48 protein-coding genes (1 of these 48 running past the window's edge) are annotated in these 57,671 nt (G+C 72.6%); 32 read left to right on the forward strand and 16 right to left on the reverse strand.

Annotation, left to right across the window (positions count from 1 at the left end):
• The 6 genes from ACWCP2_RS25590 to ACWCP2_RS25615 form a co-directional block, all read left to right on the forward strand.
• Positions 1-2,940: non-ribosomal peptide synthetase (locus ACWCP2_RS25590; RefSeq protein ID WP_450910917.1), on the forward strand; the 2,940-nt coding region annotated here is incomplete at its 5' end.
• A gap of 56 nt (positions 2,941-2,996) precedes the next feature.
• Positions 2,997-4,073, forward strand: coding sequence for a glutamate 5-kinase (proB, locus tag ACWCP2_RS25595; protein WP_450910918.1), 1,077 nt, complete (start codon positions 2,997-2,999; stop codon positions 4,071-4,073).
• A gap of 1 nt (position 4,074) precedes the next feature.
• Entirely contained in the window at positions 4,075-5,376 is a 1,302-nt protein-coding gene (locus ACWCP2_RS25600; protein ID WP_450910919.1) for a glutamate-5-semialdehyde dehydrogenase, read from the forward strand.
• Positions 5,377-5,440: 64 nt separating this feature from the next.
• On the forward strand, positions 5,441-6,598 hold the full coding sequence (locus tag ACWCP2_RS25605) for a pyridoxal phosphate-dependent aminotransferase (protein WP_450910920.1): 1,158 nt from the start codon (positions 5,441-5,443) through the stop codon (positions 6,596-6,598).
• On the forward strand, positions 6,595-7,404 hold the full coding sequence (locus ACWCP2_RS25610) for a pyrroline-5-carboxylate reductase family protein (protein ID WP_450910921.1): 810 nt from the start codon (positions 6,595-6,597) through the stop codon (positions 7,402-7,404). Before ACWCP2_RS25605 ends, ACWCP2_RS25610 begins: the two co-directional genes overlap by 4 nt.
• Before the next feature lie 52 nt (positions 7,405-7,456).
• Entirely contained in the window at positions 7,457-8,755 is a 1,299-nt protein-coding gene (locus tag ACWCP2_RS25615) for an MFS transporter (protein WP_450910922.1), read from the forward strand.
• 93 nt (positions 8,756-8,848) lie between these two features.
• Here the strand turns inward: ACWCP2_RS25615 and ACWCP2_RS25620 are convergent, their stop codons facing one another.
• The 5 genes from ACWCP2_RS25620 to ACWCP2_RS25640 all read right to left on the reverse strand — a co-directional run bounded on the left by ACWCP2_RS25620 (position 8,849) and on the right by ACWCP2_RS25640 (position 14,393).
• Positions 8,849-9,814, reverse strand: coding sequence for an ATP-grasp domain-containing protein (locus tag ACWCP2_RS25620; protein ID WP_450910923.1), 966 nt, complete (start codon positions 9,812-9,814; stop codon positions 8,849-8,851).
• Complete coding sequence (gene panD, locus ACWCP2_RS25625) at positions 9,811-10,227, reverse strand: aspartate 1-decarboxylase (protein ID WP_450910924.1); 417 nt, start codon at positions 10,225-10,227, stop codon at positions 9,811-9,813. Before panD ends, ACWCP2_RS25620 begins: the two co-directional genes overlap by 4 nt.
• A gap of 84 nt (positions 10,228-10,311) precedes the next feature.
• Positions 10,312-11,664 (reverse strand): hypothetical protein, encoded by a 1,353-nt coding sequence (locus ACWCP2_RS25630; protein ID WP_450910925.1) that lies wholly within the window; start codon positions 11,662-11,664, stop codon positions 10,312-10,314.
• Positions 11,661-12,812 (reverse strand): hypothetical protein, encoded by a 1,152-nt coding sequence (locus ACWCP2_RS25635; protein WP_450910926.1) that lies wholly within the window; start codon positions 12,810-12,812, stop codon positions 11,661-11,663. Before ACWCP2_RS25635 ends, ACWCP2_RS25630 begins: the two co-directional genes overlap by 4 nt.
• A gap of 207 nt (positions 12,813-13,019) precedes the next feature.
• Complete coding sequence (locus ACWCP2_RS25640; RefSeq protein ID WP_450910927.1) at positions 13,020-14,393, reverse strand: DUF6002 family protein; 1,374 nt, start codon at positions 14,391-14,393, stop codon at positions 13,020-13,022.
• 184 nt (positions 14,394-14,577) lie between these two features.
• On the opposite strand from ACWCP2_RS25640, the gene ACWCP2_RS25645 reads away from it, so the two are divergent.
• Complete coding sequence (locus ACWCP2_RS25645; protein WP_450910928.1) at positions 14,578-17,019, forward strand: HelD family protein; 2,442 nt, start codon at positions 14,578-14,580, stop codon at positions 17,017-17,019.
• A gap of 69 nt (positions 17,020-17,088) precedes the next feature.
• Positions 17,089-18,369: an MFS transporter gene (locus ACWCP2_RS25650; RefSeq protein ID WP_450910929.1), complete on the forward strand. Its 1,281-nt coding sequence runs from the start codon at positions 17,089-17,091 to the stop codon at positions 18,367-18,369.
• A gap of 73 nt (positions 18,370-18,442) precedes the next feature.
• Here the strand turns inward: ACWCP2_RS25650 and ACWCP2_RS25655 are convergent, their stop codons facing one another.
• From ACWCP2_RS25655 to ACWCP2_RS25670, 4 genes are all read right to left on the reverse strand, one after another.
• A complete protein-coding gene (locus tag ACWCP2_RS25655) occupies positions 18,443-19,084 on the reverse strand; it encodes a phosphatase PAP2 family protein (RefSeq protein ID WP_450910930.1) in 642 nt (213 codons plus the stop codon).
• 185 nt (positions 19,085-19,269) lie between these two features.
• The gene (locus ACWCP2_RS25660) at positions 19,270-19,938 is read right to left on the reverse strand and encodes a response regulator (RefSeq protein WP_450910931.1); all 669 of its coding nucleotides are present in this window, start codon (positions 19,936-19,938) and stop codon (positions 19,270-19,272) included.
• Between the two features lie 7 nt (positions 19,939-19,945).
• Positions 19,946-21,385 carry a sensor histidine kinase gene (locus tag ACWCP2_RS25665; protein ID WP_450910932.1) on the reverse strand — a complete coding sequence of 480 codons (1,440 nt, stop codon included), beginning with the start codon at positions 21,383-21,385 and terminating at the stop codon, positions 19,946-19,948.
• Positions 21,386-21,475: 90 nt separating this feature from the next.
• Positions 21,476-22,210, reverse strand: a complete 735-nt coding sequence (locus ACWCP2_RS25670; RefSeq protein WP_450910933.1) for an SDR family oxidoreductase — start codon at positions 22,208-22,210, stop codon at positions 21,476-21,478.
• Positions 22,211-22,281: 71 nt separating this feature from the next.
• On the opposite strand from ACWCP2_RS25670, the gene ACWCP2_RS25675 reads away from it, so the two are divergent.
• From ACWCP2_RS25675 to ACWCP2_RS25710, 8 genes are all read left to right on the forward strand, one after another.
• Entirely contained in the window at positions 22,282-23,226 is a 945-nt protein-coding gene (locus ACWCP2_RS25675; protein WP_450910934.1) for a LysR family transcriptional regulator, read from the forward strand.
• Between the two features lie 473 nt (positions 23,227-23,699).
• Positions 23,700-24,146 (forward strand): hypothetical protein, encoded by a 447-nt coding sequence (locus ACWCP2_RS25680; protein ID WP_450910935.1) that lies wholly within the window; start codon positions 23,700-23,702, stop codon positions 24,144-24,146.
• A 234-nt stretch (positions 24,147-24,380) separates the two neighbouring features.
• A complete protein-coding gene (locus tag ACWCP2_RS25685) occupies positions 24,381-24,827 on the forward strand; it encodes a hypothetical protein (protein ID WP_450910936.1) in 447 nt (148 codons plus the stop codon).
• Between the two features lie 77 nt (positions 24,828-24,904).
• Complete coding sequence (locus ACWCP2_RS25690; RefSeq protein ID WP_450910937.1) at positions 24,905-25,819, forward strand: hypothetical protein; 915 nt, start codon at positions 24,905-24,907, stop codon at positions 25,817-25,819.
• Positions 25,820-27,403, forward strand: a complete 1,584-nt coding sequence (locus ACWCP2_RS25695; protein WP_450910938.1) for a peptidoglycan-binding protein — start codon at positions 25,820-25,822, stop codon at positions 27,401-27,403.
• The gene (locus tag ACWCP2_RS25700) at positions 27,400-28,149 is read left to right on the forward strand and encodes an ABC transporter ATP-binding protein (protein WP_450910939.1); all 750 of its coding nucleotides are present in this window, start codon (positions 27,400-27,402) and stop codon (positions 28,147-28,149) included. Before ACWCP2_RS25695 ends, ACWCP2_RS25700 begins: the two co-directional genes overlap by 4 nt.
• Positions 28,143-29,432 carry an ABC transporter permease gene (locus ACWCP2_RS25705; protein WP_450910940.1) on the forward strand — a complete coding sequence of 430 codons (1,290 nt, stop codon included), beginning with the start codon at positions 28,143-28,145 and terminating at the stop codon, positions 29,430-29,432. The genes ACWCP2_RS25700 and ACWCP2_RS25705 overlap by 7 nt, the downstream gene beginning before the upstream one ends.
• A 171-nt stretch (positions 29,433-29,603) precedes the next feature.
• Positions 29,604-29,945: a HopJ type III effector protein gene (locus ACWCP2_RS25710; protein ID WP_450910941.1), complete on the forward strand. Its 342-nt coding sequence runs from the start codon at positions 29,604-29,606 to the stop codon at positions 29,943-29,945.
• A gap of 350 nt (positions 29,946-30,295) precedes the next feature.
• Here ACWCP2_RS25710 and ACWCP2_RS25715 read toward each other — a convergent pair whose 3' ends face one another.
• Entirely contained in the window at positions 30,296-30,934 is a 639-nt protein-coding gene (locus ACWCP2_RS25715; protein ID WP_450910942.1) for a hypothetical protein, read from the reverse strand.
• A 549-nt stretch (positions 30,935-31,483) separates the two neighbouring features.
• On the opposite strand from ACWCP2_RS25715, the gene ACWCP2_RS25720 reads away from it, so the two are divergent.
• From ACWCP2_RS25720 to ACWCP2_RS25750, 7 genes are all read left to right on the forward strand, one after another.
• Entirely contained in the window at positions 31,484-32,689 is a 1,206-nt protein-coding gene (locus ACWCP2_RS25720) for an ATP-binding protein (protein WP_450910943.1), read from the forward strand.
• On the forward strand, positions 32,686-33,552 hold the full coding sequence (locus ACWCP2_RS25725) for a roadblock/LC7 domain-containing protein (protein ID WP_450910944.1): 867 nt from the start codon (positions 32,686-32,688) through the stop codon (positions 33,550-33,552). Before ACWCP2_RS25720 ends, ACWCP2_RS25725 begins: the two co-directional genes overlap by 4 nt.
• The gene (locus ACWCP2_RS25730) at positions 33,545-33,937 is read left to right on the forward strand and encodes a DUF742 domain-containing protein (RefSeq protein WP_450910945.1); all 393 of its coding nucleotides are present in this window, start codon (positions 33,545-33,547) and stop codon (positions 33,935-33,937) included. The genes ACWCP2_RS25725 and ACWCP2_RS25730 overlap by 8 nt, the downstream gene beginning before the upstream one ends.
• Positions 33,938-33,940: 3 nt before the next feature.
• A complete protein-coding gene (locus tag ACWCP2_RS25735; RefSeq protein WP_450910946.1) occupies positions 33,941-34,501 on the forward strand; it encodes a GTP-binding protein in 561 nt (186 codons plus the stop codon).
• 10 nt (positions 34,502-34,511) lie between these two features.
• On the forward strand, positions 34,512-35,921 hold the full coding sequence (locus ACWCP2_RS25740; protein WP_450910947.1) for a cytochrome P450: 1,410 nt from the start codon (positions 34,512-34,514) through the stop codon (positions 35,919-35,921).
• A 103-nt stretch (positions 35,922-36,024) separates the two neighbouring features.
• The gene (locus ACWCP2_RS25745) at positions 36,025-37,272 is read left to right on the forward strand and encodes a cytochrome P450 (RefSeq protein WP_450910948.1); all 1,248 of its coding nucleotides are present in this window, start codon (positions 36,025-36,027) and stop codon (positions 37,270-37,272) included.
• A gap of 50 nt (positions 37,273-37,322) precedes the next feature.
• Positions 37,323-38,096, forward strand: coding sequence for an enoyl-CoA hydratase/isomerase family protein (locus tag ACWCP2_RS25750; protein ID WP_450910984.1), 774 nt, complete (start codon positions 37,323-37,325; stop codon positions 38,094-38,096).
• A 66-nt stretch (positions 38,097-38,162) separates the two neighbouring features.
• Here ACWCP2_RS25750 and ACWCP2_RS25755 read toward each other — a convergent pair whose 3' ends face one another.
• The 3 genes from ACWCP2_RS25755 to ACWCP2_RS25765 form a co-directional block, all read right to left on the reverse strand.
• On the reverse strand, positions 38,163-39,095 hold the full coding sequence (locus tag ACWCP2_RS25755; RefSeq protein WP_450910949.1) for a hypothetical protein: 933 nt from the start codon (positions 39,093-39,095) through the stop codon (positions 38,163-38,165).
• A complete protein-coding gene (locus tag ACWCP2_RS25760) occupies positions 39,077-40,318 on the reverse strand; it encodes a DUF2306 domain-containing protein (protein ID WP_450910950.1) in 1,242 nt (413 codons plus the stop codon). Before ACWCP2_RS25760 ends, ACWCP2_RS25755 begins: the two co-directional genes overlap by 19 nt.
• Positions 40,319-40,502: 184 nt before the next feature.
• A complete protein-coding gene (locus ACWCP2_RS25765) occupies positions 40,503-41,495 on the reverse strand; it encodes a helix-turn-helix domain-containing protein (RefSeq protein ID WP_450910951.1) in 993 nt (330 codons plus the stop codon).
• Positions 41,496-41,586: 91 nt separating this feature from the next.
• Between ACWCP2_RS25765 and ACWCP2_RS25770 the strand changes: the two genes are divergently transcribed.
• Entirely contained in the window at positions 41,587-46,002 is a 4,416-nt protein-coding gene (locus tag ACWCP2_RS25770; RefSeq protein ID WP_450910952.1) for a S8 family serine peptidase, read from the forward strand.
• 120 nt (positions 46,003-46,122) lie between these two features.
• Here ACWCP2_RS25770 and ACWCP2_RS25775 read toward each other — a convergent pair whose 3' ends face one another.
• Together ACWCP2_RS25775 and ACWCP2_RS25780 are read right to left on the reverse strand one after the other, a co-directional pair.
• Entirely contained in the window at positions 46,123-47,316 is a 1,194-nt protein-coding gene (locus ACWCP2_RS25775) for a sensor histidine kinase (protein ID WP_450910953.1), read from the reverse strand.
• Positions 47,313-47,969 (reverse strand): response regulator transcription factor, encoded by a 657-nt coding sequence (locus ACWCP2_RS25780; protein ID WP_450910954.1) that lies wholly within the window; start codon positions 47,967-47,969, stop codon positions 47,313-47,315. The genes ACWCP2_RS25775 and ACWCP2_RS25780 overlap by 4 nt, the downstream gene beginning before the upstream one ends.
• Positions 47,970-48,142: 173 nt before the next feature.
• Here ACWCP2_RS25780 and ACWCP2_RS25785 point away from each other — a divergent pair, with 173 nt between their 5' ends.
• From ACWCP2_RS25785 to ACWCP2_RS25820, 8 genes are all read left to right on the forward strand, one after another.
• A complete protein-coding gene (locus ACWCP2_RS25785) occupies positions 48,143-48,700 on the forward strand; it encodes a hypothetical protein (protein ID WP_450910955.1) in 558 nt (185 codons plus the stop codon).
• 104 nt (positions 48,701-48,804) lie between these two features.
• Positions 48,805-49,983, forward strand: a complete 1,179-nt coding sequence (locus tag ACWCP2_RS25790) for a peptidoglycan-binding protein (protein WP_450910956.1) — start codon at positions 48,805-48,807, stop codon at positions 49,981-49,983.
• On the forward strand, positions 49,980-50,714 hold the full coding sequence (locus tag ACWCP2_RS25795; RefSeq protein ID WP_450910957.1) for an ABC transporter ATP-binding protein: 735 nt from the start codon (positions 49,980-49,982) through the stop codon (positions 50,712-50,714). Before ACWCP2_RS25790 ends, ACWCP2_RS25795 begins: the two co-directional genes overlap by 4 nt.
• Positions 50,711-51,904, forward strand: coding sequence for an ABC transporter permease (locus tag ACWCP2_RS25800; RefSeq protein WP_450910958.1), 1,194 nt, complete (start codon positions 50,711-50,713; stop codon positions 51,902-51,904). The genes ACWCP2_RS25795 and ACWCP2_RS25800 overlap by 4 nt, the downstream gene beginning before the upstream one ends.
• A 103-nt stretch (positions 51,905-52,007) precedes the next feature.
• A complete protein-coding gene (locus ACWCP2_RS25805; protein WP_450910959.1) occupies positions 52,008-54,560 on the forward strand; it encodes a protein kinase domain-containing protein in 2,553 nt (850 codons plus the stop codon).
• Positions 54,561-54,654: 94 nt separating this feature from the next.
• Positions 54,655-55,920, forward strand: coding sequence for a VWA domain-containing protein (locus ACWCP2_RS25810; protein ID WP_450910960.1), 1,266 nt, complete (start codon positions 54,655-54,657; stop codon positions 55,918-55,920).
• Positions 55,920-56,744, forward strand: a complete 825-nt coding sequence (locus ACWCP2_RS25815) for a hypothetical protein (RefSeq protein WP_450910961.1) — start codon at positions 55,920-55,922, stop codon at positions 56,742-56,744. The genes ACWCP2_RS25810 and ACWCP2_RS25815 overlap by 1 nt, the downstream gene beginning before the upstream one ends.
• 132 nt (positions 56,745-56,876) lie before the next feature.
• Complete coding sequence (locus ACWCP2_RS25820) at positions 56,877-57,641, forward strand: class I SAM-dependent methyltransferase (protein WP_450910962.1); 765 nt, start codon at positions 56,877-56,879, stop codon at positions 57,639-57,641.
• Position 57,642: 1 nt separating this feature from the next.
• On the opposite strand, the gene ACWCP2_RS25825 is transcribed toward ACWCP2_RS25820, so the two are convergent.
• Positions 57,643-57,671 carry the final stretch of an SAV_2336 N-terminal domain-related protein gene (locus ACWCP2_RS25825; protein ID WP_450910963.1) on the reverse strand. The gene runs 3,673 nt beyond the window's last position, so only the last 29 of its 3,702 coding nucleotides appear in the window; its start codon lies off the right edge, out of view — the gene reads right to left on this strand; the stop codon is at positions 57,643-57,645.

The raw sequence follows: 57,671 nt of genomic DNA on the forward strand, positions 1-57,671 counted from the left end.
CACCAAGACATCCCCTTCGAACGCATCGTCGAAGCCCTCAACCCACCCCGCCTCCCCAACCGCCACCCCCTCTTCCAAACCATGCTGGAGGTCATTACGGGCGGCGATGCGGAACTGCTGATACCGGGTGCGAAGGCCGAGGCGCTGCCCACCAACCTCGACATCGCGAAGTTCGACCTCAACGTGAGCGTCTACGCCGGGCTCACCGAGGAGGGACGGCCGGGTCCGCTGTGGGCGGCCGTCGGGTTCGCTGCCGACCTCTTCGAAGCCCGTACGGTCCGCAGGCTCTTCGACCGGATCATCCGCGTCCTGGAATCCGTCACCGCCGACCCGGCCCAGCGCATCGGCACCATCGACCTCCTCGGGGACGAGGAGCGTGCGGAGCTGGACCTCCAGGCGACCGGACCCGAGCCGGACACCTCGGCCTTCCCGGAGTCCTCGCTCCAGGAAGCCTTCGGGCGACAGGCCGGCCGGACGCCGCACGCGGTGGCGGTGCGCTGCGCCGGGCGGAGCCTGACGTACGCGGAGCTCGACGAGCGGGCCAACCGGCTGGCGCACCGGCTGATCGCCGCGGGTGCGGGACCGGAGCGCCCGGTGGCGATCCTGATGAGCCGCACGGTCGAACTCGTCGTCGCCCTGGCCGCCATCCTCAAGTCCGGTGCGTACTACGTGCCGCTCCACAACGCCTCCCCGCTCGACCGCATGCAGGTGGTCATGGAGGAGTGCGGCGCGCGGGTCCTGCTCACCGACCAGGTGATGCGGACGCGCGGACTGCCCGAGGCGCCCACGGTGCTGCTGGCCGACGAAGACGGTGGCGAGATGCCCGCCGTACCGACGCCCGCGCCGTCCGTCCCCGGTCACCGGGAGCAGCTCGCCTACGTGATGTACACCTCGGGATCGACGGGCAAGCCCAAGGGCGTCGCCGTCACCCACCAGGACGTCTTCGAGCTCATCAGCGACTCCATCCTGGTTCCCGGGGACCACGACCGGGTACTGCTGCTCACCCCCTACGAGTTCGATCCGTCCACGTACTCGTTCTGGTACCCGCTGCTGCACGGCGGGACGAGCGTCATCGCGCCGGAGGAGGACCTGACGGTCGACCGGCTGGCCCGGTTGATGCAGGAGGAGCGGATCACGGGCGTCGATGTCACCGCGGGTCTGTTCCGGGTCATGGCCGAGGAGCACCCGGAGTGCTTCGCCGGGGTCCGGGTCGTCATCACCGGCGGCGACATCGTGTCGCCGGTGGCGGTCCGCCGTGTCCTCGATCACTGCCCGGACCTCCTGGTGCGCAGCAACTACGGGCCGACGGAAACCACCCTGTTCGCGACCTCCGCCCCGTGGCGCAAGTCCTCGGACGTCCCGGCACCGGTGCCGATCGGGCGCCCCCTGGACGGCATGTCCGCCCATGTCCTCGACGACGCCCTCAACCTGGTGCCCAGCGGGGTGACCGGCGAGCTGTACCTGGCCGGGACCGGCCTGGCCCGGGGCTACCTGAACCGGCCCGACCTCACGTCGGACCGCTTCGTGGCCAACCCGTACGGCCCGCCCGGCTCCCGCATGTACCGTACGGGCGACCGGGTGCGGTGGACCGCCGAGGGGCTCATCGACTTCGTCGGCCGCGCCGACAACCAGGTCAAGATCCGCGGGTTCCGCATCGAACTGCCGGAGATCGAGTCCGTACTCGCCTCCTTCCCGGGGATCCGGCAGATCGCGGTCATCGCCCGGGAGGACCGCCCCGGCGACAAGCGGCTGGTCGCGTACCTCGTCGGCGACGGTGAGATCGACCTGGCGGCGCTCGACCGGCACGCCCGCCGGTCGCTGCCCGAGTACATGGTCCCCAGCGCCGTTCTGGTGCTGGACAGGCTGCCGCTCACGCCGAACAACAAGGTCGACTACCGGGCGCTTCCAGCGCCCGCGCTGCGGGCGAGGGAGGGCCGCCCGCCGCGCAACCCCACCGAGGTCACCCTGTGCGACCTGTTCGCCGACGTCCTCGGCGTGGAGGGCATCGGGATCGACGACAACTTCTTCGAACTGGGCGGCCACTCCCTGCTGGCGACCCGGCTCATCAGCCGGATCCGCGCCGCCTTGCACACCGAACTGCCCGTCCGCGCGCTCTTCGAGGCGCCCACGGCCGCCCTGCTGGCCGGCCGGCTCGGCCAGGACCCGTCGGGCGGCGCCTCCGGGGGCTCGCTCGATGTGCTCCTGCCGTTGCGCACGAGCGGCGGACGGAACCCGCTGTTCTGCGTCCACCCGGCGATCGGCCTCAGCTGGTGCTACAGCGGACTGCTGGCCCACCTCGACCGCGACCAGCCGGTCTACGGGCTTCAGGCCCGTGGTTTCAGCCGGCCCGGCAGTGAGCCGCAGTCCTACGACGAGGTGGTGAGCGACTACCTGGCGCAGATCCGCTCGGTGCAGCCGCACGGCCCCTACTCCCTGCTCGGCTGGTCGTTCGGCGGGGTCGCCGCGCACTCGCTGGCCGTACGGCTGAGGGAGGAGGGCGAACAGGTCGAGTTCCTCGGCGTGCTCGACGGACACCCCTCGGCGGTCGACCCGTCCGCCGAGCTCATCGGCTACGACTCCGCGGGTGTGTGGCCGGCGCTCTCCGCCTCGGTGGGCCATGCCCCGGACGCTCCCGACAGCCCTCTGGCGGAGCTCGGCCCGGACGGTTTCGCCACGCTGGCGCGCGTCTTCGTCGACGTGTCCAACCTGCGCGGGACCTTCGATTCCGAAGTCTTCGACGGCGCCATGGTCTTCTTCGCCGCCACCGTCGACGCCGCCGCGCACGACCCGGCGCAGGCCTGGGCGCCGCACGTGACCGGGGGCATCGAGGTCCACTCGATCGACTGCGCGCACGGCGAGATGACGGCGCCCGCCCCCCTGGCCGCCATCGGCCGCGTCGTGGCCGGGCACCTGAACAGCCCCTCCCGCATCCCGTCCTGACCGGACGCCCAAGCCACTCGCACGTCAAGCCCACTCACAAGAACGGAGGCGGTTCCATGGCATCCGGCACCCTTCCCGAACGCGTCGTCATCAAGATCGGGACCTCGTCCCTCATCACCGGAGGGCAGCCCGACCGCGCCAAGCTCGCGGCCGTCGCCGACGCGGTCGCCGAACTGCGCGCCGACGGCATCCAGGCGGTCGTCATCGGCTCCGGCGCCATCGCCGCCGGCCGCGCCAGGCTGGCCGCGGCGGGTACCTCCGCCGACGCGGCGGAACCGCAGCTGGCGGCGGCGGTCGGCCAAGGCCTGCTCTTCGAGGCCTTCCGGGCCGCCTTCGAGGACCGCGGCCTCATCGCGGCGCAGTTCCTGTTCACTCCGCTCGACCTGACCGGACCCGAGCACGGGGACAGTGTCAGGACCGCGCTGGAGGCCGCTCTCGACACCGGGCTCGTTCCCGTCGTCAACGAGAACGACGCCGTCATGGTCCGCAACAACGACGTCCTGGCGGCCCTGCTCGCCGGCTCGCTGCGGGCCGCCCGGCTGCTCCTCCTCACCGATGTGCCGGGCCTGTACGAGAGCGACCCCCGGCGCAACGCCGGGGCCCGGCGCATCCCCGAGATCGCCGTCATGACGCCCGAGGTGGAACGGCTCGCCGGTGTCGCGGCCCGGGGGCTCGGCACCGGCGGCATGCCCGCCAAACTGTGCGCCGCCTGGATCGCCACCTTCGCGGGGGTGCCCGTCGTCATCGCCGGGTCCGACACCGAGGACGCGGTCGTGCGCGCCGTACGGGGCGAGGCCATCGGGACACTCGTGCACCCGCGCGTTCCGGAGAAGGAACCGGACCTCGGGCGGCTGTGGCGGTCGTTCTCCGCACCGCCCTCCGGGCGCCTGCTGTGCTGCTCCGAGACCGCCTCGGTCGTGGCCGGCGGCGGGGTGCTGACCACCCAGCACATCCGCGGTCACGAGGGGGACTTCCCGGCCGGGGCCGTCGTCGACGTCACCGACGCGGACTGGAGGGTCGTCGTCCGCGGCCGTACCCGGCTCAGCTCCGCGGACCTCATCGAACTCACGCACGCGGGCACCGGCCCGGCCGTGCTCGACCACACCGATTACGTCAGCCTTCAGGAGGCCTGAAATGACCGCTCCCACCACGACCACCGCCACCGCCACCACCGACACCGACACCGTCACCGTCACCGACGTCTGCCGGCGTGCCCGCGAGGCCTCGCTCGTCCTGCGTGAGCTGACCACCGAGGCCAAGGACCGGGTGATCGCGGAGATGGCGGATGCCATCGACGGCTCCGGCGAGCGCCTGAAGGAGGCCAACGCGCTCGACGTGGCCGCGGCCCGGGAGGCGGGTACCTCCGCCACCCTCATCGACCGGCTGACCCTCACCGACAAGCGCATCGCCGGCATGACGCAGGCCATGCGCACGATCATCGACCTGCCGGACCCGGTGGGCCAGGTCGTCGAGGGCCGTACCCGCCCCAACGGCATCCAGATCGAGCACGTCCGCGAACCCCTCGGCGTCGTGGCCGTCATCTACGAGGCGCGCCCGAACGTCACCGCCGACGTCGCCGCCCTCTGCCTCAAGTCCGGCAATGCCGCCGTCCTGCGCGGCTCCTCCATCGCCCTGCACACCAACGCGGCGATCGCCGACGTGCTGGCCGAGGTCCTGCGGCGCCAGGAGGACGTGCCGGACCACGCGGTCCAGCTGATCCGGGACTCCTCCCGCGAGGCGGCACTGGAACTGCTCAGGGCCGAGGAGTACGTCGACCTGCTCGTCCCGCGCGGCGGCCCCGGCCTGATCAAGACGGTCAAGGACAACGCCACCGTGCCCACCGTCATCGACGGCGACGGCAACTGCCACGTGTACGTGGACGCGACGGCCGACCTGGCCATGGCCACCGACATCATCGTGAACGGCAAGACGTCGCGCCCCAGCGTCTGCAACGCCGTCGAGACCCTCCTCGTGCACGAGGACCTCGCCGCGACGTGGCTGCCGCAGGCCCTCGACGTCCTGCAGGGCCTCGGTGTCGAGGTCCGCGGCGACGACCGCACCCGCGCGGTGTGGCCGGCGGCGGCCCCCGCGCGGGACACCGACTGGGAGACGGAGTACCTCGACCTCGTCCTGGCCGTGAAGGTCGTCGAGGACCTCGACGACGCCATGGGGCACATCAACCGGTACGGCACCCGCAACGCCGAGGCGATCGTGGCGCAGGACATCACCGTCGCCCGGCGGTTCGCCCGTGCGGTGGACTCCGGCAGCGTCTTCGTCAACACCTCCACCAGGTTCTCCGACGGCGGCGAGTTCGGCTACGGAGTCGAGATCGGGGTCTCCACGCAGAAGCTGCACTCCCGGGGCCCCATGGGCCTGGAGTCGCTCACCTGCGTGAAGAACGTGGTGTGGGGAGAGGGCCAGATCCGTGTTCTCTGACACCGCCCGAGCCACCCTCCCACCGCTCGACGACAGCGGTCGGCCAGCACCGAAAGACGCCTCGATGATGAAGACGCTCCAGTACTCCAGCCTCATGGACACCGTGTCGGAGGCGTCCTCGATCAGGCTCAACAACCGCATCTACGAGATGCAGGCCGCCGGCATCGACGTCATCACGCTCTCGCTCGGCGAGGCGTTCTTCGACATCGCGACCCCGTCCTTCGAAGGACTCCCGGCCGTCAAGATCCACCACTACTCGCACTCGCGCGGCGTACCGCTGCTGCGGGAGAAGCTCGCCAAGTACCATCTGGGCGCCTCGGACGTGCAGGTGGACCCCGAGACGGAGATCATGGTGACCGCGGGCTCCAAGGCCGCGATCTACATGACCCTCACCGCCCTTCTGGAGCCCGGTGACGAGGTGATCATCCCGGAGCCGCTCTGGGTGAGCTACCCGGACCAGGTGCGGCTCGCCCGCGGCGTCCCGGTCGTAACGCCCTGGTACGACTCGGTCGCGGACATGGAGTCGTACATCACCCCGCGCACCCGGGCCATCGTCGTGAACAACCCGCACAACCCCACCGGCCGCAGGATGGGCGCCGCCGAGCTGCGGGACCTGCACGATCTCGCCGAGCGGCACGGCCTGTTCCTCATAGCGGACGAGGCCTACCACGAGTTCGTTCCGGAGGGCGAGACCTTCGTCTCCGCGCTGGAGGGCGACCCCGACAAGCGCCACACGATCGTCTGCAACTCGATGTCGAAGAACTATGGGATCTCGGGCTGGCGCATCGGATACCTCATCGCGCACGCACGCCTGACGCAGCAGATCCTCAAACTCCAGCAGCACATGGTCACGTGCGCCCCGACCATCCTCTGCCACTATCTGGCCGAGCACTTCGAGACGATGCTCGAGCAGACGCGTCCGCAGATCCAGCGGGTGGTGCGGACGCGCAACAAGCTGGCCGCACTGCTCGCCGACCGCGGTGTGGAGTGCATGCCCGGCGACTCCACCTTCTACCTCTTCGCGTCGCTCGGCGCGTCCCGGCTGAACTCCGAGGAGTTCGCCGAGCTCCTCCTCACCCGCTACGGCGTCGGCGTGGTCCCCGGCATCGGGTACGGCGCGTCGTGCGACCGCTTCGTGCGCATCTCTGTGGGCGCGGAGAGCGAGGAACGGCTGATCCGCGGCGTCTGCGCCGTCGCCACCCTCATCGAGGAGACCCGGTGACCGCCTCCGGGCAGCACGCCATCGCCTTCGTGGGGTGCGGACGGATCACCCGCGCGATGGTGCGGGGGCTGCTCGCCGCCGGGCACGCCCCGGAACTCCTGCGGGGCGTGTCCCGTACCGGCGCGGGCGCCCGGGCGCTCGCCGCGGAGTTCGGCATCCGTTCGGCGGACTCGCTCGCGCAGGCCGTACGGGACGCCCCGGTCGTCGTCCTGGCCGTGCATCCGCACGAAACGGCCGCCGTGCTCGCCGGACTGGCCGGGGTCACGACGCCGGAGCAGATGCTGCTCTCCCTCGTCGCGTCCTGGCGCACGGAAGCCGTCGCGAAGGCGCTTCCCGGGGTGCCCGTGGTCCGGGCGGTGCCCAACGTGGCGATCGCCGTACGGGAGGGGGTGACCGTGCTCGGTGAAGGGGCCGGCGTCCGCCATCTGGACACGGCGCATAAGCTGTTCGCCGGACTGGGCCGGGTGATCCTCGCGGAGGAGGATCAGCTGGAGGCGGTGAGCGCGCTCTCGGGTGCCGGGCCCGCCCTGGTCGCGTACTTCGCGAACGCCCTGGCCGCGGCCGGCGCCGCCCACGGCATGTCCGAGGAGATGGCCGCCACGCTCGCCGGGCACGCGGTGCGCGGCACGGGCTCGCTGCTGGCCGGCGGCGTCACACCCGCCTCGGTGATCGCCTCGGTCACCTCGCCCGGCGGCATGACCGAGGCGGCCCTGCGCACGCTCGACGCGTGCGCGCTGCCGGAGAGCACCCGACGTGCGGTCGACGCGGCGGTGCGGCTGTCCTTCGCACGACTCGTCACCGCCTGAGACCCAGCGCCCAGGCCTCCCGACCCCGCTCCCTACCCCACTTGGAGACAACTTGACCAGCAAGACGGCCATGCCGAAGGCGTTCCAGCGGGTCTGGCTCGCCTCGGGCGCGTCCTCGTTCGGCGACGGCGTCTACCTGTCCGCATTGCCGCTGCTGGCCGCCAGCCTGACCCGCGACCCGGTCCTGCTCTCCGTGGTCTCCGCCGCGGCCCTGCTGCCCTGGCTGTGCTTCGGGCTGATCGGCGGAGCGCTGGTGGACCGCTGGGACCGGCGGCGCACGATGTGGATCACCGATGCGGCCCGTGGCGTGCTGCTCCTGGCGGCGGTGGCCGGGGCCGCGGCCGGCTGGCTCGGCGTCCCCCTGCTGATCGGGCTCGCCTTTCTGCTGGGCATCGGACAGATCCTGTTCGACACCGCGGCGACCTCGTACCTCCCCGAGATCCTCAACCGCGACCAGTCGCTGCTCAAGCGGGCCAACGCGCGGCTGCGCGGCACGATGGACGTCCTCGACGGTTTCGCCGGTCCGCCGGCCGGCGCGGCCCTGTTCACCCTGGGCCGTACCTTCCCGCTGATCACCAACGCCCTGTCGTTCCTCTTCAGCTCGCTGGTGATCCGCTCGCTGCCCGCGAGCCCGCCCAAGCCCCGGGTCGCCAAGAACTCGCTGCTCAAGGACGCCCGCGACGGCGCCGCGTACCTGCTCCGCGACCCCCTGCTCCTCGGACTCTCGCTGCGTCCCGCGCTCGGCAACTTCGCCTTCAGCGCCGGCGCCGCCGTATTCGTCCTGTTCGCCCAGGAGGAACTGCACCTGGGGCCGGTGGGGTACGGAATCCTGCTCACCTCCGAGGCCCTGGGAGGCCTCCTGGGCAGCGTCCTGTCCGGATGGCTCAGCAACCGGCTGGGCACGGGCGGCGCGCTGATCCTGACGGCCGCCCTGCTGACGGCCGCACAGGCCTCGATCGGACTCACCGACAGCGCTGTGGTGGTGGGCGCGGGGATGGCCCTGCGTGCCGCCGGCCTGGGTGCCACCATCGTGCTGGCCGCGTCGGTCCGCCAGTCGGTCGTCCCGGACGAGCTGATGGGCCGGGTCTCCGCGGCCAGCCGGCTGATGGCCCTGGGAACCGCCCCGGTCGGTGCGCTCTTCGGCGGGTGGCTCGCCACCGTGGGCGGCCTGCGCGCGCCGTACCTGATCGGCTCGGTCTTCCTGGCCGTCAGCACGCTGCTCAGCCTGACGATGACCTCGAACGCCAAGGTCGAGGCGGCGCTGGCCAAGGCGCGGGCGGACCGCGAGAAGGCCGAGAAGGCCGAGAAGGCCGAAGCGGACTCCGGCCCCGCCCCCGTACCCCAGGCGTAGCCACGACGAAGGCCCGGCCGCATCCGTGGATGCGGCCGGGCCGGTGGTTCGGTGCCCCGGACCGTGCGTCGTCAGGGCGTCAGCGGACGGCGGTCAGGTCTGGACTCGCGACCGGTCGCCGCCACGGGTGTACATGCGGTTGATCCAGGTGAAGAAGGCGTCGGCGACCTGGGTGCGCTGGGGTTCGGGCATCATCGTGAACCCGCCGTGGGCCGTGCTCCACTCGTTGAGGACGGGGCCCGAGTCGGTCATCAGCCAGTCGACGCAGAGCCACTGCGCGTCGAGGCTCTTCGCGATGCGCTCGCAGTGGTCCGCGACCTCCAGGTGGTCGTCGTTCACCTCGATCGATCCGCCCTGGCTGACGCTGGCCAGGTAGCCGTCCTTCTTGGGGCGGCGGGTCAGGGAGGAGACGACCCGGCCGTCCGCCATGTAGACGCGCATGTCGCCGTGGTGGGCGATGAGGGGCTGGATGATGTAGCCGGAGTCGCTCTGGGCCACGATGTCGATCGCTGCCGCCAGCTGCTGGTCGGACTCGGTGCGCAGGACGCCCGTGCCGCTCGACATCTCCCGGGGCTTCACGATGTACGGGCCCGCGCCGAGCACGCGCCGGGCCTCGGCGATCGCCCTGCGGGCGTACTTCCCCGGCGGGATCGCCACCGTGCCGGGGGTCGGGACACCCAGGCCCGCCGCGTGTTGCAGGAGGGCCAGCTTGTCGCGTTCGAGGTAGTCGGGGCCGTCGAAGGAGCGGTTGAGGAGGACCGAGTCGCTCGACGCGATGGTGCGGTAGACGGCGCGCAGGGCGTGCAGGCCCTGGGGGTCCGTGCTCATGTCCTCGACGATGTAGCACTGCTTGTGGTCCAGCAGGTCTTCGCCGCGGTAGCGCAGGACGGGCTTGCCCGCGCACGAGGGGATCAGTTCGGTCGCGCGGATGACCCGGAAGTCGAATCCGCGCGGCTGCGAGAGGGCGGAGTAGCGGCGGGTGATGCTCTCCTCGAAGCGTTCCACCTCGGCCGGGTCCGAGTCCTCCGACTGGTAGATCCATGTGATCAGGCCGTTCACGCCGCGACCTCGTCCCCGCGGAGCAGGCCGCTGCCGGCCGGGGCCTCGGCCGGGTCGCCGCCCGTGAGGGACACCTTGTTCCGCTCGTCGACGAACACCACGTGCGGTACGAGGGCGCGGGCCTCCTCGTCGGAGACCTGGGCGTAGGCGATGAGGATGACGAGGTCTCCAGGGCTGACGAGGCGGGCGGCGGCGCCGTTGATGCCGATGATCCCGGAGTCGCGGGGGCCCTCGATGACGTACGTGGACAGCCGGGCACCGTTGTTGATGTTCACGATGTCGACGCGCTCGCCGGGCAGCAGGTCCGCCGCCTCCATGAGGTCGGCGCTCACCGTCACGGAGCCGACGTAGTGCAGATCGGCCTGCGTGACCGTGGCCCGGTGGATCTTGGACTTCATCATGCTGCGGAACATGGCGGGTTCTCCCTGAGGGGTTGGGGGTGGGGTGATCACGGTGGGTCGTGCGGGTGGTGCGGGTCGTGCGGGTGGCGCGGGTGGTCAGCGCAGGGTGACGGCCACGTTCGGCAGGGCGCCGTGGCCGTTGATGCTGACCACGCCCTCCTGCTCGGGCGGGAGGTAGCGGACCATGCAGCCGCCGTCGCGGCCGTCGAAGAGGAAGGGGCTGAAGACCGGCAGGACCTCGGCCCGCTGGGTGGCGCACCCGTTCTCGTCCATGAACTCCATGGCGTACGGGACCGGTTCCACGTACTCCTGGACGATGTGGTCCTCGGCGGCCGCCGCCAGGCGCACCGCCCGGCGCCAGACGTCGGGGGCGCAGGTGCGGCCGATCAGCACCTGTTGGCCGCTCATGCCGATGGCGGGCTTGAGGACGAAGTCCTCGGGGTGGCCGAGGAGCAGCTCCGAGACGGGCGCGTCCCGGCCGCGCCACCGCGCCGCGCGGTCGCTGACGACGCGGGTCCAGGGGAGGTAGCGGTCCACGGCCTGCCGGTCGGCGGCCGTCATCCAGGGCCGGCCTTCGGAAACCCAGCCCAGCACCTTCTTGTTGGCGATCAGATAGGCGCTCTGGGAGGCCAGGAGCGTGCAGCCGGCGTCCAGTGCCTCCCGTACCGGCGCGAAGCCGATGCCCCTGTCGCGCCACTCCAGGACGGTGAAGTGGCGCAGGCCCAGCCGGAAGCGGGGGGCTCCGCAGGCTCCGGTGACCGCGGGCAGCTCCTCCGGCTCGAAGAACTCCGCGTCGAGGCCCCGGCGGCGCAGGGACTGCGCCTGGAGCTCGAAGTAGCTGCGGGGCGCGTGGGCGTAGTCCCGGAGCGAGCCGAGTACGGCGACGGCCGGTTCGACGCGCAGGTCCCGTACGGCTCTGACGAAGATCTCGTCGCGCACGGCCAGGGGGTCGACGGCGCGGAAGGGCGTCCGCCCGGGGCCGCCGAAGGCGGCGGTCCAGGCTCGGGAGTGCAGCGCCGTGTCCACCACGCCGCCGATGCCGGAGCCGATGTTAAACTCCAGGAACTTCGGTCCGCTCGCACTGACCAGGACGTCGGGGCGGGCCATGCAGGTGGCGTAGGCCTCCTCGGCGGGACCGTCCATGAACAGCGGGTACATCTCCGGGTCGGCGCCCAGGGCGGCGACCCGGCCGGCCGCGGTGGGCGCGGACTCCAGCAGGGTGCGGCGCAGCAGCCGGAGCAGGACCGCGGACGCCGTGAAGAGTTCGTCGTAGGAGGCGCGCGGGAGCACCACCGGGTGCGCCGAGGCGGCCGTCGGCACGGCATGGGCGTACTCCCCCTCCCTCACCAGGCCGAGCTCGTCCACGACGCGCGGCAGGGGGAGGCGGGATCCGAGCGGGAGCGGGGTGGAGCCGTACCAGGGGACGGATGCCCGCGCGGGGGCGCTCACGCGAGCGCCGTCTCGGAGGAGGGGGACGGGCAGGGGCCGGAGGGGACGGACGCCAGGAAGGTGTCCAGGTCGATCCGGCGTACGCGCTCCACCCCGGGCGACTTCGCCGAGTACTCGGTGCGCGCCGGGCGTTCGGCGTCGTGGAAGTAGACGGCCTCCAGGGCCCCGTCCGCGCCTTCCGCGAGGACCGGGTTGGCCACGAGGAAGTCCCGGACCTGCGGGGTGTCGCGCCGTACGGCCAGCCACAGCCGTTTGCCGCCGAAGTGGTTGGGCGGCAGGACGACGCGGGTGCCGAAGCGGCGCTTCCACTGGTAGGTGCCCTTGCTGAGGAAGGGTTCCGTGCCCTGGAAGTCGAGCCGGCTCACGCCGTTGTCGGCGCACCAGCCGATCAGGAAGTGGTAGATGGCCTTGAAGGCGCCGTGGTCGTAGTGCTCCTGCGCGCCGTCCCGGACACCGAGCAGGCGCAGGGTCAGCGCACCCGTCGTGCGGTCCCGGTGGCACAGCGCGCCGCCGACGGGCTCGCCGTCCTGGGACAGCGCGAACATCCGGCCCGTGCGGAACAGGCACTCGTAGGACACGTCCTTGGTCTCGGTCCGCTCCCGCGCCCCGTGGCGGTTGAACATCGTGGGGCGGTAGAAGCGGTCGTAGAAGACGTCGAACCACTTCGGATCGCGGACCGGGCTCCACGACCAGTCGGTGCGGCGCGCGTCGCGGTTGAACTGCTCGCGCTCGCGCTTGGAGATGCGCCGCCGGGCCGTTCCCTCTTCGTCGGCGGGGTCGAAGTCGATCACGAAGTGCACCCGCATCGGGATGACGAGGGAGGCCGCCGAGGGCAGCCGTCGCGCCCGGGTGGCGCTGGTGCCGACGATGGTGATGTCCGCCTCGGGCAGCCGGCCGGGGGACGTGAGGTCGCGCCCGGTCAGCTCCGTCGCCTCTCGCTCGGCGGCGTGCGTACCGCTCTCGCGGCGCAGTTCGGTGAAGTCGAGGGTGTAGGCGAGCCCTTCGGCGAGGCCGGAGTAGCTCACCGACAGGCCGCCGAGGTCCGATCGGACGGCGGGGAAGACCGCCCGGTTCCGGGTGTCCCAGGCGGTCCGTGCGTACATGAGCCCCGGATTGCTGCTGTTGCGCCAGAGGTATCCGGCACGCATGCGCAAGCGGTGGTGGATCGGAGATCGCGGGCGGGGAGCTGCTGGGGACACGGGTTCTTCCTCGGCGGTGGGTGAGGGCGGGGGCCGGTGGTCGGGCCCGCCGGCCGGTGGTCGGGCCCGCCGGCCGGTGGTCGGGCCCGCCGGCCGGTGGTCAGCCGGCCGGCGGGCGGCCTGCGGGCGGCCTGCGGGCGCGCGGGCCTGGTCGGCTCAGAGGTCGGCGGCGTAACGGACGAGCCGGCGCATGGACTCGACGTCCTGGACGGAGTGCGCGTCGCGGGCGGTGATGTCGACGAAGTCGCCGGCCGCGTAGCTGCCCGAGCCGTGCACGAGGATGTCCGCCTGCGGTACCAGGCCCCGGTCGATCGCGTTGAGGATGCCGGTGACGGCCATGACCAGCGACCATTCGCGGACCGCCGTCGGGTTCGCCGGGAGGTCGATCCCGGCATCGGAGAGGAAGGCCCGTACCTGTCCGTACCGTCCGAGGCACTCGGCGAGGGAGACGACGATGCCGCCGCCGCCCTGGCCGTGGATCAGTTCGTTCATCCGGGCCGAAGTGGGCGGGTTGCGGGTGTAGAAGGTCGGGTCGAGAACCTCCTGCGGGTCGAAGGTGACCGCGGGGAACCTCGGGTTCTCCTTCTGCGTGAAGAGCCCGGTCCCGTTCTCGTACACGTACGCGGGCAGGTGCCGCGGGTCGGTCGAGCCGTCGTTGTAGAGGCTCAGCACCATGTCCGGTGCGCCGAGGTGCTGGACGAGGAAGTACTGCGAGGCGGGGGTCCGCGCGCGGTCCTCAGCGTGCAGGGTGGTGCGGCCGTACGCGTGACCGAGCAGGCCGTACGCGCTGGAGACGGCGTGCACGTGCAGGCGGGGCTCCTCTTCGGCGGCCGGGAAGAACTCCGCCTCGGCCAGCGCCCGGACCACGTCCGCGGCCAGGTAGTTCTCCAGCTGGAGGGTGTACCAGACGTGGGTCTTCCGGTCGGTCTCCAGCTCCTCGGAGTACTGGTCGACGAAACCGCGGGCGATGGCCTTGACCGTGCCGGGGTTCTCGCCGCTGTACACGGCGATCGGGTTGCGCCTGCGCAGCTCGCGGTCGGTGAACAGCTCCGTGCTGCGCAGCTTGCCGACCGATCCCTCCGGGACGACCACGACGACGTTGAGCTGGTCGGCGGCGACGAGGCCGCAGTCGATGGCTCGCAGGACCGCGTCGCGCATGGCGCTGGCCTTGTTGGCCGACGACGGCGTGACGATGGTGACGCGCTGCCCGGTGTCCTGGATGAAGCGGACGGCCCGGGCCACGATGATCAGCGAAGCGAAGGTCTTCGTGGTCATCGTCGCGGGGTTCTTCGTCAGGTCCAGCAGGGCCAGACGCTTGCCCCGGTAGGACCCCATGGGCGAGTGCGCCAGGCCGGACACCGAGAGGTAGGCGGTCATCTGCGGGGTGAGTTCGGGGAGTTCGACGCCCGGTGTGAACTCGGCCGCGGCCGGGGCGGCCGGGCCGGCCGCGGCGTTCGCGTTGCCCAGCAGGTCCCGCAGAGCCGCCCGGACTTCTTCGTAATAGTGAACGAGAGCGTTTTCGAGAAGCATGTCTCTTTCCCATCTGAATCTGCGGTTCTGTGGGGTTCGGTGAGGGCCGGGCCCCGGGCCGGGCCCTGAACGTAGCCCCGCCCCCAGGGCCCCAGGAGGAGGTTGGCAAGAAATTGCCAACAGGGCCGGACGGGGCCGGATCGTCCGTAGCGTTCCTCCCGCACCCCTGCGATCAGGAGCAGACATGACTTCCTCCCCGCCCCCGCCCGAACAGGCGTACGCGGACCGCGGCCTCGCGCCCGAGCAGGCGTACGTGGACCTCTTGCACGCCCGGGTCGACGGCCTGCGCGCGGAGCTGGCCGGGGAGCTGGCCGGGGAGCTGCGCGAACGGGCGGGGACGGCGCAGGGGCGGCTGGAGCGCGGTGCGGCCGTGGACCGGCTGGGCCGGCAGCTCGCTTCGCTCGACGCCGCCGAGAACGGGCTGTGCTTCGGGCGCCTCGACCTCGCGGACGGCGGCCGCCTCTACCTCGGCCGGATCGGCGTGCGCGGCGTGCGGCCCGAGGACGATCCGCTGATGCTCGACTGGCGCGCACCGGCGGCCCGCCCCTTCTACACGGCCACCGCCGTCGCACCGCAGGGCGTGACGCTGCGGCGGTACCTGCACACCCGGGGCCGGACGGTGCTCCGGGTGGACGACGAATGGCTCGCCGGCGACCGGGCCGCGCCCGGGGACGTCCGGCTGTCCGGCGAGGCGGCGCTGCTCGCGGAGCTGCGGGCGGACCGGACCGGCCGCATGCGGGACGCCGTCGCCACCCTGCAGGCGGAACAGGACCGGATCATCCGCGCCCCGCACGCCGGGGTACTGGTGGTGCAGGGCGGCCCTGGCACCGGCAAGACGGTCGTGGCCCTGCACAGGGCGGCGTACCTGCTCTACTCCGACCGCCGCCTGAAGGACCGGGGTGTGCTGGTACTCGGCCCGAACCCGGTGTTCCTCGGCTACATCGGCCAGGTGCTGCCCGGCATGGGCGAGACGAGCGTGCTGCTCTCCTCGCTCGGGGAGCTCTTCCCCGGGGTGTGCGCCCGGCGCGAGGACCCCGGGGCGGTGGCGGAGGTCAAGGGGCGGGCGGTGATGGCCGACGTACTGGCGGCCGCGGTGCGTGCGCGCCAGGCCGTGACGGACGGCCCGGTGGACGTGGTGATCGGCGGCGAGGCGCTCCGGCTGGAGCCCGCGACGCTGGCCGCCGCGGTGGCCCGGGCGCGGGCGACCGGGCTCCCGCACAACCGGGCCCGCCCGGTCTTCTGCCGGGCCGTCGTCGAGGAGCTGGCCCGGCGCCTGGCCCGGGTGATCGCCGACATCGAGGCGCGGTTCGAGGAGGAGCTGGCCCCCGACGTCGATTTCGCGGAGGTGGACCGGGCGGCCGCCGGGGACGTCATCAGCGTGTTCGGCGAGGGCGCGCCACAACTGGACATGGCGGGGGCGGCCCGCCTGGAACTCGCGGAACGCGTGGAGTTCTGGCTCGACGCGCTGCCCCGCGACCCCGTGGTGCGCCGGCTGCTGGCCTCGCTGTGGCCGGAGCTCAGCCCGCAACGGCTCCTGGGCGACCTGTACGCCGACCCGGAGCGGCTGGCCGCAGCCGCGCGCGGGCTGCTCACCGAGGCGGAGCGCGCCCTGCTGACTCCGTCCGGCCCGGACGCGGACTGGTCGCTGTCCGACGTTCCCCTGCTCGACGAGGCCTCGGAGCTGCTCGGCGCCCCGGCCGACAGCGGCCCCGACCCGGAGTCGGCCGAACGCGCCATGGAACTCGCCTACGCCCAGGGCGTGCTGGACGTCGCCCGGGGCTCGCGTGCGGGGGAGGACGCGGACGGAGCGCAACGCCTGGGCGCGGCCGACCTGCTGGACGCCGAGCGGCTCGCCGACCGCCACCGGGAGACGGACCGGCGCACGACCGCGGAGCGCGCGGCGGCGGACCGGGCCTGGGTGTTCGGCCACGTGATCGTCGACGAGGCGCAGGAGCTGTCGCCGATGGTGTGGCGGCTGCTGGTACGGCGCTGCCCCACCCGCTCGTTCACGGTGGTCGGCGACTCGGCCCAGACGAGCGAGGCGGCGGGCTCGGCCTCCTGGTCCGAGGCGCTGGAGCCGTTCTTCGGGACCCGCTGGCGGCTGGAGCAGCTCACGATCAACTACCGGACGCCGGCGGAGATCATGACGGTCGCGGACCGGGTGCTCGCCGCGATCGACCCCGCCCTGGAGCCCGCGACGGCGGTGCGCGCCGCAGGCGTCGAGCCGGCACGGGAACGGGTGCCCCGCAGCCGCCTGGCGGCCCGGCTGGCCGCCGTGGTGGCCGGGGAGGCGCAGCGGCCCGGGGGCGGCAGGATCGCGGTCCTCGCCCCGGGGAAGGACGTGGAGCGGCTGGCCGGGGCCGTCCGGGCCGAGGTCCCGGACGTCTCGTGGGGGCCGGACCCCGACCTGGAGCGCCGGGTCGTCGTGCTGACCGTCCGCCAGGCGAAGGGGCTGGAGTTCGACACGGTGGTCCTGGTCGATCCGCAGGCCGTGCTCGACGGCTCGGCCCGGGGTCTGGGCGACCTCTACGTGGCGCTGACACGGGCGGCCCGGCACCTGCTGATCCTCCACCCGGGGCGGATACCCGCCGTTCTGGACGGGGTGAAGGAGAGCCGTGGCAATTGAGGGAATGGAGAGAATGCCCGCAATGCCGGGGCAGTTGACGCAGGATCGGCGATCTGCCTATAAACCCGTATGACTTCAAGCGCACAGCAAGGCACCGATATAGACTCATCCGCCCCATCGTCGAAAACTCCGCTTCGCGCGATGCGAGGATTCCGCAATTTCTGGCTTTCCAGAACTGTTTCCGGACTCGGTTCGGCCATCACCACGGTGGCATTGCCGGTGCTGGTGTACCAGGAGTCGAAATCCCCCCTGCTGGTGTCCTTGGTGGCCGCCGCGGGGACCCTGCCCTACCTGGTGTTCGGGCTCGTCGCGGGCGCCGTCGCCGACCGGATGGACCGGCGCCGCCTCATGGTCGTGACGGACTGGCTGAACGCGCTCTGCCTGGCGAGCGTCCCGCTGGCCTGGGCCCTGGACGCCCTGACCGTCGCGCAGGTGATCGCGGTGGCCCTGGTGTCGTCCAGCCTCGCGCTGTTCTTCGACGCGGGGGTCTACGGGTTCGTGCCCTCGGTCGTGGGGAAGGAGAACCTCTCCCGGGCCAACAGCGCCCTCTACGGCGCCGAGACGGCCGTGCGGATCGCGGGAAGCGCGGTGGCCGGCGCGCTGATCGCCTTCGTCGAGCCGGTCGGCACCCTGGCCGTGGACGCACTGACCTTCGCCGCTTCGGCCTTGCTGATCAGGGCCGTCGCCGACCGGTCCGCGGCCCGCGCCACGCCCCCGGCCGCCCGTCCGGGCTTCCGGGAATCCATCACCGAAGGCATGGCGTTCCTCTGGAACCATCCGACCCTGCGCCTCATGACGGTCGTCGGAACCCTGCAGTCGTTCTCGGGCGGCGCGATCGTCGGACAGCTCGTCGTCTTCGCCGACCGGGGTCTCGGAATTCACGGTACGGATCCCCGGATCGGGTTTCTTTACACGGCGTGGAGTGCCGGTGGAATCGGTGGAGCGCTGATTCTTCCGCGACTCCTGCGCCACTTCGACGCCTTTCGGATCCTGCTCGGGACGCTTCCGGCCGGAGCGGCTCTGGGACTGGTGGTCGTACTCGTTTCCGACTGGCGGATCGTGCTGGTGGCACTGGCCGTCTGGGGCTGCGCCTATCTCGTCGTGCTCGTCAATACGATGACGTATTCCCAGGAGGTCACCCCCGCCGGACTCCAGGGCCGGGTCAACACCACCCGGCGCATGCTCTCCTCCGGCCTCGGGGTTCCCCTGGGGGCGCTGGTGGCCAGCTCGGTGACCGTGCGGTTCGGCATCCAGGCCGGCATGTCCACGGCCGTGCTCGCCATCGGATCGGCCGCGGTGATCGTCTGGGCCGTCGCGCTCAAGCGGACGATCCGTCCGGTGTCCCTGTGAGGGGCTAGGCCGACACGATCCGAAAGAGACGGCCTCGGTGTGTTGCCGATCAGGCCGGGCTCGGCCGTCGGGCTCAGCGATGCCGGGCCTCATGCGCGATCAGCAGCGGCTTCAGCGACGGTTGTGTCCGCAAGCGCGACACGACCGTCAGGCCCGGCCTGGTCAGCGCCCTCAGCACCAGGGGGGCGACGGCCGCCCCCCAGGCGAACCCGGCGACGACGTCGTGGACGTAGTGCACTCCGAGGAAACTGCGGGAGAGCGCCGTCAGGACGGCCACGGGCAGGGCGAACCAGAAGGCCGTGCGCCACACCAGGAGCAGGGTGAAGGCCGCACCTGCCGCGATGGCGGAGTGGTTGCTCGGGAAGGACCAGTCCCCCGGTTCCGGGCATTCGGCGATCGGCGAGGTCCCGCGGACCGCCCGGCAGGGGCGTTCCTCCTTGATCCAGCTCTTCAGGACCTCACTCAGGAAGTACGCCGCACCGGTGGCGACGGGTGCGAGCAGCGCGAGCGTCATCACGCGGTCGGAACCCCGCCGGGCGCGCCACCAGGCCCCGAGGAACAGGACCGGCAGGACGAGGATGCCGCCCTCGGTCCCGAACTCCGCCAGGTGCTGGAACCACGACGGAGTACCGGCGGCGAACTCGGTGATGTCCTTGTAGAGATCACCACCGAGATCGGATCCGCCATCGGCGGTCACGCGTGGTGCGGTAGTCACGATCGGGCCTCCCCAGCCTTCGCGGTGTTGTTCATGAACACCAAATTACGAAGCGGCGAGCTTTCGGACATTGCACGAAGGGCAGGGCGCAACCCAACTTTCGTCCAGTACCACCACCACGACGGATCCCCCGATGTGCCGGCCGATCCCGCTCATGGCCCGCTCATGGACGGCTCATGGCCCGCTCATTCGAGGACATCAGGGCCGGCTTCGTGCGCGACGACCGCGGCGGCGGCCCGGTTCTCCACTCCCAGGCGGGCCAGGATCGAGCTGACATGCGCCTTGACCGTCCCTTCCGCCACCTGGAGGCGCCGGCCGATCAGCGCGTTCGACTGCCCGTCCTTCACCAGGCCGAGCACCTCCCGCTCACGGGTGGTGAGGGCGGACACCTTCTCCCGGGCGGCGGACCGGCGGGCGGCCAGCGTGCCGGAACCGCTGGAGGCGAGGTGGGCGACCACCCTGGCCGCAACTGCGGGCGGCAGGTACGCGGCGCCGCCGGCCACGGCCCGTACGCCCACGATCAGTTCCTCGGGCTCTCCGGACTTGATCAGGAAGCCGGCGACTCCGCCTCCGAGGGCCCGCAGGATGTAGTCGTCCTCCCCGAACGTCGTCAGCATGACCACGCCGGTGTCCGGCACGGTACGGCGGATCTCGGCGGCCGCCTGGAGTCCGTCGACCTCGGGCATCCGGATGTCGAGGACCGCCACGTCGGGGCGGTGCCGCTGGACGAGTTCGACGGCGTCGCGTCCATTGGCCGCCTCGGCGATCACGTCGAGCTCGGGATCGGTGGCGAGCACGGCCCTCACACCTGCGCGGATCATCGCCTCGTCGTCCGCGATGAGCACCCGGATCACCGGGCGCTCACGGGGTGAGCGCGTCCAGGGACGCGATCCTGCCGCCCTTGAAACAGATCCGGTACGCGTCCCCCGACCGGTCGTCGAACCGGTCGGCCGTCATGGCGTAGTACTCGCACGTCACTCCCTCACCTTTGGGTTCGGGCGCCCCGGGCCGGTCCGTCGTCTGACGGTCCGGAAGCACCCGCTCGATGTCGAAACGGTCCTGTCCCACACGCAGCCGGGCATAGTCGCCCGGGTCGAGTACCGACCATGAGGCCGTCATCATGTTCCAGCCCGTCAAAATGACACTGATCACGCCGCCGGTGATCAGCGGGACCATCCCCGCGGCGACCAGCGTGCGGCTGACCCGCCGGCGGGCACGCCGATGCTCGTGTGTCAGGTCGGTCGGGCTCTGGAGGGCCTGGGTGGCGGATTGCGGCGGCCGGGGAACGTGCGGCAGGCGGGCGGAAATGACGAAGCCACGGCCGCGAGCGCCGTACTCGAAGCGGCCGCCGACCAGGCGCACCCTTTCGTCCAGGCCCACCAGGCCCCGTCGGCCACCCTGGCCGGGCCGCGCGGGCGCGGAGGAGGGTGGCGGGCCGTTCTCCACCACGACCGTGGTCTCCGTGGCGGCGTGGGAGAGCGTGACGGTCGCGTCCGCGTGCGGCGCGTGCTTGACCGCGTTGGTCAGCCCCTCCTGAACCACGCGGTACGCGGCCCGTTCGACGGCCTTGTGCAGGCCCTCCACCTCGCCCTCGACTCGGAGTTCCACCGTCAGACCGGCTGCCCGCGCCTCCTCGACCAGCCGTTTGATGCTGGTGTCCGACGGCCGTGCGGGTGCTTCGCTGAGCACCCCGATGACGTCGCCGAGCCGCTCCACTGCGGAGGCGGCCTTCGCCCTGATGTCATGGGCGGCCTGGCGGTTCTGTTCCGACAGGCCCGGGGCCAGCTTGAGCGCGCCCGCCGAGAGGGCGATCAGGCTGAGGTCGTGGCCGAGGGAGTCGTGCATGTCCTGGGCGATGCGCGCCCGCTCACGCAGCCGGGCCTGTTCGGCCACCAGCCGTTGCTCCCGTTCGAGGTGCTCCGCCCGCTCCCAGCCGGCCCGCACGAGTTCCTGGTACTGCGACCAGAACCGGCCTGCGAACCAGGGAAGCATCACCGCTCCGACGACCACGGCCGCGAGCCGGCTGCCGGAGGAAAGCCAACTGGGCATCACGAACGCCGCGGTGACATCCACCGCGAGCACGGCGACGAGGCCCAGGGCGGTTCTGCGCAGGGGGCCGGGCCTGCGCCCCGCCATGAATGCCGCGATTGCCGTCGGCAGGGCCAGCCACGCGCTGAGCAGACTCAGACAGGCCATGGCCGAGGCCGCCGCCGAGAGGAGGGCACCTGGGTCGGCGAACCACCGCCGGCGGGACTGCCGCCCGCGTACATCCGTCACGCCGTCGGGAGTTGTTCCGATCATCCGGCCGACAGTACCGAGTCCGCACTGCCTGCCGGATCCGTCGAAAGCTTACTTCGATCCCCGGTGAGGGTCCGTCTTGGTTCTCCGGCCCTACCAGGGGATGGGGCCGGTCTCGGTCAGGAAGGCGGCCGTCGGGGCGGGGCCGTCCGCCGTGGCCAGGGTGACCGCCACGGCTGCGCCTTCCTCCGCGGTGCGGATGCCGGAGTGGCGGTTGAGGTCGGTCGCGCAGTAGCCGGGGCTCACCGCGTTGACCAGGATGCCTTCCGCGCGCAGTTCGTTGGCGTAGAGCACGGTGATCGCGTTCAGCGCGCTCTTCGAGGTGCAGTAAGGGAGGAGGAGGGAGGTGTAGGCGGACCACGGGCCGGCCGGGTCGGCCATGTGGGTGAGGGAACCCAGTTCGCTGGACATGTTGACGATGCGTGCGGCGGCGGAGCGGCGCAGCAGGGGGAGCATCGCGTGAGTCACCGCGATGACGCCGAACACGTTGGTCTCGTAGACCTGCCGGACGGTGGCGGCCCGGGTCTCACTCGGCTTTTGCTGTCCGGGGGCGATCGCGGCGTTGTTGACGAGGATGTCGAGGCGGCCGAAGGCGGCATCGATGTGCTGGGCGGCGGCCTGGACCGAGGCCTCGTCGGTGACGTCCAGCGGAACGAACCGTACGTCGGCGCCGCCCGCGCGGAGTTCCTCGGCCGCCGCCTCGCCGCGCTCGGTGTCGCGGGCGCCGATGAGCACGGTGATGCCGCGGGCCGCGAGCCTGCGCGCCGTTTCCTTGCCGATGCCCTTGTTCGCCCCGGTGATGAGAGCGGTCTTCTGCGAAGTCGTCATGACACCCAGGTTCTCCTCACCCACGGGGTGCGGGGAAAGACCGGAAGGCTCTGGATCTATAGTCCACGGATATGAGTGAGCTGGAGGTGCGGGAGCTGAGGTACTTCATCGCGGTCGCCGAGGAACTGAACTTCAGCCGGGCCGCCGGGCGCCTGGGAATGGCGCAGCCCCCGCTGTCGAAGGCGATCGCTCAGATGGAGTCCCGGCTCGGGGTACGCCTGCTGGAGCGCACCACCCGGCAGGTGCGGCTCACCGACGCCGGCCGGGTGCTGCTCGACCAGGCCCGGATCGCGGTCGACGCGGTGCACGCGGCGGGGCGGCGAGCACGCCGGGCCGGCCAGCCGGCGCCGCAGCTCGTCGTGGCGGTCAAACCGGGAGGCGACGCCGGGCTGTTGAGGGAGGTCCTCGCCGCCTACCGGGGAACGGGTCCGCATCTGCCGCCGCCCGAAGTCGTCGTCGGCGGCAGCGGAGAGCCGATCGCCATGCTGCGGGACGGCCGTGCCGACGTGGCGCTGCTGCGCAGCCCGTTCGACGCTCGTGGGCTGGATTCCCAGACGCTCGTGATCGAGCCGCGGCTGGCCGTCCTCCCCGCCGCGCACCGCCTGGCCGGACGCCGGCGGCTGCGGCTGAGCGACCTCAGGGGCGAGCCGATCCCCCGCTGGAAGGGGGCCTCCCCCTCCCACACCGCGTACTACACCGGATGCGACGGAGCGGGCGCGGGCGACGGCCGCACGGACGTGGCGCCGGCCGACGCTCCCGAGGGGCCGCTCGTGGCCGGCGTCGAGCAGCTCCTGGAGGTGGTCGCGCTGGGGCAGGCGGTGGCGTTCCTGTCGCGCTCCACCACCGAGCGCCACCGGCGCCCGGACATCGCCTACCGGCCGGTCACCGGCCTCAGTCCGAGTGCGGTCATGGTCGCCTGGCCGGAGACCTCGCGATCCCCGGCCGTCGCCGCCTTCGTCCAGGCCGCCCACGACGTCGCCGCCCACCACCCCGACCACATGACCGCACTGGCCTGACCGGCGCGGCGCGCACTCAACCGACGGGGCCGCGCCCACCGTTGGACGGTCACGCCCGCACGCCCGCACGCCCGCACGCCCGCACGCCCGCACGCCCGCACGCCCGCACGCCCGCACGCCCGCACGCCCGCACGCCTGCACGCCGGCCCTCCGGACCGAGGACGGCCCGGACCGCGATCCGTCGTGACGGTTCAGCGGGAGGATGCCCGGCCGTCGTCGACGCGTTGCGTTCTCCGAGAGGCGCTGATCGCCGAACTGGCTGATCCGTCAAGGGCACTTGGTGGATCGACAGAATACCGGCGGGTAGTGCACAAGATCGTTTCGGGGCAGATGAAGATCAGTTAGCCTCATATTTCCACTCCTGATGTGCGCATGACATGCGCACCGGCGGGGCCGTGATGTGGCGCCGCATCCGGACACCCCTCGCCGTCATCCGCCGCCATCGCGGCTCGGATCGAAATCGAGAATCACTCATGGCTCAACGCATTTCGGCGATGCTGCTTGCCGCGGCTTCGCTGGCCAGTGGGGCTGTCCTCATGGCCGCGCCCGCTCAGGCGGCCTCCTGCACCCCCGACAACGCCTGCCTCTACTCGGACTCCGACTTCGGCGGATACAAGCGGGACGACTACAGCTCCCGGTCCAAGTGGGAGGACATCTACTACGCCGGCACGCCCAACATCCCGCTCTACTGGGACGACAACTACCTCTTCAACGTCAGCTCCATCGACAACTGGGACACGGACACCAGGATCTCGGTGTACTACAACTCCCAGTGGCTGGGCCCCTGCTTCAAGATCGCGGCGTACGGCTACGTGTCCAACATGGCCTACATCACCCTCAGCAGCGGCAAGCAGGCCAACGACGTGATGAACGGTCACCTCTTCGGCAACAACTGCTCCGGAACCGTCTACAACTTCTGATCGCCGCCGCCGAACTGGGCTATTCGCCAACAGGACTTGGCGGATCAGCAGAACACCGGCGAGTAGCTTTCAAGATCGTTTCCGCGTCTCTCAAGATCGGCTAGCCTTCGATTTCCACCTCTGATGTGCGCATGACATGCGCACCGGCGGGGGTGTGATGTGGCGCCGCATCCCGTTCATCCCTCGCCGTTCACCGGCCGTAATTCCGGCATGGATCAAGAACAAGGAACATTCATGATTCGACGCACTTGGGCAATGCTGCTCGCCGCGGCATCCCTGTTCACCGGGGCGGTCGTCATGGCCGCGCCCGCGCAGGCCGCCTCCTGTACCCCCGACAACGCGTGTCTCTACTCGGACTCCGACTTCGGCGGATACAAGCGGGACGACTACAGCTCCCGTACCAACTGGGCGAACATCTACTACCCCGGCACCCCCAACATCCCGCTCTACGCCGGTGACAACTACATCCTCAACGTCAGCTCCATGGACAACTGGGACACCGACACCCGGATCTCGGTGTACTACAACTCCGCGCACTGGGGTCCGTGCTTCAAGATCGCGGCCTACGGATACGTCTCGAACCTGGCCTACATCACCCTCAGCAACGGCAAGCAGGCCAACGACGTGATGAACTCGCACCTCTTCGGCGACAACTGCTCGGGAACTGTGTACAACTTCTGATTCGCCGGCTCATGACGGCGGTGGGGCGGAGGCCAATTCCGCCCCACCGCGCACATCCACTCTATCCAGGGGTTCCTTTGCGTTACACGCGTCTCGTCATCGCCGCCGGCGTCGGCACGCTGCTGCTCACCGGCTGTGCGGAGGGCGGCCGGGCCGGCGCGGGCACCGGCGCCGCCGGCGGGGGCGGTTCCGCGGCCCGGGAGGTTGTCACGGAGGCCGACATCGCCCTTCCGGTGTCCGCCTATTTCTTCACCCCCGAGCAGCAGGCGCTGGTCGACACCGCGCACTCCACCCTGGCTTCCGACTGCATGAAGCGGTTCGGGTTCGACTGGCCGGTCACGAAGGCCGAGCCGGTCAAGGTCGTGAGCCGTCGGTACGGCGTGGTCAGCGAGAAGGTCGCCGCCGAGCACGGCTACCACATGATCCCGCTGGCAGGCGGCGACCAGCACGCCGCGGGCGCGGCCTCGGGCGCGGCCAAGCTCCCGCCCGAGGCGTACATGGTCTACGGCGCCAAGGGCGGCAAGGCCGGTACGGCCGGCAACTACCAGGGCAAGGACGTTCCCGAGGGCGGCTGCGTGGGCGAGGCCGGCCGCAAGCTGGGGCTCGACAAGGTGCAGAACCCCCAGAAGGGCAAGATCGGCCTGCTCAGCATCGACTTCTCCTCCTTCGCGCAGGCCCAGAAGATGCCGGAATTCACCAAGGCGCAGAACGAATGGGCGTCCTGCATGAGGAAGGCCGGATACCGGCACACCACTTTCCTCCAGCCCGCCGAAAAGTACGCGCCCCAGGGGAATTCCGCGACGCCGCAGGAGAAGGCCGTGGCCAAGGCGGATGTGAACTGCAAGCAGGAGACGAAACTTTCCACCGTACTGCTCCGCCTCGAAACGAAGATCCAGAACGATTACATCGAGCAGAACGCCGCCGGTTTCGCCGAGATCAAGAAGGATCAGGGCGCGGTCATCAAGTCGGCCAACGAGGCATTGGCGAACTGAATGCAGAACGACGAACAGCCCCCCGCGGACGCGGCCGGGGAGGCCCTCGCCCACGGGGGTGACGGCGTACGGATCAGGCGCCGCTGGCTCACCCTGATCGCGGTGGGCGCGGTCGCGCTCACCGGGGCGGGTTTCGGGACCTCCCTGCTGATCAAGTCACCCGCCCAGGCGGCGGCGGACTCCCGGCCCCCCGCACCGTCCGTGATCACGGCGCCGGTCGAGTACCGGGCACTGGCGTCCTCGGTGATCCTCCGCGGCACCGTGGTCGCTGGCCAGAGCGTCGAGATCACCCCCGGCGGCGCGTCCGACGGAGGCAGCCCCACGGTCTCCAAGCTGCCGCTGAAGGCAGGCGACCAGGTGCAGGCGGGCCGGCTCCTGGTCGAGATCTCCGGCCGTCCCGTGATCGCCCTGCAGGGCACCGTTCCGCTCTACCGCGACCTCAAGCCCGGGGCCCAGGGCAGTGACGTGGCCCAGCTCCAGGACGCGCTGCAGCGGCTCGGCCACTCCACCTCCCCCGACAACCGGGGCCGTTTCGGCGAGGCCACGAAGTCGGCGGTCACCGCGCTCTACGAAGCGCTCGGATACGAACCCGTCCCGGTCGGCGGCGCCGAGGGATCGGCCACCATCACCGCGGCCGAAGCCCAGGTGACGGCGGCCGGACGGGCCCTGGACGATGCCAAGGACGCGTTGAAGACCGCCGAGAGCGGGGCCGGTTCGGGCTCCGGCTCCGGCAGCTCGGGGTCGGGTTCGGGCAAAACGGCGGGCTCCACCGCGGGGGCGGCCTCGGGAACGGCCGGGGCAGCAGCGGGCGGCGGTCGCGATCTGGAGCCCTCGCGCAAGGCGGTCAAGCGGGCCCGGGAGGACCTGGCCACCGCACAGGAGGGCCTGGTCGCCGCTCGGGCGGCCGCGGGCCCCATGGTCCCGTCCGGCGAGGTCGCGTTCCTGGAGAGCTTCCCGGCGCGGGTGCAGGATCTCCCCGTACGGCTCGGCGCGAAGGCGCAGGGAGCCGTGATGACCGTCGCCGCCGGCGCCCTGGTGGTGCACGGGTACGTACCCGACCACCAGAAGGACCTGATCAGGGCGGGCCAGAAGGCGGAGATCCTCTCCGAGGTCAACGGCGCCACCGCCACCGCCTCCGTACGCTCCATCGCCACCACCCGCACGACGCCGCGTCCCGACGGCGACGCGCAGGACGCGGAGCCGGCCGCGGGACAGGCCGATGCGGACGGCTATCTGATGACTCTGGCGCCGGGCCGGCCGCTGGAGGCCGAATGGACCGGGCAGAACGTCCGCCTGACCGTCCTGGCCGCCACCACCGGCGGCAAGGTCCTGGTCGTGCCGGTCACGGCTGTGTCGGCCGGCGCCGACGGCTCCACCGCCGTCACGGTGCTGGAGGGCGACGGCAGGCAGCGCCGGGTCCGGGTGAAGCCCGGCACCAGCGGCGACGGCTACGTCGAAGTCATCCCCCTGGACAGCGGGGCCCTCGGCGAGGGCGACCCCGTGGTGACCGGCGTCCGGGCCGGCGCGGGCGCGGGCTCCGGCTCCGGCTCCGGCTCCGCAGCCGCACCGGGGAGCGCCGGATGACCGTCTCCCCGGCCCCGGCCCCGGCCCCGATCCCGAGCTCGGCCCAGGCCCCGGCCGATCCGCCCGTCATCGAGTTCCGGCAGGTCGGCCTCACCTATCCGGGGCCGCCGCCCGTGGCGGCCTTCCGCCCCAGCGACCTCGTGGTCCACCGGGGCGAGTTCATCACCGTCGTCGGCCCCTCCGGATCGGGCAAGTCCACGTTCCTGAACATCACCGGGCTCCTCGACACCCCCACGACGGGCACCCTCCTCCTCGACGGCATCGACACCAGCCGGCTCAAGGACACCGAGCGCACCACGCTGCGCGGCCGCCACATCGGGTTCGTCTTCCAGGCCTTCCACCTGCTGCCGCACCGCAGCGCCCGCGAGAACGTCGAACTCGCCATGGTCTACGGCGGCGCACCGCGCCGCGAGCGCCCCGAGCGGGCCCGCGAGGCGCTGGCCCGGGTCGGCCTCGGCCACCGGACCGAGGCACTGCCCACCCGGATGTCCGGCGGCGAACGCCAGCGGGTGGCCATCGCGCGGGCCCTGGTCGCCCGGCCCTCGCTGCTCCTGTGCGACGAGCCGACGGGAAACCTCGACACCGGCAACGCCGAGGCGGTGCTCCAGCTGCTGGAAGCACTCAACGCCGAGGGCATCACCATCGTCCTCATCACGCACGACCTGGCCGTGGCCGCCCGCGGCCGTCGGACGGTCACCATCCGGGACGGCATCCTGAGCGAGAGCGAGCAGGCACGCGCATGCTGAGCCGGAACCGAAAGACACGGCGCTCCGTGCCCGTGCCCGGGTCCTCCGTGCCCGTGCCCGTATCCCGCGTCGGGCGCTCCGCCTTCGTACCGCGGGACCTGCTGGCCGAAGCGCTGGCCGGGATGCTGCAGCGCCCCGCCCGTTCCGCGCTGACCATGCTCGGCACCGTCCTGGGCGTCGGTGCCTTCGTCGCCGTACTCGGCCTCACCGCCACCGCCTCCTCGCAGATCGACTCCCGCTTCAACGTCCTGTCCGCGACCGAGGTGTCGGTCGAGGACGTCTCCCGGGAGCAGGACGAGTTCGCCGACGCGGCGTTCCCGGACGACGCCTCGGACCGCGTCGAGCGGCTCAACGGGGTGCGGCACGCCGGCGTGCTGTGGACGGTGCAGCCCCGGCACGGCGGCGGCGAACTCGCCGTGACCGCCGCCCCGGTCGGCGACACCGGAGGGGAGGCCCTCAGCGTGGTGGCCGCCGCCCCCGGTGCGCTGCGCGCGGCCGAGCCCCGGCTCTCCCAGGGCAAGCTGTACGACGGCTTCCACGCCGGCACCCGCCAGCGCGTCACCGTGATCAGCTCGGGCATCGCCGCACGGCTGGGGATCACCACGCTGGAGACCAAACCGGCGATCTTCATCGGCGGGCAGCCGTTCACCGTCACCGGCATCGTCGAGGACGTCCGGCGCCAGCCGGACATGCTGCTCTCCGTACTCGTACCGCAGACGACCGCGGTCGAACTCTGGGGGCGGCCCGCCCAGGGCGCCAGGATGCTCGTCGCGACCGATCTGGGCGCCGCCCGGCAGGTGGCCGGGGAAGCCCCTACGGCGCTGCGCCCCGACCACCCGGAGTACTTCAAGGCGGTTCCGCCGCCCGACCCGAAGAGCCTGCGCTCCTCGGTGACCTCCGACCTCGAACAGCTGTTTCTCCTGCTCGCCGGGGTCTGCCTGGTCATAGGAGCGGTCGGGATCGCCAACACCACTCTGGTGGCGGTGCTGGAGCGGACCGGGGAGATCGGCCTGCGCCGTGCCCTCGGCGCGCAGAGGCGGCACGTCACCGCCCAGTTCCTCGCCGAGTCGGGCACGCTGGGCGCGTTCGGCGGACTCATCGGTACGGCCATGGGCACGGTGGCCGTCCTGGTGGTGGCGCTGGTCAGGGACTGGACCCCGGTCATGCACCCGGTGACCCTGGCCACCGCCCCGCTCATCGGTCTGGCGACCGGAGTCGTGGCCGGGATCTATCCCGCCCGGCGCGCGTCCCGCGTACAACCCGCCGAAGCCCTGCGCGGCTGACCCGCCCCGCCCTTGGGGGCCTCGCGCGGCGAGGAGCCGGGTCCGCCGTGACCTGCGCAGATGCCGTTCGCCGGGGCGTGCCGCGCGATTCCGGCGGGCCGGGCGCGAGGAGGTAATGTCGTCCGGTCACGGACGGCGAACGGGTCGTCCGTCCAATCCAGGGGAGCCGACATGACCGATCTGAACTCGCTGCGGGCGAGCCTTGCGTCGGGTGGGCACGAGTTCGCCGACACCTTGGCCTTCGTCGCGGCGCAGTACGCGTACCAGCCGCAGGCGTTCCGCAACGGGGAGCTGGAGAACGCCGCGGGCGAGAACGAGGGGTCCTGCAAGACCCTGGGGCTGGCCCTGCTGGAAGGGCTGAGCGACCAGGAGGCGCTGCTGGCCTTCGGTGAGCACTACCGCAGCGTGCTGGCGACGCCGGACGGCACGGATCACAGCAACATCCGCAACCTCATGGCCCACGGGCTGGCGGGGGTGGAGTTCGCCGGGCAGCCGTTGGTCCGCAAGAGCTGAACCGAACCGTGCGATGGCCCGCTCGGCTCCGGCCCGGGACGCGGCGCGGATCTCGTAGGAGCCCGGCATCTCGTCCGGCAGGCGGTGACCGCGGCGGGGACAGGGGAAGGGGCGCCCGCCCGCCCGCCGGTCCGCCCGCCCGCCGGTCCGCCCACCCGCCGGTCCGCCCACCCGCCGGTCCGCAAGGCGTCCATTCGGGGCCGGGATTGCGCCGCGGTGGGTTCCGCTTCGCCGTCCGGCGGCCCCCGGCTCGGCCTCGCGGATTTCGCCCTCCGGTAATGGAACTTTGAATTGCGAAAGCGTCCCGGAACTCCGGTGCGCGGCCGGTTATCCCCACGCGATTCCGTGGTCTAGGACAGGTGGTCCAGGAGCCACGAAGCCTGCGCGGTGGGGATCAGCAGACCTCCCGGGTCCGCGGGCGCGGTGCTGCTGTCGTCGAAGTCCTCCTCGTCCGGACCGCCGGCGGCGTCAGCGGCGTCGGCGAGGTCGCCGACGGCCAGCTTCAGCCGCTTCGGCAGCCGCGGCCCGCCGCCCCGTGCGGCCAGCTCGGCGTTCTCCTGCGTGGAGGGCGCCGATCCGTTGAAGGAGAAGTAGCTCCCGGCCCGGTGGTCCTCCTGCCGGTACTCCATCGCGGCCAGGGCGTAGCGGACCGCCAGGGCTCCCCGGCCGATGCCGCCCACGGCCAGCGGGGCGTCGCCGGTCCGCTCGGCCGCCGCCCGCCGCAGGGCGTCCGCGACCGTGTCCGCCAGGTCGGCCAGGGGGGCGGAACCGTCGTTGAAGCCGATGAGGATCAGGTCGTGGCCGCGGGCGCGCACCGCATCGGCGAACGCGTCGGTGCCGGAGCACAGGCGGGCCTGGAGCGCGTCCAGGTCCGTCTCCCCCGGCCCCGCCTTGCTGGCCAGAAGGAGCGGCCTGACGAGGCCTTCGCCGCCCGCGGGGAGGATCCGCGCGGTGCCGGCGTCGAGCTTCCACTCCTGGTCCGATGCCATGTGTCCTCCGGGGGACGGGGGGTGGCGACGGGGTCGCCGCGTCGGTGTACGAGCCAAGGGAAGCGGCAGCGCCGTGGCACGCGAAAGAGCGAAATCACGCCGCCGGGCCGATAGTCGATCATCACCCCACGCCTCAGCAGCACCTGTTGGAGCGTCAGGGACGGACGGACATACGGACCGTGGGCGGGCCGGCCGTGCGGTGGACAGTTGTGAGAGATCGCCGCATCTCACGTGAAGAACTGCTTAACGCAACGGTGCCGGGAGGGCAGGGCCGACGACCGATGCGGGACACCGAAAGGGCATGTCAACCCACAACCGCGCCAGTCCGGTTGAGGGATCGGGGGCCAAAGCGGGCGTCCTGGGAGCCGATGATCCGGTGATAGCATCCCCGGCATCTGTGATCTTGATTGATATAGACGCAGATGCTGATTTGGATCGGCGGCATGCTCTCCGCGCAACAGCAGGTGAACCGTGCCGATCAGCTGTGTTGCGGGGCCTCGCGAGGTGTATCTGCAGCCGTCCGCATGGCACGCGCCGGGAAAGGTTTCCATGAATCGAGACGCACTTGTGTGGTGCCTGGTTGCGGTGGCGGCGATAGCCGTCGTCGCGGTCGTGGCACTCGTCGCCCGCAACAGAGCGCTGGGGGCGAAGAAGGAGCACACCGAGGCCGAACTGAGGCACCAGCTGCTCGCGACGGACAGCCACCTGCACGCTTCGCGCGCCGAGTTGATGAGGTTCCAGGCCGAGCAGGACGCCACGCTCCGCGCGGCCAGGGAAGCCGCGGAGGAGAACACCAAGGCCGTCCTCAAGGGTGCCGCCAGCCTCCTGCAGAGCCTCGCCGCCGAGCAGACGACGCTTCTCGACGGCATCCAGCGCAAGTACGGCGGACACACCGTGCTGAGCGACCTGCTGGACGTCAACCACGCCAACGCGCAGATGGCGCGCAAGGCCCAGGGCATCGCCGTCATGTGCGGGGCGCCGCTCGGCCGCCGCAACAGGCCCGCCAGCGTCTACGACGTGGTGCGCAGCGCCCAGGGGCAGATCCGCAACTTCCACCGGGTCGCCATCATGCAGCAGACCAGTCTCGCCCTGAAGTCCTCCGCGGTCGCGCCCGTCGCCCTCGCCGTGGCGGAGCTGCTCGACAACGCGGCCAGTTTCTCGCAGCACGACGCACCGATCGAGGTGACGTTCCAGCGGGTCCAGAACAACCTGTGCATCGTCATCGACGACGCCGGTGTCAGCATGAACGACGAGGAGCGGCAGCGGGCGACCGCGCTGCTCTCCGGAGAGATCGCCCCCCGCCTGTCGCAGCTCGGGACCCAGCCCAAGTTCGGCTTCCCGGTGATCGGCCTGATCGCGCGTCAGCACGGTTTCAAGGTCGATGTCACCGGAGTTTCCCGATACGGCGGCGTCAGGGCCGTCGTCCTCTTGCCCGAGGAGCTGTGGACCATGGAGGAGATCCCGCCCGTGCAGGAGGCTCCGGTCGGCGAGGCTCCGGTCAGCGAGTTCCGGCGCCCCGCCGAGAGCCGGCCCGCCGTGGGCGCGACCTCGCGCACCATGCACGGCCTGCCCAAGCGCGGTGCGCGCCAGGCGCCGATCGCGAGCGTCCCCGACCCCGACACCACCGCGCCGGCGCCCCGGTCCCCGGGGGAGACGGGCCGCGCTTCCGGACGCAGCCTGGGGGCCTTCCAGCGCGGCACGCTTTCCGGCCGCAACCTTGACGCCACCTCGTTCGAAGGGCCCGAAGAGGCATGACCGCAGACCTCTCGTGGATGCTCGAGGACATCGTGCACAACGTGCCCCGTGCACGGCACGCCGTCCTGCTGTCCGCCGACGGCCTTCCTCGCGGCGCGACCGAAGGCCTGGCCGAGAAGGACGTGCGCACGATCTCGGCGGCCATGGCCGGGATGCAGTCGCTCAGCCGGGCCACGGCCCACTTCGCCGGGACGCAGGAGGACCGGCGGTGGAACCAGACGATCATCGAGTTCGCGCACGGCTGGAGCTTCCTGATCGGGGCGGGGCAGGGTTCCTACCTGGCCGCCGCGGCCGCGCCCGATGTGGACATGCAGCAGATCTCCTTCCGCATGCACCGCCTCGTCGCCCGGCTCGGCAACAACCTCACCTCGCCTCCGCGGGTGGGCACCGAGGACGCCGGAGGTCCGCGCGGGGGTGTCCCCCGGCAGCAGGGTCCCGGTGACGCGGGATTCGTCCTGGGCGAGCTGGACCGGGTGATGTCGGAGGTCAAGGGTGCCCGCCACGCCGTACTGCTGGGGTCGGACGGCCTTCCCCGCGGGGCGACCAACGGGATGAGCCGCGACCTCGCGGACACGATCTCCGCGGCCATGACGGGCATCCACGCCTACAGCCGGGTCACGTCCCAGTTCGCCGGGGCCGTGGAGGACCCGCAATGGCGTCAGACGGTCATCGAGTTCGAGCACGGCTGGATCTTCCTGATGGCGGCCGGCCCCGATGCCTTCCTGGCCGCCGCCGCCGAACACGACTGCGACATCGAGCAGTTCACCACGCGTCTGCACGAGGTGGTGCCCCGTCTGACCTCTGCGGGCGCGGTCACGGCTACGGCTGCATCGGCGCCGGGGAAGGGGGCCGGCCATGTCTGAGGGGCCCGAACGGGACGAAGAGCTGGAACTGACCTCCCCCTTAGTCCCCCTCTTCGTGATCACGAACGGACGGGCGCTGCCCCCGGACCACGAGTACGAGCACACGACGCTCGTGACCGCGGCGGCCGAGCTCGGGCAGGTGGCGGCGCGCACGCTGTCCCCGGAAGCGGCGCGGGTCATGGACCTGGTCGCGAACGGCTTCCTGTCCGTGGCCGAGGTGGCGGGTCACACGCACCTGCCCCTGGGCGTCGTCCGCATCCTGCTGGCGCAGTTGGAGGAGGACGAACTCATCCTTGCGAGGACACCGATCCCGCGCGCCGAACGTGTCGACAGAGAGCTGGTCAGCGCCGTGCTCGAAGGCCTGAAGAATCGATTCGGAGCGTAACGCGTGTACCTGGATCCAGATGTCTCCCACGCGGTGAAGGTTCTCATCGTGGGGCATTTCGGGGTCGGCAAGACCACCTGCATCGGCAGTCTCTCCGAGATCGAACCCTTGCGGACCGAGGAGGAGATCACCGAAGCCAGTGTGGGTTTCGATGACCTGTCGGGCACGCCCGACAAGACGACCACCACCGTCGCCATGGACTTCGGCCGGCTCACCCTGAGCGACACCCTGGTGCTCTACCTCTTCGGAACGCCGGGCCAGGAGCGGTTCAAGGAGATGTGGGAGGAGCTCTCCCGGGGCGCTCTGGGGGCGCTGGTCCTCGTCGACCCGGAGCGGCTCCACGAGTCCTTCCCCATCCTGGACCTCGTCGAGCGCTTCGGCCTGACCTACGCCATCGCCGTGAACCACTTCGAGGGCACCACGCACTACCCGCTCGACGAGGTGCACGAGGCCCTGAACCTCGCCCCCGAGACCCCCGTCGTCGAGTGCGACGTACGGGACGAGAACTCCTCGGCGCGGGCCCTCATCACCCTCGTGAAACACCTCATGTCCCAACTCGGCTAGGAGCGCAGGAATGCAACAGCCACGTGACCCGAACGAGATACCCCCCGGCTGCCCCGCGCACGGGAACGTCCAGATGTACGGCCCCTCCTTCGGGGCCGACCCGGACAGCCACTACGCACAGCTGCGTTCCTACGGCCCCAGCGCGCCCGTGGACATCGCCCCCGACGTGCAGGTCGAGCTCGTCACGAGCTACGACGCCGCGCTGTACGTCCTGCAGAACCCCGCCTCCTTCGTCCGCGACTCGCGCCGCTGGAACGCGCTGAGCGAGGGCCGCGTCCCGGGCGACAGCCCGGCGCTGCCGATGATGGGCTACCGCCCCAACGCGCTCTTCAGCGACGGCGCCGCACACGCGCGGCTGCGGCGCGCCGTGACGGACAGCCTCGCCACCGTCAACGAGCACCAGCTCATCCGGCAGACGCAGCAGTCCGCCAACTACCTGATCAGCCAGTTCAGTACGGACATCCGCGGCCATGCCGAGCTGATGTCCGAGTACGCGCAGCCGCTGCCCCTGCTGGTCTTCAGCGAGCTCTTCGGCTGCCCGCCCGAGATCGGCGACCGGGTGATCGCCGGGATCAGCGGCATCTTCGAGGGAACCCCCGGCGCCGACGAGGTGCTCGGCGGGGCGCTCACCGAGCTGATCGCCCTCAAGCGGCGTCGGCCGACGGACGATCTGACGACCCGCCTGATGGAGCATTCGGCGGGGCTGAGCGACGAGGAGATGCTGCACCAGCTGGTCACCCTGCTCTCCGGCGGCACCGCGCCGCTGACCGCCGCCATCGGTACCAGCAGCGCCCTGTACCTGGGCGAGGACTGGCAGCTCGCCCTCCCGGTCGAGGACGCGGTCTCCCAGACCCTCTGGAACTACGCCCCCATCTCCAACTACGCCGCGCACTACCCGACTCACGACGTGGAGATCGGCGGCCGGGTGATCCGCGCGAACGACCCGATCCTCGTGTCGTTCGCCGCGGCCAACACCGACCCGAAGCTGACCGAGCACCGGGAACAGCTCAGCGCGAAGGCGCACTTGGCCTTCGGAGCGGGCCCGCACGCCTGCCCCGCCAAGGACCCGGCCTTCATGATCGCCGTGACCGCCGTCGAGACGCTGCTCAACCAGCTTCACGACGTCGAGCTGCGCGTCCCCTTCAAGTCGCTGACCTGGGCGCCGAGTCCGTGGAGCCGGTCTCTGGTCACCCTGCCGATCCGCTTCACCCCGAGGGCAGTTGCCCAGGGTGCCGGTCCGGCCGGGGCCGGCGGGACCGCCTGGACGGCGGGCTCGAACGCGGGCCAGGGCGCCCAGCAGGAGGCCTCCGCCTCGTCCTCCCACGCCGCCGCCTCCGGTGCGCGTACCGGTTCGGCAGCCCAACAGTCAACCAAGGGAGGCCTGTTCAGCCGCTTCTTGGCGTGGACCCGAGGCGAATGAGGAATCTGTGATTCAGGTAACACCCTGAGTACTCGGCGGTAGCGGATGCTTAACGATCATGCGGGTATGCATGGCGGCTGGTTCTCAGAAAGGAGCCGCCATCATGGGCGTTGCCACAACCCCGACGTACGACCGCCGGGCGTCCGCCTCCCTCTTCTCCCGTCTGCGGACGGCAAGAGGGCAGGCCGACCCCTTCCCCATCTACAACGAACTCCTCGCGCGCGGCGAGGTGGTACCCGCCCCGTGGGGCGGTTTCGCCGTGACCGGGTTCGCTGCCTGCGACCAGGTCCTGAGGAGCCGTCAGTGGCTTGAGCCCGACCGGGAGTGGCGCGAGCGCCAGGGCGCCGGAACCCGCTGGAACGCGCCCTCCTCGCGCGAGATGGGCCATACGCTCGCCGCGCTCAACCCCCCGGACCACACCAGGGTGCGCCGGGCGGCGGGCACCTTCGACCGGGGCACGGTGGAACGCATCGGCCATACGGTCGAGCGGACTTCGCAGCAGCTCCTCGACGCGTTCACGGAGCGAATACGCGCCGGCGAGGCGGACTTCAACGAACTCGTCTGCGAGGAACTGCCGGTGGCCACCATAGGCGAATGGCTGGGGCTCCCCCGGGCCGACTGGCCCAGGCTCCGGGATTTGACGCACGATCAGGTCTTCACCCAGGAACTCCTGCCGTCGGCCAGCCAGCTGGCCCTGTCCGACGCGGCCACGGCCGAACTGCGCACCTACTTCATGGACCTGGTGCGTGATCGGCGCTCCCGGCCCGGGGACGACCCCGTCACCCGGTGGATCCAGACCTGGGACGCGATCGAGCCCGACCGGGACAAGGCCGACGAGGCCGTCTACTACCTGGTGCTGTTCGTCCTCCTCGCCGCGCTGGAAACCACCGCGACCCTGCTCTCGACGATGACGCTCCGGCTCGTGGAGAGCCCCGACCGCTGGGCCAGGGTCGCCGGCAACCCGGACCTCGTGCCCGGGTTCGTGGAGGAGACCCTGCGCTACGACCCGCCGACCCACGTGATCAGCAGGATCGCCTCGCAGGACTCGGTGCTCGGAGGCTTCGAGGTCCGCCGCGACGAGATGGTCCACCTCATGATCGGAGCCGCGCACCGCGACCCGGCCAGGCACAAGGACCCGGATCTCTTCGATCCCGAACGCCCCACCGACCACCTCGCGTTCAGCGGCGGCATCCACTACTGCCTCGGTGCGCCGCTGGCCCGGATCGAAGCACAGACGCTGCTCCGGCAACTGGTCGAGCGCCTCCCCCGCCTCACCCTCGTACGCCCCCCGTCGATGGCGCCCCGCGTGGCGTTCCGGCGACTCCTGAACCTGGACGTAGCAGTCGCGTGACCGAACCGACCCCCTTCCCCGCCCCCGTCACCACCGCCGTCCCCGCAGCCGTGCACGCCCCCGCACACGTCCGGACCGCGCCCAAGGCGATACTCGTCGAACAGGACGGTCCCGTACTGCACGTCCGCCTCAACCCCTGGGGGCTGGACGACACACTGGACGCCGCGGTCCTCGACGATCTCATCGCCCTGCTCGACGACCTCCACGAGAGACCCGGCGTCCGGATCCTGACGCTGTCGTCACTGGGTACGGACTTCTGCCTGGGCGCCGACCGCGGCGAGTACCAGGAGGCCCTGGCCGCCGATCCCTCCGGAGTGGGCCTGCGGCGCATCGCCGACAAGGCGCACCGCCTGTGCCAGGCCCTGGAGAACACCCACGCGGTCACCATCGCCCGGCTGCACGGGCGGGTCGTCGGCGCGGGCCTCGCCCTCGCCGCCTTCTGCGATCTGCGGGCCGGCTCCGACACCAGCCGCTACCGCATGCCGGAGGTCGGCATCGGGCTGCCGCCCGCCTGGGGCGGGGCGATGGGCCGGCTGGTCTCCGAGGTCGGCGCCTCCAGGATCCGCGAGCTCATGCTCACCTGCGACGTCTTCGACGCCGGCACCGCGCAGCGCATCGGCCTGCTGCACCGGACCGCACCGCTGGAGCAGTTGGACAAGGTGATCGACTCCTGGACCCGGCCCCTCGTCCGGCGCTCGCCTGAGGCCCTCGTGCTGACCAAGCGGATGCTGGCCGGCTACGCGCGGGCGGACCGTACGGCGGACGTCTCCCTGCTCGACTCCCACCTGCTGGCCGCCTCGCTCCACCAGCACGCGAGGGGCTGAGCCCCGTCCGGGCCGTCCGGCCGATCCGGCCGGCCCGGCCGCCGGGCGGCGCCCGGACCCTCCGGTCTACGCCGCCCGGCGCGATCCGTACCAGTGCCCGGCGACGGCGGTGCAGAACAGTCCGGCGATCAGGGTGGTCAGGGCCAGTCCCGGGCCGGAGTTCCAGTCGACGGCGGGGGCGTGGACGGCCAGGACGACGGCCGTGGCGAGCGAGACGCCCGGCAGGGCGAGGAGGGCGGGGCGCACGCGGCTGAGGTCGTCCTCGGCGAGGGCTCCGAGGACGCCCATGCCGAGGGCGAGCGCCCAGACGCCGAGCCCCTGGGCGTCCGCGCGGTTCACCTCCCAGGGGATGAACCCGGCCCAGAAGCCGGGCAGGACGAGCAGTCCGGCACCGATGCCGAGCCAGGCGGAACCCAGTACGGCCATGGGCGGCTTGGACCAGCCGGGCAGGGGGACCTCCCTGCGCCTCAGGGGCGAGCCGGGCTGGAGGCACTGGCGGGCGACGGCGAGCACCGCGAACGCCGCGAGCAGTCCGAGGAGGGCGACCCAGCCGAGGCTGAACAGGGCGAGGACGATCGAGGCGCCCGCGGCCACCTGGAGCGTGCCGGCGTTGAGGAGGCTGACGGTGAACAGGCCCAGCAGCACCACGGCGAGGGGGATCACCAGGACCCGTACCTCTTCCCAGACCCGTGCCCGGCCGATCGCGAACAGGCCCGGTGTCACGCCGGCCATGGCCGCTCCGATCAGTCCGGGGCTGAGCGGGTCCGGTGACTTCCAGGCGCCGCCCGCGTATCCGGCCAGGCTGGCGGCGACGAGGAACGCACCCGTCGTGAGGCTGACGACGCCCACGACGACGGCCAGCATCGTCACGCCCGCCGTGAGCCGGCGCCCGTCTCCGGGTCCCTGCGGGAGCCCGCCGTCCGGTCCCGGGCGGGGTCCGTCGTCCGGTCCCCGGTCCGGCCCGGCCGGCAGGACACCCCCTAGCGGTTCGACTGCCATGCGCCCTCGACTCCCTCGACTCCGTTGCGTACAGGGACAGGTGCGGCACCGGAGCCGGCGCCGGCCGGCCCGCCGCGCCGGGCCAGTTCGCGGGCGTACACCACGCGCAGGCTCACCACGGCGGTGGCCGTGAAGGCCGCCACCCCGCAGCCGATGGCGACCCCCGCGATCAGGGCGGTGGCACGGTCGAGGCCCGCGTACCGGTCGAAGGGCACGGCGGCGGCCAGCGAGAACAGCGGTGCCAGGCACAGGGCCGTCAGGTGCAGGCGCCATTCCTCGTGCGCCCACCCGTCACCGCGCCGGCCGGCGCGCCGGTGGCGCACGGTCAGCACCGCGAACGTGGCCGCGTACGGCAGCAGGTAGCCGAGGAGCAGCCGTTCGCCCGCCGCGCCCCAGGACAGGAACGACCAGCCGATCCGGGCCAGCGCGGCGGCGCCGGCGAGGTGCGCCAGGACGAGCGCCGGGTACGGTACCCACGTCCCGGCGCCGCCGAGGGGGCCCGCGGCCGGCCCGGGCGCGGGACGCCCGCTCCGGTCGAGGGCGCGCGAGGCGAGCAGTGCGCCGAAGACGACGACGGAGCCGAGGTGCGTGGTCGCGACGCGGTTGATCTCCTCCATCGGCAGGCCGGGCAGCAGCCGGGGCAGCGCTCCCCATTCGAGGCGCAGCAGCGGCGCGGTCATCAGGTAGCCGTAGCAGAGCAGCATCCACCGCTGGTGCAGGTCCGGGAAGCGGCCCAGGGCCGCGAGGATCCCGAACGTCACGCTCAGCGTGGTGCCGACGAGGATGGTGGCGAGGGCGATCCAGAACGTCGGCCCGCTGAAGGCGTCCTCGGGCGCGGTGCGCACGAGGTACACGGCCGCGCCCGCCATGGAGGCGTACACCGTCACCGCGAACACGGCGCCCGCCGCGCGGTGCAGGCGCGGTCGGCGCCGGACGGCCGACAGCAGCTGGACCGGCCCGAGCAGCATCAGCAGCCCGCCCAGCACGGAGTGCACGACGAGCGGGACCAGGCTGCGCCCGTACGGTGCGATGCGGGTCCGCAGCGCCTCGGCCACGTACTCCGGGGACACGGTGCGGCCCAGGATCCACTCGCCCGGGGCCGGAGCGCCGGGCCTGGCGTAGGACCACATCTCGGTCATGGCGACGGGCGCGTAGACCACGCAGACCGCCACCACCGCGAGGGTCGCCGCGCGCGCCCACGGGACGCGCTGGAGACGGTTCACCGGGACTTCCCCTCCACCACCGAAGTCCGGGAGCCGAGCCCCCTCCGGACGTTTCAGAAGGTAGGGGCCTGTTCGACTTCCGGTCAACAAGGCTGACGGACTCCGTGCGCAACTCCGCGTGCAACTCGGCGTGCGACTCCGTGCGCAGCTCCGCGTGCACGGGTCCCGCCCGGGCCGGGCCGGTTCAGATCCAGCCACGCCGGGCGGCCACGGCCCCGGCCTGGAAACGGTTGGCCGCGCCGAGCTGGTCGTGCAGCCGGCTCATCCGGCGCCGCATGGTCCGTACCGACCAGCCCAGTTGGCGCGCTATCGCCTCGTCCTTCAACCCGCTGACCAGCAGGGCGAGGAGCAGACGGTCCTCCTCGCCCGGTTCCGCGGCCTCCTCCCCCGGTTCCGCGGCCCCCTCGCCGGGTCCCGCCGGGCCCGGCGGCGCGAGCAGGGGGGTCGCCAGGGTCCAGCACAGCCGCCAGTAGTCGGTCAGCGCGTCGAGCAGCGAGGACGGGCGGATCACCGCCGCCCGTACGTCCGTCAGGTCCAGCGACAGGGGCATCAGCGCCAGGGTGTCGTCCGCGATCGCCAGCTTGATCCGCAGTCCCGGCAGCACCCTCGCCTGCTCCCCGTGGGCCACCAGCCGCCGGATGTCGTCCAGCACCCCCGGCCATTCCAGCGCCTCCGGGGCGTACACCGCGCGGTACGTCAGCCCGCCGCGCATCGCCGTCTCCTCCACCGGGTTGGCGGTGGTCAGTGCGTAGGGCGGCCGGTCCAGGGTGCGGACCTGCTCCTTCGCCTCCTGCTGGAGCCTTACGAACCAACGGCCCAGCGCCTCCCGGCCGGAGACGATCTCGACCTCCTTGGCGTCGCCGCGCCGGGCCGCCTCGAAGAGTCCGGCGAGCTCGCCTGCGGCCGAACGCACCCGGCCCAGTTCCACGGTGCGCTCCTGGATCAGCGCCTCCACCGCGTGCTGCGGGTCGATGGCCGCGTAGCGGCGGCGGACGCCGGACAGCCGCCCGACGAGCCCGCGGTCGTGCATCCGGTCCAGTGCCCGTGCCACCCGCTCCGAGGACGCGCCGAGCTCGCCCGCCAGCTCCGCGGGCGAGGCCGCCTGCCGGGCGAGGAGCGCGCGGTAGACCTGCTCGTCGAAGGCGTCGATTCCGACGGCCGCCAGTTCCTGGGACATGCGGGCCATCGTGGCCCACCTGTGCCAGCGGCAGCAATGGGCCACAGCGAATCGTTGCCCTCTCCCGACCGCGGCGCATTAGGTACCGCCTATGGGTCACTCACACCGAAGAGCTGCGCACACGGGCCTGGTCGCCGCGGTGCTCGGCGGACTGCTCGCCGCGGTCCCGCCGGCCGCCGCCGCCCCCGATCCCGCGGGCCAGGGCACACAGCGGGTCATCGTCGAGCTGGACGGCGCCGCGGCGCTGGAGGCCGTAGCCGCCTCCGGCTCCGCGGACGACGCCGGGGCCGCCGGAGGCGCCGGAGGCGCGGGAACCACCGGAGGCGCGGGAATCACCGGGGGCACCACAGCCCCCGGGAACGCCCGGGACCCGAAGGCCGCCGAGACCGCGAGGAAGGCGCGGGCCGCCCGGGTCACGGCCGTACGCAAGAACCTGACCGGCAGGCACGACGCGTTCCTGGCCGAGGCGAAGGACGCGGGCATCGCCCCCACATCCGTACGCCGGCACACCCTGCTGCTCAACGCCGTGGCCATGACCGTCGGCGCCGGCGACCTGGCCACGCTGCGAAAGCTGCCGGGCGTCAGGGCCGTCAGCCCCGCCGGCACCGCGCGCGCCCTGGACACCGACGCCAACGAGGTCGTCGGCAACCCGGCCCTGTGGGCCCGGGAGGATCCCGCCGGCGTCAAGGTCACCGGCAAGGGCGTCACCGTCGCCGTGATCGACACCGGCGTCGACTACACCCACCCCGACCTGGGCGGCGGCTTCGGTGAGGGCCACAAGGTGGTCGGCGGCTGGGACTTCGTTGACAACGATGCCAACCCGATGGACGACAACGGCCACGGCACCCATGTCGCGGGCATCGTCGCGGGCAGGGCCGCCGCGGCCGGCGGCGTCACCGGCGCCGCCCCGGACGCCGAACTGCTCGCGTACAAGGTGCTCGGCGCCGACGGCAGCGGCGACGACTCCGGCATCATCGCGGCCATCGAGGCGGCGGTCGACCCGGCCAATCCGCACCGCGCCGACATCATCAACATGAGCCTCGGCAACGCCGCGGGCACCGCGAGCGACCCGCTCTCCCGGGCCGCGTCCGCGGCCGTCGACGCAGGCGTCCTGGTCTTCGCCGCCGCCGGCAACGCCGGTCCCGGCTACTGGACCGTCGGCTCCCCGGCCGCCGCTCCCGGGGTCGTCGCCGTCGGCGCCTCCACCAGCGGCATCCGGCTGCCGGTGCTCAAGGTGGCGGGCGACACCCTGCAGAGCTACCGCGGCGGACGCTCCGCCAACCCGCCGGCCGGGGAGGTGACCGCCGGGGTGGTCGGCCTCGGCATGGGCACCGCCGAGGACTGGGCGAAGGCGGGCGACGTCCGCGGCAAGGTCGTGCTGTACGCGATCCCGCCGGCCGTGAACCCGTACGACGTGTGGCCCGAGGAGCTCGAAACCTGGCGCGAGGCCGAACGGCGCGGCGCCCTCGCCCTGGTGGGCGGTGTCGGCGGAGGCGGCGGCGGCCCGGTCGTGTTCGGCGGCAAGAGCCGCGCGAACCCGCTCCAGCCGCAGCAAGGGCAGGCACCCGCCCGTACGGGGGCGGCCGCCCGCAGCGAGGTACTGCTCGGTGCCACGCCCGCGGAGTCCGGTGACTCCCTGCGCCTGGACCGGCTGGTCGTGACCGGCGTGGACTACGAGACGGGCCAGCGGCTCGCCGCGCTGGCCGAGTCCGGCGGGCGGCTCGTGCTCGGCGGCCGCGACTCCACCGACGAGATGGCCTCGTTCTCCTCCCGCGGCCCGGACTCCGAACGGCTCGGCCTCAAGCCCGAGATCGTCGCCCCCGGCGTCGAGATCCTCTCCACGGTGCCCAAGGCCGTGGAACCCCCGGGGTACCAGCGGATGTCCGGCACCTCGATGGCCTCGCCGCTCGCCGCGGGCTCCGCGGCGCTGCTGCGCCAGCTCCACCCGGACCGGCCCGCGGACCGGCTGCGCGCCGAGGTGATCGGTTCCGCGAAGCCGCTCGACGGCCCCGACCTGCAGTCGCAGGGCAGCGGCCGGCTCGACACGGACGCCGCGGCCCGGGCCGGGCTGTACGCCTCCCCCGCCACCGTCTCCTTCGGCCTGGCGCACATGGACGGGCCGAAGGTCACCGGCAGCCGGGAGGTCGTGCTGCACAACACCGGCGGCGCGCCGGTCACCGGCCAGGTGACCGTCACCGGCCCCGCGACCGTCACCCCGGGCCGCGTCACCATCCCGGCGGGCGGCAGCGCGAAGGTCACACTGACCGTCGAGCGCGACCGTCCCGACGTCACGGACTACGCCACCAACTACCTGAGCGGCCGCGTCACCGTCACCCCCGCCGGCGGCGGCAAGGGCGGCCGCGCGCTCACCGTCCCGTACCTGATGGCGGCGATCCCGCTGTACGTCGACCCGGCCGAGGACCCCTCCAACGACGGCTCCACCACCGTGTACGTGTACAGCCCGACGCCGCTCACCGCGCCGCCGGTGCTCACCGTCACCCCGCCGAAGGGCAAGCCCTACACCAAGGCGACGGCGGCGACCGCGGACCCCTCCTACTACCGGGCCGATTTCACCGGTCTCGGATCGGGCGTCCACACGATGACCGCCCGCGCCACCACCGACACGGCGGTCCGCCAGTACGGTACGGGCGCCTTCGAGGTGGCCCTCAAGGAGCCCAAGGGCCGGGACTGGCAGCCGGTCGGCCCCAACAGCGCCGTCGGCACGACCCAGTTGGCACCGGGCAAGCCGGACCAGGCCGTGATGACCCAGGGCACGCGCCCGGGCGCCTGGCTCACCACCGACGGCGGCAGGAGCTGGCAGCAGCGGGGCCACACCCCGGTCAGCAACGCGCTGGCCGAGCCGTCCCTGGTCATCGACTCCCGCGATCCCAGCCGCTGGTGGGAGGCCGTGGTCAGCGCGCACCCGTCCGCGTTCCCGGAGGGCGGCGTGCTGATGCGCACCGAGGACAGCGGCCGCTCCTGGGAGCGGATGGCCGGCCCGCCGGCCGCGATCACCGAGCTGAGCGCCGATGCCCGGACCCGTGTCCTGCTCGCCACGTCGGAGTACACCGGTGAGCGGTTCGTCAGCCGCGACCGCGGCGCGAGCTGGACGCCGGTGGACCTCACCGGGATCACCGGGTACGTCGCCAAGAGCGTGATCGGCGGCGACGACCTCTACCTCTGGGCCGGCCAGGCGATCTGGGTGATCCGCGACTTCGTCACCGGCTCCCCCAAGCCGGCGCGGCCGGTCTTCCAGGCCACGCCGCGCGTGCAGATCATCGGTGGCTTCGACGCCGACGGACCGCTGCTCGCCATCAAGGTGCAGGGCCAGGACTCGGGCCTGTACGTGAGCCGGGACGGCGGCCGCAGCGTCGCGCGGAGCGGCCGCACCGCCAGTGGAGTGGTCGACGTCTCGGGCGGCGACATCTACCAGGACGACCTGAGCGGCACCGGCGCCCTCAGCCGGGACGGCGGCCGTACGTGGACCACGTCCGCGCAGCCGGTCGCGGGTTCGGTGGTCTACGACTACGACCGCTGGGCCGACGGCTCCCACACGATCGGCTCCGGCTCGGCCGGGCTGTTCCGCTCCACCCGGGAGGGCGGCTACCGCCGGATCGGCGTGCAGGGCGAGTCCGTGGCCGCACTGGCGGCCTTCGGGGACCAGCTCCTCGCCGGCACCTCGGTCGGCACGTACCGCACCCGGGTGCCCGCCACGAGCCCCGAATGGGGTGCGGCGGAGCGCGAGGGCACCGTGGGTACCTCCGTCGTCGGGTTCCAGCCGTCGGTGAAGGACCCCAAGTCGGGCTGGCAGCTGGTGAACTACCTCTACAACGTGGTGCTGCAGAAGACCGCCGACTCCGGCCGGACCTGGTCGGACGTCGCCACGCGCGAGGCGAACGGAACGGCGTTCCTGGTCGATCCGGCGCACCCCGAGCGGATGCTGGTCTCCTTCAAGAGCTCCAGCTCCGCCGGCCTGTACACCACCACCGACGGCGGGGCCCACTGGAAGACCTTCGACCAGGGCCGGTACTACGACACCATCGTGGCCGACCCCGGCAAGCCGGGACGGATCTGGTTCGGCGGCCTGTGGGGGCTGTCCTACTCGGACGACTTCGGGGCCACCATGACCCAGGTGTCCGAAGCCGAGGTGCACGCCGTCCAGTTCACCGGCCGGACCATGATCACGGGCGGCCAGGCGATCCGGGTCAGCAAGGACGGCGGCAAGACCTTCACCAAGGCGGACACCGGCCCCCTGCGGATCAGCGTCTCCGACCTGCTCCGGGTCGGCGACACCCTCTACGCGGGCACCAGCACCCGCTGGCGGGACTTCACCCCCACCGGCGGACGCGGCGTGCTGCGCTCCACCGACGGCGGGCTGACCTGGCGCAACATCTCCCGCTCCCTGCCGAACAAGGACGTGCTGTCCCTGGCGGCCTCGCCCGACGGACGGTACCTCTTCACCGGCGTCGACCAGGGCGGCGTCCACCGCCTGGAGCTGGACGACTGAGGCCCTGGCCCCCGGACCCCCGCGGTCCGGGCCGGCCCGCTCCCGGCCGGTGCGGCCGCCGTACGACCAGGCGACCGCACCGGCCGGAGTGCGCACCGGGACGCATCGCAACGACCGGGGTCAACCCGCCCCGGCCGCGCCCCCGTCGCGGCCGGGCAGCAGGACGCGGACCGTGAGCCCGCCTCCCGCGCGGGGCGTGGCCACGATCTCGCCGTGATGCGTGGCGGTGATCGCCCGGACCACGGCCAGCCCGAGGCCGAAGCCGCCGGAGCGCTCCGGGCCCTGGTGGAACGGTGCGAACAGGGCGGGCACCTCCTCCGGCGGCAGGACGGGTCCGGTGTTGGACACCTCCAGGAACGCCGTGCCGGCCGCGGTGCCGGTCGCGATCACGGCGGTGCCGTTGTCGTAGTTGTGGCGCACCGCGTTGGCCAGCAGGTTGAGCGCGACCTGCCGGAGCAGTGCGTGGTCCCCGGCCACGGGCGCGGCCGCCGCGTCGAGCGTGACCCGGACCCCGGCCGTACGGGCCTCCTCGGCCAGGTCGTGCACCGCGGTCCGGGCGGCGTCCGCCAGGTCCGCCGGCCGCAGCACCAGCGCGACGCTCTCCGCGCGCGCCAGGGTCAGCAGGGCCGCGATCAGCCGCTCGATCCGCGCGTTGGCGTCCAGCGCGCGCAGGACGGCGGGGCGCAGCTCGTCCGGGACCCGCCCCCGGGCGAGGGGGATCTCCAGCGCGGTGCGCAGCACGGTCAGCGGGGTGCGCAGCTCGTGTGAGGCGTGCGCGGTGAAGCTCCGCTGGGCCGTGAAGCTGCGGTCGAGCCGGTCGAGCATGGCGTCGAAGGTGTCGCCGAGTTCGCGGATCTCGTCGTACGGGCCGTCCAGCGCGAGCCGTTCGTCCAGACTGCTGCCGGTGCTGATCCGCCGCGCGGCCCCGGTCACCTGGTGGAGCCGGCGCAGCGAACGGTGGCTCGCCCACCAGGCCAGCAGCGCGGCGAGGGCCGTGAACACGGTGAGCAGCAGCGCGGAGCGGACCAGCAGATCGCCGAGGATGGCGCTCTGGAAGTCGTCGAAGGCCCGCGCCGGGGTCGTGAGGGCGGCTTGGGCGGACTCCGGGGGCACCTCGGCGGTCCCGGGGTCGGGGACCGGCTGTTCCAGGAGTCCCACGGCCTCGGTGACGCGGTCGCGGTTGGCCTCGATGAGCTGGCGCGAGCTGAGCCAGTTCAGCGCCAGCACCCCGCAGCCGAGCACCGCGAAGACGGCCGTGGTCACCAGCGTCAGCCGGGCGCGCAGCGGGAGGCGGCCGGGCCCGGGGCGGCTCACAGCCGGTATCCGTAGCCGGCGTCGTGCACGATCAGCGGCGGATCGCCGATCTTGCGGCGCAATGCGTGCACGGTGACCCGTACCGCCGTGGTGGCCGGGTCGAGCCCCGTGTCCCACAGCCGCTCCCGCAGCTCCTCGGTGCTGACCGGGGCGCCGTCCGCGGCCAGCAGCAGCTCCAGGACGCCCAGTTCCTTCGGCGTCAGGTGCAGCGGGCGGCCGTCGCGTTCGGCGACCCGGCGCACCGTGTCGAGGCTGATGCCGCGCCGGCTCAGCACGACCTCCGCCCGGCCCGCCGCGGAGCGCCGGCCGAGGGCGCGCAGCCGGGCGACGAGCTCCAGGTAGGAGAACGGCTTGGTCATGTAGTCGTCGGCGCCCTGGCCGAGGCCCTCGACGAGGTCGGACAGGGTGTCCGCGGCGGTGAGCATCAGGATCCGGGCCGGATGTCCCGTCGCGGCGAGCGCGCGGCACACGGCGTCGCCGCCCAGTGCGGGCAGGTCCCGGTCCAGGATCACCACGTCGTAGTCGGCCTCGCCGGTCCGCCGGAGCGCCTCCAGGCCGTCGTGGGCGAGGTCGCAGACCATGCCCTCGTCGCGGAGTCCTTCGGCGAGCATCCGGGCCAGCTCCCGCTCGTCCTCGACAATCAGCACCCGCATCGCGTCCCGCTCCGCTCCGTTCGCCCGTGGCGCCGCTGTTCCACCCGAGCCGGCGCCGGGGACCAGCCTGCCCGCAGCCGGGTTAGCCGGTGGTTAGGCGCGCGATCACAGGGGGCTCACCGCGCGAACCGTAGAACTGGGCGTTCATCGGCAACGCACTGGGAGGGTGGGACATGCGCAGCGCATCCACCGCGATACGCGGGCGAGGACGACGGAGCACACGAGGGCTGCTGAGCGCGGGCACCGCCGCGGCGGTGCTGGCCCTGGCGGGCTGTTCGGCCGCCGACCCGGCGCCCGAGGTCGCCGGGAGCGACCGCGGGGGCCCGGGCGCACCGCAGGACGACAACGCGGTCCGCCGGGCCTGGGTCGACTGCATGCACAAGCAGGGGCAGACGAGCGTCGAGCAGGACAAGGACGGCAACATCGGCTTTCCGGCGGCGAGCACGGACAGCGGCATGCCGTCCGGGTACGACGAAGCGGCCCGGCTCTGCGACGAGAAGGTGCCCGGCATCCACCAGATCCAGCGGGCCGACTCGGCGAAGTTCGTGGAGATCGCCCGCAAGTGGGTCGACTGCGCGCGCAAGAACGGCTACTCCGACATGCCGGACCCGGACCCGAAGGACGCGGTGGTCGTCGTCCCGCGCGACGTGTTCGACGCGGCCAAGTGGGATGCCGCCGCACGCGCCTGCGACGCGCGGTTCCCGCTGCCCGGCTACCGGATCGGGGAGTGAGCGTGACCCGTGGAGAGAGGCCCGAGGGGCCTGAGGGGCGTGAAGGGCGTGAGGGGCGTGAAGGGCAGTCGGGATCCGTGGAACCCGTGGGATCCGTGGAATCCGTGGAACCCGGACGAGCCGCGGAGCCCGCGGCCGTGGCGGTCGAGGACGACGGCGGACCGGTACGCGGGCGCGGGCGCCGGCGCGGGCGGCTCCTCGTCCCGCTCGTGCTGACCGCCGTCGTGGCCGGGGCCGGTGCGGTCGCCGCCGCCCGCCCGTGGGACCGCGGCGGCGGGGGCGCCGAGCGGGAGGGCGTGGAGTTCGGACTCGTCGCGGTGGAGCGGGGTTCGCTGTCCAGCGGCATCCAGCTCACCGGCTCGCTCGTGTACGACGCGCCCACGCCCGTCGTCGCGGCCGGCAAGGGCACGCTCACGGGGCTCCCCGCCGTCGGCGCCGTCGTCAAGGCCGGGCAGAAGCTCTACGAGGTGGACGGGCAGCCGGTGGTGCTGATGGCGGGCGAGCGCCCGATGTGGCGCGACCTGGGCCCCGGTGTTCCGCCCGGCTCCGACGTCGAGCAGCTCGAGCGCGGCCTGGTCTCCCTCGGCCACGCCAAGGGACTGGGCCTGGCCGCCGACCGGAAGTTCACCCCGGAGACCGCCACCGCCGTGAAGCGCTGGCAGAAGTCCCTGGGCCTCCAGCAGACCGGCACGGTCCCCCTGGGCGGCATCGTCATGCTGCCGCAGGGGTCCGTCCGCGTGCAGCAGGTCGGCGCGCAGCTCGGCGCCGCCCTGGGCGGCTCTCCGGTCATGACCGTGACCCGGGAGGAGCTCGTGGTCACCGTGCGGCCCGCCGAGAACCAGCTCTCCCGGTTCAAGCCGGACGGCCGCGTCCGCGTCAAGGCGTCCGACGGCTCCGCCGTCGAGGGCCGCATCCGTTCCCTGATCCGCGGCTCGGGCTCCGGCCCGGGCGGGGAGGAGGGGTCCGGCGGGCCGGGCGGCGGCTCCGGAGCAGACCCCGGCGCCGCCAGGACCACCGTGACGATCGTGCTCGACGGCCAGGAACAGGCGCAGCGGGCCGGACAGTCCGCGGTGACCGTCACCGTGGTGGGCGACACGGCCGACCACGCGCTCATCGTCCCGGTCACCGCGCTGCTCGCCCTGGACGGCGGCGGCTACGGCGTACGGGTCTCCGACGGGCCCGTGCCCCGGCTGGTCAGGGTCCGGCTCGGACTGATCGCCGATGCCAAGGCCCAGATCACCGGCGACGTGAAGCCCGGCGCCCAGGTCGTGATCCCCAAATGACCCGTTCCCGGGCGGCGAGCGCCGCCCCCGCCCCCGTCCTGGAGCTGTCCGGCCTCGTCAAGGAGTATCCGGGCACGCCGCCGCTGCGCATCCTGCACGGCATCGACCTCACCGTCGAGGCCGGTGAACTCCTCGCCGTCGTCGGGCCGTCCGGCTCCGGCAAGTCCACCCTCCTCGCCCTGCTGGGCTCGCTGGACCGGCCCACCGCGGGCCGGCTCCGCTTCGAGGGCCGTGATCTGGCCGGACTGTCCGACCGGGAGCTGGCCGCGCTGCGGGCGCACCGGATCGGCTTCGTGTTCCAGCAGTTCTTCCTGCTGTCCGGACTCACCACCGTCGAGAACGTCGCGACCGGGCTGCTGTACGCCGGGGCGCCGGTCTCCGAACGGCGTGCGCGGGCCGTCGAGGCACTGCGCTCGGTGGGCCTCGGGCACCGGCTGGAGCACCGCCCCGACCAGCTGTCGGGCGGTGAGAAGCAGCGCGTGGCGATCGCCCGCGCGCTGATCGGCCGGCCGGCGCTGCTGCTCGCCGACGAGCCCACCGGGGCCCTGGACAGTGTGTCCGGCGCCGCCGTGGTCGAGCTGCTGCACGCCCTGAACGCGGGCGGCACCACGGTGGTGGTCATCACCCACGACCGTTCGCTGGCCGCCTCGTTCCCCCGGCGGGTCGGCATCCAGGACGGGCGCATCGAGTTCGACGAACGTCTCCCGGAACCCGCTGGAGCCCACCGATGACGACCCGCCGCAAGAGCGCCCGGCTGCGCCCCGTGGACCTGCTGCGCCTGGGCATGATCGGGCCGCGCACCCGCAGGATGCGTACCGCACTGTCCGCGCTGGGGATCTCGCTGGGCATCGCCGCGGTGGTCGCGGTCACCGGCATCTCGAACTCCAACCAGCAGCACCTGCTGGCGCGGCTGGACCAGCTCGGCTCCAACCTGATCACCGTGGCACCCGGCAAGGGGCCCGACCAGCAGCCGGTACCGCTGCCGCTCACCGCGGAGAAGATGCTCTCCGCCATCGCGCCCGTGCAGCGGACCACCGCCACCGGGGCCACCACGGCCCAGGTGTACCGCAACGACCTGGTACCGGTGCAGCAGACCTCCAGCCTCACCGTGCTGTCCGCGCGCCTCGACCTGCTGGAGGTGCTGCACGCCGAACTGCGCAGCGGGCGGTGGCTGGACGCCGCATCCGAGAACCTCCCGGTGACCGTACTGGGCGACCGGGCCGCCGAGCGCCTCGGCGTCACCGGACCGGGCGAGCGGGTGTGGCTGGGCGGCCAGTGGTACCAGGTCCTCGGCATCCTCGCGCCGAACGAACTCGCCCCCGAACTGGGCACGGCGGCCCTGGTCGGCCGGCCCCAGGCGGTCGCCCATCTGGGGGCCGACGGCAGCGCCGCGACCGTGTACCTGCGCTCGTACTCCGCACGCGTCCCGCAGGTCCAGGCGGTGGCCGCGGCCACCGCGAATCCCGGCAGCCCGACCGTGGTCGCGGTGAGCCGGCCCTCCGATCTGCTGCTGGCCCGCACCGAGACGGAGAACAGCCTCACCGCGCTCGTCCTCGTCCTGGCCGGCGTGGCCCTGCTGGTGGGCGGCGTCGGGATCGCCAACACGATGGTCGTCGGCGTGATGGAACGCCGCGGCGAGATCGGGCTGCGCCGCGCCCTGGGCGCCCGGGGCGGCCAGATCGCGGCTCAGTTCCTGCTGGAGGCCGTGCTGATGGGCTTCATCGGCGGCATCGGCGGCCTGCTCCTCGGCGCTCTGACCGTGTACGGCTACGCGCTGGTCCAGGGCTGGCCGGCCGCCATCCCCCTCTACACCCTCGTCGCCGGCCCCTCGGTCTCGGTGGTGGTGGCGGCGCTCGCCGGGCTCCATCCCGCGCTGCGGGCCGCCCGGGCCTCCCCCACGGACGCCCTGCGCTCGGCGTGACGCCCGCGGATCCGCGCAGGCCGGCGGGCGCCCTCACCGTACGGATGAGGGCGTCCGGGATAGGGTGCCGCCGACGGACGGACACGGCTGGGTGGGGCGGGACATGACGCTGCGGGACGGGGATCCGCGGGAGATCGGCGGATACGTCCTGATCGCCCGGCTGGGTTCCGGCGGAATGGGCACGGTCTACTCGGGGCGGGCCGCTTCGGGGCGGCTCGTCGCGGTGAAGCTGGTGCACCAGCAGTTCGCCGACGACCCGGAGTTCCGGACCCGGTTCCGCCAGGAGGTGGCGGCCGCCCGGCGGGTGAGCGGCGCCTTCACCGCCGCGGTGGTGGACGCCGACCCGGACGCGGACCGGCCCTGGATGGCCACCCAGCTGGTGCCGGGGCGGACCCTGGGCGCGCGGGTGAAGGCGGACGGGCCGCTGCGCGGCGGCGCGCTGCGCCTGCTCGCGCTGGGGCTGGTGGAGGCGCTGCGCGAGCTGCACACCACCGGGGTGATCCACCGCGACCTCAAGCCGGACAACGTCATGCTGACGGACGACGGGCCGCGGGTCATCGACTTCGGGATCTCGCGGGCGGCGGGCCAGCAGACGCTCACCTCCACGGGTCAGATCCTGGGCACGCCGCCGTACATGTCGCCCGAGCAGCTGTCGGCCCCGGCGCGGGTGCGGCCTTCGTCGGACGTGTTCTCGCTGGGCTCGGTGCTGGTGTTCGCCGCGACCGGACGGGGGCCCTTCGACGCGGAGTCGCACTACATGACGGCCTACCGCGTGGTGTCGGAGGCGCCGGACATCGCGGGTCTGGCCGAAGCGCTACGGGCCGTGGTCGGTGCCTGCCTGGCCAAGGAGGCGGCCGACCGGCCGGGACCGGACGAGCTGCTGGCCGCGCTGGCGCGGATCCCGGCGGCCGGCTGGGAGGACCCGCTCGGCGAGGACGGGATCCCGGGCGGGGAGGCCCGTGAGCCCCTCGGAGCCGGGACCGGGACCGGCTCACGGGCCGGCGCCGCGGGCGACGGCAGCACCGGCGGCGACGGCGACGACGGCGGCGGCGGCGGCGGCGAAGAGGGTCCGCCGGCCGGTGCCGACGCGGCCGGCGAGACCGGCGGCACGGCGGGATCCCCCGCCACCCCCGGGGACGGGACCGAGGACGCCCCGGGGCCGCTCACCCACCACTCCGGGCCGCCCACCGGCCTCGCCGGGAAAGCGGTGGCCGTTCGGCCCCGCGGGCCCCGCACGCCCCGCGGCCCCCGCGGGCGCGTCCTGCTCGCCGGGGCGCTCGTGGCTTCGCTGCTGGCCGCCGGCGGGGCCTACCTGCGCTTCTCCCCGCCGGACGGCGGTACGCGGGACGACGCGAAGCCCCCCACCTCGTCCGGATCCCCCGACGGGGCCACGCGTACGCCCTCCCGGCCCGCGCCCCAAGGGGTCCTCGCACCGTACGTGGCCACCGAGGGCGGCAGCCCGGGCGGCGGCCGCGCCTACGCCGACGCGCCCTCCCGGCGCCCCGCCGGCTGGCACGCCTGGGACGGCGACGACCGCATGGGGTCCTGCGTGTACGCGCAGTCCTCGCTGCTGTGCACCTCGTCCCGCCCCACCGAGGGGCTGCCGGGCGACGGGCTCCACCGGATCGACGCGGCGACCGGCAAGCCGGTGTGGGGCCGGACGCTGGAGGGCTCCACCGACGGGCAGGGCCCGGTCGTGGCCCCGGGAGCGAGCGCCGGAACGCACACCGTGATCGCGCTCGACAGCAGGGGGTTCACCGCGCTGGACCTCGCCGGGGGCACCCCCCGGTGGAAGGTGGACACCAAGGAGAAGCTGCGGCGGCTGGTCCTGGACGCGGACGGCGGCCGGGTGTTCGCGGTCTCCGCGACCGGCACCGTCACCGCGCTGGAGACCCGGTACGGGAAGGTGCTGTGGCAGCAGGCCGTACCCGGGTCGATGGACGGCTACCCGGCGCTGCGCGTCGACGGGGACCGGGTCTACGTACAAGGGCGGGCCCAGGACGCCGACACGGGGGACGAGAGCTTCGTGACCGCCCTCGACGGGGTTACGGGCAGGAAGCTGCCCTTCGGGTCCCCGGGGGACGGCGCCGCCGCCGGCGGCACCCCCGCCGGCGGCGCCCGCTTCACCATGCCCGGGATCTGCGAGACGCGCGGACTGACGCTGGGCCGGGACGAGAAGGCGGCGACCGTCCTCCTGTGCAACAAGGAGAACGGGGCCGGGGTGCTGCGCGGCGAGCCGTCGCGCGGGCGCGGCGCGGACCTCCCGTACGCCGGCACCACGCTGTCCGGACCGGCCGTGGCCGGGGACAGGGTGTACCTGATGGCGACCGCCGCGAGTGGCGAGCCGGGGTTCATGGAACTCAACCAGGAGTCGGGCGGCGCCGTGTGGCGGATCGCGCTGGCGCAGGAGTGCACGGACCCGGAGCGCCCGGAGGCCTCGAACGCGGTGGTGGTGACCGACGGGCTGGCGTACGTACGGTGCCGGACCTCGGGCGTGGTCATCGACCTGAACTCCCGCAAGCAGACCGGCAGGTTCACCGTCCCGGGCGGCGTCCGCTCCGGAGCCGACGATCCGTTCGGCTTCCTGGTGGTGGGCGGGATCATCTTCACCCCGACCGCCAAGGGGTGGTCCTCGGTCGAACCCTCCCCCGTATAGGTCCGGTCACGGGTCCTCGGTTCGGGTCCTCGGTTCGGGTGTTCGGTTCGGGCCCCGGTTTGGCTGGTGGGGGGAATCTCAATACGATCCGGCGATGATCACTAGAAGATGGGTGAGGGCCAGTGCGTGCGGCCTGTTCGTCACCCTCGCTGCCGGGTTGTTCCCGGCAGGTGCCGCCGCCGGTGAGCCGGTCGCGAAGGAAGCGCCCAAGGTCGAGTTGGTGCTGGACGTCAGCGGCTCGATGCGGGCCCAGGACATCGACGGGCAGACCCGGATGTCCGCCGCGAAACAGGCGTTCAACGACGTGCTGGACGCGGTCCCCGAGGAAGTGCAGCTCGGCATACGGACCTTGGGCGCCAACTACCCCGGCCCCGACAAGAACCTCGGCTGCAAGGACACCAAGCAGCTCTACCCCGTGGGCCCGCTGGACCGGACCGAGGCCAAGACGGCGGTGGCCACACTGGCCCCCACCGGGTGGACGCCCATCGGGCCGGCGCTGCTCGGAGCCGCCGAGGACCTGAAGGGCGGCGACGCCACCCGGCGGATCGTGCTCATCACCGACGGCGAGGACACCTGCGCCCCGCTCGACCCCTGCGAAGTGGCCCGGAGCATCGCGGCCCAGGGGATCCATCTGGTCATCGACACGCTCGGGCTCGTCCCCGACGCCAAGACCCGCGACCAGCTGATCTGCATCGCCGAGGCCACCGGCGGCACGTACACCTCCGTGCAGCACAAGGCCGAACTGTCGGGCCGGGTCAAGCAGTTGGTGGGCCGTGCGGCCACACCGGTGGTCAATCCGGTCGCCACCGAGGGCTCCAGGCAGTGCGCGGGAGCCCCGGAGCTGCGGCCCGGCCTCTACAGCGACCGCGAGAGCTTCGGGGAACACCGCTGGTACCGGGTCTCCGTACCGCCGGGCAAGGAGCTGCGGGCCTCGGTGAGCATCGGGGCCGACCGCGCCGTGAACAACGACTACGGCGTACTGCTGCGCGCCACGACGCGCAGCGGCCGGGAGATCGTACGCGGCCAGGAAGCCGGTGACGGGCGGACCGACCTGATCTCGTCCGGTCTGCGCTACCCCAAGGCCGGAAGCTCCGACGACGAGGAGCCTGCCGAGACCGTGTGCCTCCAGGTCAGCAACTCCTTCTCGGCCCCCGCCACGGTCAAGACCACCCCGGGCATGCCGGTCGAGCTGACCATCGACGTGGTGGACGGCCCGGACACGGGCTCCGACGTGGCCTCCTTCGGCCTCGGACGCGGCTGGTGGCTGCTCGGCGTACTGGCGCTCACCGGGCTCCTCGCCGGACTGGTGTGGGGCTGGGTCTCCCGCTGGCGTATCTCGGTCTGGAGGACCAACAACTGATGAGTGCCGTGAGACGTGAACGAAACGACGCCCCCACGAGCGACCCGCACGGCCGGGCCGGCCTGCGCGTGCGGCGCGCGCTGACCGCCGCCCTGCTCGTGGGCGGCGGCCTCCTCACCGTGGCGGCCTCGCCGTCGCCGAGCCCGAGCGGCGACGCACCGGCTCCCACCGAGGCCGGCACGGCCTTCCGTACGGCCACCCCGGTCCGGCTGGGCCAGGCGGCCACGGCCGAAGCCTCCACCGGCGACTACCTCTACTGGGTCCTCCCCCTGGACTCGGGGCAGCGCGCCACCGTACGGGCCTCGGTCACCCTGCCGGCCGCGGCGGGCCGGCACTCCGCGTCCACGTGGCAGCTCGACGTGTACGACGGCCTGCGCCGCCGCCAGCCCTGCACGTACGGCGCGCAGACCGCCGCGGCCGCCAAGGACGCGGCGACCGTCGACCTGTCCTGCACCCTGCGCCCGGTCCGCTCGGGCGCCGACCAGTGGGCCAACGACCCGCTGCCGGGGGCCTATTACCTCCGGCTCACGGTCACCGACCTGGCGCCGGAGGACCTCGGCCAGCCCGTACGGGCCCGTGTGGAGGCGCAGGCCCAGGACGTCGGCGGCGCCTACGCGGCCGACAACGCCCTGGCCGCTCCGCTCGTCCCCGCCGCCGGCACGGCGTCCACCGTCGCACCGGAGGACGGCTGGTCGGGCACCTGGTGGTCCGACCGCTGGCTCTGGACGGCGGCCGGCGGCGTGCTCGCCGCCCTCGCGGGCATCGGAGGCTACCGCCTGACCCGCGGCGCGGGCCGCCCGGGGCGGGTACCGCCCACCGCCTGACCCGGAACACCCGGGTGCGGGACCGACAGGCCCCGCACCCGGACATCCGCGCGGCATCCACACACCGGAGCCGTTCCCTCCCCCGGGATTCGTCGAGATGATGCGCCCCACACGCGCATGGGGGGACGGCACATGAACGACGGTGAAGCACGGGGCGACCAGTACGACGACGAGTCGGAGGACTACGTCGCCTACTGGGAGGGACGCGACTACGAACACGCGGCGGAGGCGGCCGCGGTCAAACGGCTGATAGGCGACCGCCGTTACGGACTGGTCTGCGAAGTGGGAGGCGGCTTCGGCCGGCTGAGCCCGCTCCTCAAGGAGTACGCGGACCGGGTCATGATGTGCGACCCGAGCGCCAAGCACGTGGCCATCGCCGGACGGCTGCTGGCCGGCCGGCCCGGCATCACCGCGCACCACATGCGCCCCGGCCACCTTCCGCTGGACGGCGCATCGGCCGATCTCGTCTCCATGATCCGCGTCATGCACCACATTCCCGACCCCGGCCCCACCCTGAGCGAGATCGCGCGGGTACTGAAGCCCGGCGGCCGCGCACTGATCGAGGTGGCCAACTCCGCGCACATGCTGAACCGGCTGCGCTACGCGAAGCGGCTGCGCGGCGTCCCGCGCGACCCCGTGGACATCCGCTCCGCCGAGAAGGCCGCCGAGGGCGGCATCCCCTTCGTCAACCACCACCCCGACACCGTCGTACGGCAGTTCGCGGAGGCCGGGCTGAGGGTCGAGGACAAACTGTCCGTGTCCAACATGCGCAGCACCCGCCTCAAGCGGAGCGTGGGCGAGGACCGCCTGCTGGCGGTCGAACAGCGCGTCCAGAGCCCCCTGGCCTCCCTCAACTTCGGCCCCAGCCTGTTCTTCCTGCTCCGGCGGAGCGGGTAGCTCAGGGCCCGGGCGCCTCGGAACCGCCGG

The sequence above is a fragment of the Streptomyces sp. NPDC002104 genome (assembly GCF_053593795.1).

What these genes read in the sequence shown, in the direction of transcription:
- ACWCP2_RS25720 (WP_450910943.1), top strand. Translation starts at nt 31,484, where the DNA reads ATGAATCGAGACGCACTTGTGTGGTGCCTGGTTGCGGTGGCGGCGATA.
- ACWCP2_RS25685 (WP_450910936.1), top strand. Translation starts at nt 24,381, where the DNA reads ATGATTCGACGCACTTGGGCAATGCTGCTCGCCGCGGCATCCCTGTTC.
- ACWCP2_RS25725 (WP_450910944.1), top strand. Translation starts at nt 32,686, where the DNA reads ATGACCGCAGACCTCTCGTGGATGCTCGAGGACATCGTGCACAACGTG.
- ACWCP2_RS25715 (WP_450910942.1), bottom strand. Translation starts at nt 30,934, where the DNA reads ATGGCATCGGACCAGGAGTGGAAGCTCGACGCCGGCACCGCGCGGATC.
- ACWCP2_RS25770 (WP_450910952.1), top strand. Translation starts at nt 41,587, where the DNA reads ATGGGTCACTCACACCGAAGAGCTGCGCACACGGGCCTGGTCGCCGCG.
- ACWCP2_RS25680 (WP_450910935.1), top strand. Translation starts at nt 23,700, where the DNA reads ATGGCTCAACGCATTTCGGCGATGCTGCTTGCCGCGGCTTCGCTGGCC.
- ACWCP2_RS25780 (WP_450910954.1), bottom strand. Translation starts at nt 47,969, where the DNA reads ATGCGGGTGCTGATTGTCGAGGACGAGCGGGAGCTGGCCCGGATGCTC.
- ACWCP2_RS25785 (WP_450910955.1), top strand. Translation starts at nt 48,143, where the DNA reads ATGCGCAGCGCATCCACCGCGATACGCGGGCGAGGACGACGGAGCACA.
- ACWCP2_RS25745 (WP_450910948.1), top strand. Translation starts at nt 36,025, where the DNA reads ATGGGCGTTGCCACAACCCCGACGTACGACCGCCGGGCGTCCGCCTCC.
- ACWCP2_RS25815 (WP_450910961.1), top strand. Translation starts at nt 55,920, where the DNA reads ATGAGTGCCGTGAGACGTGAACGAAACGACGCCCCCACGAGCGACCCG.
- ACWCP2_RS25765 (WP_450910951.1), bottom strand. Translation starts at nt 41,495, where the DNA reads ATGTCCCAGGAACTGGCGGCCGTCGGAATCGACGCCTTCGACGAGCAG.
- ACWCP2_RS25675 (WP_450910934.1), top strand. Translation starts at nt 22,282, where the DNA reads ATGAGTGAGCTGGAGGTGCGGGAGCTGAGGTACTTCATCGCGGTCGCC.
- ACWCP2_RS25810 (WP_450910960.1), top strand. Translation starts at nt 54,655, where the DNA reads ATGATCACTAGAAGATGGGTGAGGGCCAGTGCGTGCGGCCTGTTCGTC.
- ACWCP2_RS25755 (WP_450910949.1), bottom strand. Translation starts at nt 39,095, where the DNA reads ATGGCAGTCGAACCGCTAGGGGGTGTCCTGCCGGCCGGGCCGGACCGG.
- proB (WP_450910918.1), top strand. Translation starts at nt 2,997, where the DNA reads ATGGCATCCGGCACCCTTCCCGAACGCGTCGTCATCAAGATCGGGACC.
- ACWCP2_RS25740 (WP_450910947.1), top strand. Translation starts at nt 34,512, where the DNA reads ATGCAACAGCCACGTGACCCGAACGAGATACCCCCCGGCTGCCCCGCG.
- ACWCP2_RS25635 (WP_450910926.1), bottom strand. Translation starts at nt 12,812, where the DNA reads ATGCGTGCCGGATACCTCTGGCGCAACAGCAGCAATCCGGGGCTCATG.
- ACWCP2_RS25705 (WP_450910940.1), top strand. Translation starts at nt 28,143, where the DNA reads ATGCTGAGCCGGAACCGAAAGACACGGCGCTCCGTGCCCGTGCCCGGG.
- ACWCP2_RS25730 (WP_450910945.1), top strand. Translation starts at nt 33,545, where the DNA reads ATGTCTGAGGGGCCCGAACGGGACGAAGAGCTGGAACTGACCTCCCCC.
- ACWCP2_RS25820 (WP_450910962.1), top strand. Translation starts at nt 56,877, where the DNA reads ATGAACGACGGTGAAGCACGGGGCGACCAGTACGACGACGAGTCGGAG.
- ACWCP2_RS25700 (WP_450910939.1), top strand. Translation starts at nt 27,400, where the DNA reads ATGACCGTCTCCCCGGCCCCGGCCCCGGCCCCGATCCCGAGCTCGGCC.
- ACWCP2_RS25650 (WP_450910929.1), top strand. Translation starts at nt 17,089, where the DNA reads ATGACTTCAAGCGCACAGCAAGGCACCGATATAGACTCATCCGCCCCA.
- ACWCP2_RS25605 (WP_450910920.1), top strand. Translation starts at nt 5,441, where the DNA reads ATGATGAAGACGCTCCAGTACTCCAGCCTCATGGACACCGTGTCGGAG.
- ACWCP2_RS25695 (WP_450910938.1), top strand. Translation starts at nt 25,820, where the DNA reads ATGCAGAACGACGAACAGCCCCCCGCGGACGCGGCCGGGGAGGCCCTC.
- ACWCP2_RS25600 (WP_450910919.1), top strand. Translation starts at nt 4,075, where the DNA reads ATGACCGCTCCCACCACGACCACCGCCACCGCCACCACCGACACCGAC.
- ACWCP2_RS25795 (WP_450910957.1), top strand. Translation starts at nt 49,980, where the DNA reads ATGACCCGTTCCCGGGCGGCGAGCGCCGCCCCCGCCCCCGTCCTGGAG.
- ACWCP2_RS25800 (WP_450910958.1), top strand. Translation starts at nt 50,711, where the DNA reads ATGACGACCCGCCGCAAGAGCGCCCGGCTGCGCCCCGTGGACCTGCTG.
- ACWCP2_RS25670 (WP_450910933.1), bottom strand. Translation starts at nt 22,210, where the DNA reads ATGACGACTTCGCAGAAGACCGCTCTCATCACCGGGGCGAACAAGGGC.
- ACWCP2_RS25805 (WP_450910959.1), top strand. Translation starts at nt 52,008, where the DNA reads ATGACGCTGCGGGACGGGGATCCGCGGGAGATCGGCGGATACGTCCTG.
- ACWCP2_RS25710 (WP_450910941.1), top strand. Translation starts at nt 29,604, where the DNA reads ATGACCGATCTGAACTCGCTGCGGGCGAGCCTTGCGTCGGGTGGGCAC.
- panD (WP_450910924.1), bottom strand. Translation starts at nt 10,227, where the DNA reads ATGTTCCGCAGCATGATGAAGTCCAAGATCCACCGGGCCACGGTCACG.
- ACWCP2_RS25645 (WP_450910928.1), top strand. Translation starts at nt 14,578, where the DNA reads ATGACTTCCTCCCCGCCCCCGCCCGAACAGGCGTACGCGGACCGCGGC.
- ACWCP2_RS25665 (WP_450910932.1), bottom strand. Translation starts at nt 21,385, where the DNA reads ATGATCGGAACAACTCCCGACGGCGTGACGGATGTACGCGGGCGGCAG.
- ACWCP2_RS25640 (WP_450910927.1), bottom strand. Translation starts at nt 14,393, where the DNA reads ATGCTTCTCGAAAACGCTCTCGTTCACTATTACGAAGAAGTCCGGGCG.